The sequence below is a fragment of the Streptomyces sp. NPDC091287 genome (genome assembly GCF_044768525.1).
In the GTDB taxonomy this organism is placed as follows: domain Bacteria; phylum Actinomycetota; class Actinomycetes; order Streptomycetales; family Streptomycetaceae; genus Streptomyces.
The window spans coordinates 1-56,020 of record NZ_JBIVUV010000013.1; the positions used below are offsets into that span (position 1 = coordinate 1).

General features: G+C 72.0%; 51 protein-coding genes. 36 read left to right on the forward strand and 15 right to left on the reverse strand.

Features of this window, described 5'->3' with window-relative positions; all coding sequences use genetic code 11:
• Positions 1–37 precede the first annotated feature (37 nt).
• Both ACIQRW_RS22245 and ACIQRW_RS22250 read left to right on the forward strand, forming a co-directional pair.
• Positions 38–604, forward strand: a complete 567-nt coding sequence (locus ACIQRW_RS22245) for a hypothetical protein (RefSeq protein ID WP_403762994.1) — start codon at positions 38–40, stop codon at positions 602–604.
• Positions 601–1,365 (forward strand): tetratricopeptide repeat protein, encoded by a 765-nt coding sequence (locus ACIQRW_RS22250; RefSeq protein WP_403762997.1) that lies wholly within the window; start codon positions 601–603, stop codon positions 1,363–1,365. The genes ACIQRW_RS22245 and ACIQRW_RS22250 overlap by 4 nt, the downstream gene beginning before the upstream one ends.
• A 90-nt stretch (positions 1,366–1,455) precedes the next feature.
• Here the strand turns inward: ACIQRW_RS22250 and ACIQRW_RS22255 are convergent, their stop codons facing one another.
• Entirely contained in the window at positions 1,456–2,736 is a 1,281-nt protein-coding gene (locus ACIQRW_RS22255; RefSeq protein ID WP_403763000.1) for a DUF1015 family protein, read from the reverse strand.
• Positions 2,737–2,807: 71 nt separating this feature from the next.
• Here ACIQRW_RS22255 and ACIQRW_RS22260 point away from each other — a divergent pair, with 71 nt between their 5' ends.
• Both ACIQRW_RS22260 and ACIQRW_RS22265 read left to right on the forward strand, forming a co-directional pair.
• Positions 2,808–3,839 carry an HAD-IIA family hydrolase gene (locus ACIQRW_RS22260; protein WP_403763003.1) on the forward strand — a complete coding sequence of 344 codons (1,032 nt, stop codon included), beginning with the start codon at positions 2,808–2,810 and terminating at the stop codon, positions 3,837–3,839.
• Between the two features lie 225 nt (positions 3,840–4,064).
• Positions 4,065–4,868 (forward strand): ABC transporter ATP-binding protein, encoded by an 804-nt coding sequence (locus ACIQRW_RS22265; RefSeq protein WP_403763590.1) that lies wholly within the window; start codon positions 4,065–4,067, stop codon positions 4,866–4,868.
• 153 nt (positions 4,869–5,021) lie between these two features.
• On the opposite strand, the gene ACIQRW_RS22270 is transcribed toward ACIQRW_RS22265, so the two are convergent.
• A complete protein-coding gene (locus tag ACIQRW_RS22270) occupies positions 5,022–5,369 on the reverse strand; it encodes an SCP2 sterol-binding domain-containing protein (RefSeq protein WP_398067232.1) in 348 nt (115 codons plus the stop codon).
• Positions 5,370–5,411: 42 nt separating this feature from the next.
• Here ACIQRW_RS22270 and ACIQRW_RS22275 point away from each other — a divergent pair, with 42 nt between their 5' ends.
• The 5 genes from ACIQRW_RS22275 (at position 5,412) to ACIQRW_RS22295 (ending at position 10,610) form a co-directional block, all read left to right on the forward strand.
• Positions 5,412–5,705, forward strand: coding sequence for a hypothetical protein (locus ACIQRW_RS22275; protein WP_403763006.1), 294 nt, complete (start codon positions 5,412–5,414; stop codon positions 5,703–5,705).
• Positions 5,706–5,712: 7 nt separating this feature from the next.
• Positions 5,713–6,528 carry a TlyA family RNA methyltransferase gene (locus ACIQRW_RS22280; RefSeq protein WP_398604522.1) on the forward strand — a complete coding sequence of 272 codons (816 nt, stop codon included), beginning with the start codon at positions 5,713–5,715 and terminating at the stop codon, positions 6,526–6,528.
• On the forward strand, positions 6,525–7,430 hold the full coding sequence (locus ACIQRW_RS22285) for an NAD kinase (protein WP_265604042.1): 906 nt from the start codon (positions 6,525–6,527) through the stop codon (positions 7,428–7,430). Before ACIQRW_RS22280 ends, ACIQRW_RS22285 begins: the two co-directional genes overlap by 4 nt.
• 95 nt (positions 7,431–7,525) lie before the next feature.
• On the forward strand, positions 7,526–9,268 hold the full coding sequence (gene recN / locus ACIQRW_RS22290) for a DNA repair protein RecN (RefSeq protein ID WP_403763010.1): 1,743 nt from the start codon (positions 7,526–7,528) through the stop codon (positions 9,266–9,268).
• A 238-nt stretch (positions 9,269–9,506) separates the two neighbouring features.
• Positions 9,507–10,610, forward strand: coding sequence for a glycosyltransferase family 4 protein (locus ACIQRW_RS22295; RefSeq protein ID WP_403763013.1), 1,104 nt, complete (start codon positions 9,507–9,509; stop codon positions 10,608–10,610).
• Between the two features lie 24 nt (positions 10,611–10,634).
• Here the strand turns inward: ACIQRW_RS22295 and ACIQRW_RS22300 are convergent, their stop codons facing one another.
• On the reverse strand, positions 10,635–12,260 hold the full coding sequence (locus tag ACIQRW_RS22300) for a PucR family transcriptional regulator (RefSeq protein WP_403763015.1): 1,626 nt from the start codon (positions 12,258–12,260) through the stop codon (positions 10,635–10,637).
• A gap of 132 nt (positions 12,261–12,392) precedes the next feature.
• Positions 12,393–12,737: a MerR family transcriptional regulator gene (locus ACIQRW_RS22305; protein WP_403763018.1), complete on the reverse strand. Its 345-nt coding sequence runs from the start codon at positions 12,735–12,737 to the stop codon at positions 12,393–12,395.
• A 60-nt stretch (positions 12,738–12,797) separates the two neighbouring features.
• On the opposite strand from ACIQRW_RS22305, the gene ACIQRW_RS22310 reads away from it, so the two are divergent.
• Positions 12,798–13,604: an aminotransferase class IV family protein gene (locus ACIQRW_RS22310; protein WP_403763021.1), complete on the forward strand. Its 807-nt coding sequence runs from the start codon at positions 12,798–12,800 to the stop codon at positions 13,602–13,604.
• Between the two features lie 163 nt (positions 13,605–13,767).
• Here ACIQRW_RS22310 and ACIQRW_RS22315 read toward each other — a convergent pair whose 3' ends face one another.
• The 5 genes from ACIQRW_RS22315 to ACIQRW_RS22335 all read right to left on the reverse strand — a co-directional run bounded on the left by ACIQRW_RS22315 (position 13,768) and on the right by ACIQRW_RS22335 (position 21,573).
• Positions 13,768–15,555: a TniQ family protein gene (locus ACIQRW_RS22315; protein ID WP_403763024.1), complete on the reverse strand. Its 1,788-nt coding sequence runs from the start codon at positions 15,553–15,555 to the stop codon at positions 13,768–13,770.
• Positions 15,552–16,685 carry an AAA family ATPase gene (locus ACIQRW_RS22320; RefSeq protein ID WP_403763027.1) on the reverse strand — a complete coding sequence of 378 codons (1,134 nt, stop codon included), beginning with the start codon at positions 16,683–16,685 and terminating at the stop codon, positions 15,552–15,554. The genes ACIQRW_RS22315 and ACIQRW_RS22320 overlap by 4 nt, the downstream gene beginning before the upstream one ends.
• Positions 16,678–18,732, reverse strand: coding sequence for a helix-turn-helix domain-containing protein (locus tag ACIQRW_RS22325; protein WP_403763029.1), 2,055 nt, complete (start codon positions 18,730–18,732; stop codon positions 16,678–16,680). Before ACIQRW_RS22325 ends, ACIQRW_RS22320 begins: the two co-directional genes overlap by 8 nt.
• Before the next feature lie 92 nt (positions 18,733–18,824).
• Positions 18,825–19,553: a TnsA-like heteromeric transposase endonuclease subunit gene (locus ACIQRW_RS22330; protein ID WP_403763032.1), complete on the reverse strand. Its 729-nt coding sequence runs from the start codon at positions 19,551–19,553 to the stop codon at positions 18,825–18,827.
• 217 nt (positions 19,554–19,770) lie between these two features.
• Positions 19,771–21,573, reverse strand: coding sequence for a glycoside hydrolase family 15 protein (locus tag ACIQRW_RS22335; protein WP_403763593.1), 1,803 nt, complete (start codon positions 21,571–21,573; stop codon positions 19,771–19,773).
• A 442-nt stretch (positions 21,574–22,015) separates the two neighbouring features.
• On the opposite strand from ACIQRW_RS22335, the gene ACIQRW_RS22340 reads away from it, so the two are divergent.
• From ACIQRW_RS22340 to ACIQRW_RS22405, 14 genes are all read left to right on the forward strand, one after another.
• Positions 22,016–23,683, forward strand: coding sequence for a CTP synthase (locus ACIQRW_RS22340; RefSeq protein ID WP_361328236.1), 1,668 nt, complete (start codon positions 22,016–22,018; stop codon positions 23,681–23,683).
• 88 nt (positions 23,684–23,771) lie between these two features.
• On the forward strand, positions 23,772–24,398 hold the full coding sequence (locus ACIQRW_RS22345; protein ID WP_361328233.1) for an NUDIX hydrolase: 627 nt from the start codon (positions 23,772–23,774) through the stop codon (positions 24,396–24,398).
• 189 nt (positions 24,399–24,587) lie between these two features.
• On the forward strand, positions 24,588–26,720 hold the full coding sequence (locus tag ACIQRW_RS22350) for a tetratricopeptide repeat protein (RefSeq protein ID WP_403763037.1): 2,133 nt from the start codon (positions 24,588–24,590) through the stop codon (positions 26,718–26,720).
• 143 nt (positions 26,721–26,863) lie between these two features.
• The gene (ald, locus tag ACIQRW_RS22355; protein ID WP_403763596.1) at positions 26,864–27,979 is read left to right on the forward strand and encodes an alanine dehydrogenase; all 1,116 of its coding nucleotides are present in this window, start codon (positions 26,864–26,866) and stop codon (positions 27,977–27,979) included.
• Between the two features lie 368 nt (positions 27,980–28,347).
• Positions 28,348–29,466: a ParA family protein gene (locus ACIQRW_RS22360; RefSeq protein WP_403763040.1), complete on the forward strand. Its 1,119-nt coding sequence runs from the start codon at positions 28,348–28,350 to the stop codon at positions 29,464–29,466.
• On the forward strand, positions 29,463–30,029 hold the full coding sequence (locus tag ACIQRW_RS22365; RefSeq protein WP_403763599.1) for a hypothetical protein: 567 nt from the start codon (positions 29,463–29,465) through the stop codon (positions 30,027–30,029). Before ACIQRW_RS22360 ends, ACIQRW_RS22365 begins: the two co-directional genes overlap by 4 nt.
• A gap of 83 nt (positions 30,030–30,112) precedes the next feature.
• On the forward strand, positions 30,113–31,111 hold the full coding sequence (locus ACIQRW_RS22370) for a segregation and condensation protein A (protein ID WP_403763043.1): 999 nt from the start codon (positions 30,113–30,115) through the stop codon (positions 31,109–31,111).
• Positions 31,108–31,764: an SMC-Scp complex subunit ScpB gene (scpB, locus tag ACIQRW_RS22375; RefSeq protein WP_403763046.1), complete on the forward strand. Its 657-nt coding sequence runs from the start codon at positions 31,108–31,110 to the stop codon at positions 31,762–31,764. The genes ACIQRW_RS22370 and scpB overlap by 4 nt, the downstream gene beginning before the upstream one ends.
• Positions 31,764–33,158, forward strand: a complete 1,395-nt coding sequence (locus ACIQRW_RS22380; RefSeq protein WP_403763049.1) for a pseudouridine synthase — start codon at positions 31,764–31,766, stop codon at positions 33,156–33,158. Before scpB ends, ACIQRW_RS22380 begins: the two co-directional genes overlap by 1 nt.
• A 129-nt stretch (positions 33,159–33,287) precedes the next feature.
• Positions 33,288–33,944: a nicotinamide riboside transporter PnuC gene (pnuC, locus tag ACIQRW_RS22385; RefSeq protein WP_403763052.1), complete on the forward strand. Its 657-nt coding sequence runs from the start codon at positions 33,288–33,290 to the stop codon at positions 33,942–33,944.
• Positions 33,941–35,020 (forward strand): AAA family ATPase, encoded by a 1,080-nt coding sequence (locus tag ACIQRW_RS22390; protein ID WP_403763055.1) that lies wholly within the window; start codon positions 33,941–33,943, stop codon positions 35,018–35,020. The genes pnuC and ACIQRW_RS22390 overlap by 4 nt, the downstream gene beginning before the upstream one ends.
• The gene (locus tag ACIQRW_RS22395; protein ID WP_403763058.1) at positions 35,017–35,829 is read left to right on the forward strand and encodes an NUDIX hydrolase; all 813 of its coding nucleotides are present in this window, start codon (positions 35,017–35,019) and stop codon (positions 35,827–35,829) included. Before ACIQRW_RS22390 ends, ACIQRW_RS22395 begins: the two co-directional genes overlap by 4 nt.
• The gene (locus ACIQRW_RS22400; protein ID WP_403763061.1) at positions 35,826–36,851 is read left to right on the forward strand and encodes an ADP-ribosylglycohydrolase family protein; all 1,026 of its coding nucleotides are present in this window, start codon (positions 35,826–35,828) and stop codon (positions 36,849–36,851) included. The genes ACIQRW_RS22395 and ACIQRW_RS22400 overlap by 4 nt, the downstream gene beginning before the upstream one ends.
• A 118-nt stretch (positions 36,852–36,969) precedes the next feature.
• Complete coding sequence (locus ACIQRW_RS22405) at positions 36,970–37,413, forward strand: SRPBCC family protein (protein ID WP_026290833.1); 444 nt, start codon at positions 36,970–36,972, stop codon at positions 37,411–37,413.
• Here ACIQRW_RS22405 and ACIQRW_RS22410 read toward each other — a convergent pair.
• Entirely contained in the window at positions 37,379–38,137 is a 759-nt protein-coding gene (locus tag ACIQRW_RS22410; RefSeq protein WP_403763064.1) for a DNA polymerase beta superfamily protein, read from the reverse strand. The genes ACIQRW_RS22405 and ACIQRW_RS22410 overlap by 35 nt on opposite strands.
• A 55-nt stretch (positions 38,138–38,192) precedes the next feature.
• Entirely contained in the window at positions 38,193–38,618 is a 426-nt protein-coding gene (locus ACIQRW_RS22415; RefSeq protein ID WP_403763067.1) for a Rieske (2Fe-2S) protein, read from the reverse strand.
• 255 nt (positions 38,619–38,873) lie between these two features.
• Here ACIQRW_RS22415 and aroH point away from each other — a divergent pair, with 255 nt between their 5' ends.
• From aroH to der, 5 genes are all read left to right on the forward strand, one after another.
• On the forward strand, positions 38,874–39,236 hold the full coding sequence (gene aroH, locus ACIQRW_RS22420; protein ID WP_403763070.1) for a chorismate mutase: 363 nt from the start codon (positions 38,874–38,876) through the stop codon (positions 39,234–39,236).
• A complete protein-coding gene (locus ACIQRW_RS22425; protein ID WP_403763073.1) occupies positions 39,233–40,318 on the forward strand; it encodes a prephenate dehydrogenase in 1,086 nt (361 codons plus the stop codon). Before aroH ends, ACIQRW_RS22425 begins: the two co-directional genes overlap by 4 nt.
• A 147-nt stretch (positions 40,319–40,465) precedes the next feature.
• On the forward strand, positions 40,466–41,161 hold the full coding sequence (gene cmk, locus ACIQRW_RS22430; RefSeq protein WP_265602420.1) for a (d)CMP kinase: 696 nt from the start codon (positions 40,466–40,468) through the stop codon (positions 41,159–41,161).
• A complete protein-coding gene (locus ACIQRW_RS22435) occupies positions 41,158–41,814 on the forward strand; it encodes a lysophospholipid acyltransferase family protein (protein ID WP_403763076.1) in 657 nt (218 codons plus the stop codon). Before cmk ends, ACIQRW_RS22435 begins: the two co-directional genes overlap by 4 nt.
• Before the next feature lie 68 nt (positions 41,815–41,882).
• Positions 41,883–43,352 carry a ribosome biogenesis GTPase Der gene (gene der, locus ACIQRW_RS22440; protein ID WP_403763079.1) on the forward strand — a complete coding sequence of 490 codons (1,470 nt, stop codon included), beginning with the start codon at positions 41,883–41,885 and terminating at the stop codon, positions 43,350–43,352.
• 103 nt (positions 43,353–43,455) lie between these two features.
• Here der and ACIQRW_RS22445 read toward each other — a convergent pair whose 3' ends face one another.
• Together ACIQRW_RS22445 and ACIQRW_RS22450 are read right to left on the reverse strand one after the other, a co-directional pair.
• Positions 43,456–43,797: a hypothetical protein gene (locus ACIQRW_RS22445; RefSeq protein ID WP_403763082.1), complete on the reverse strand. Its 342-nt coding sequence runs from the start codon at positions 43,795–43,797 to the stop codon at positions 43,456–43,458.
• Positions 43,798–43,934: 137 nt separating this feature from the next.
• Positions 43,935–44,717, reverse strand: coding sequence for a hypothetical protein (locus ACIQRW_RS22450; RefSeq protein ID WP_403763085.1), 783 nt, complete (start codon positions 44,715–44,717; stop codon positions 43,935–43,937).
• A 485-nt stretch (positions 44,718–45,202) separates the two neighbouring features.
• Between ACIQRW_RS22450 and ACIQRW_RS22455 the strand changes: the two genes are divergently transcribed.
• The 4 genes from ACIQRW_RS22455 (at position 45,203) to ACIQRW_RS22470 (ending at position 48,992) form a co-directional block, all read left to right on the forward strand.
• On the forward strand, positions 45,203–46,486 hold the full coding sequence (locus tag ACIQRW_RS22455; RefSeq protein WP_403763088.1) for a glycosyltransferase family 4 protein: 1,284 nt from the start codon (positions 45,203–45,205) through the stop codon (positions 46,484–46,486).
• Positions 46,483–47,316, forward strand: a complete 834-nt coding sequence (locus tag ACIQRW_RS22460) for a transferase (protein WP_403763091.1) — start codon at positions 46,483–46,485, stop codon at positions 47,314–47,316. The genes ACIQRW_RS22455 and ACIQRW_RS22460 overlap by 4 nt, the downstream gene beginning before the upstream one ends.
• A 114-nt stretch (positions 47,317–47,430) precedes the next feature.
• Positions 47,431–48,396 carry a helix-turn-helix transcriptional regulator gene (locus ACIQRW_RS22465; RefSeq protein WP_403763095.1) on the forward strand — a complete coding sequence of 322 codons (966 nt, stop codon included), beginning with the start codon at positions 47,431–47,433 and terminating at the stop codon, positions 48,394–48,396.
• Positions 48,397–48,776: 380 nt separating this feature from the next.
• A complete protein-coding gene (locus tag ACIQRW_RS22470; protein ID WP_403763098.1) occupies positions 48,777–48,992 on the forward strand; it encodes an I78 family peptidase inhibitor in 216 nt (71 codons plus the stop codon).
• A 141-nt stretch (positions 48,993–49,133) separates the two neighbouring features.
• On the opposite strand, the gene ACIQRW_RS22475 is transcribed toward ACIQRW_RS22470, so the two are convergent.
• Positions 49,134–50,165, reverse strand: a complete 1,032-nt coding sequence (locus ACIQRW_RS22475; RefSeq protein ID WP_403763101.1) for a phosphatase PAP2 family protein — start codon at positions 50,163–50,165, stop codon at positions 49,134–49,136.
• Between the two features lie 671 nt (positions 50,166–50,836).
• Between ACIQRW_RS22475 and ACIQRW_RS22480 the strand changes: the two genes are divergently transcribed.
• Positions 50,837–52,597 (forward strand): MFS transporter, encoded by a 1,761-nt coding sequence (locus ACIQRW_RS22480; protein WP_403763104.1) that lies wholly within the window; start codon positions 50,837–50,839, stop codon positions 52,595–52,597.
• 102 nt (positions 52,598–52,699) lie between these two features.
• Positions 52,700–53,920, forward strand: coding sequence for an acyl-CoA dehydrogenase family protein (locus tag ACIQRW_RS22485; RefSeq protein ID WP_403763107.1), 1,221 nt, complete (start codon positions 52,700–52,702; stop codon positions 53,918–53,920).
• 67 nt (positions 53,921–53,987) lie between these two features.
• Here ACIQRW_RS22485 and ACIQRW_RS22490 read toward each other — a convergent pair whose 3' ends face one another.
• The gene (locus ACIQRW_RS22490) at positions 53,988–54,431 is read right to left on the reverse strand and encodes a cell division protein SepF (protein WP_073745575.1); all 444 of its coding nucleotides are present in this window, start codon (positions 54,429–54,431) and stop codon (positions 53,988–53,990) included.
• Between the two features lie 308 nt (positions 54,432–54,739).
• Between ACIQRW_RS22490 and ACIQRW_RS22495 the strand changes: the two genes are divergently transcribed.
• Positions 54,740–55,981: a DUF5685 family protein gene (locus ACIQRW_RS22495; RefSeq protein ID WP_403763110.1), complete on the forward strand. Its 1,242-nt coding sequence runs from the start codon at positions 54,740–54,742 to the stop codon at positions 55,979–55,981.
• Positions 55,982–56,020: the final 39 nt, after the last annotated feature.

Below are 56,020 nucleotides of genomic sequence, written 5' to 3' on the forward strand. Positions count from 1 at the left end.
GATGACGACCGTGGTGGGTACCGGGGCGGTCCGCAGCGTGATGACCGTGGTGGCCGTCCGAGCGGTGGCTTCGAGCGTCGTGACGACCGGCCGCGTGGTCCCCGTCGTGACGACGACCGGCCCTCCGGTGGCGGCTTCCGCCGCGATGACAATCGTGGTGGGGGGTCCGGCGGTGGTGGTTTCCGGCGTGACGACAGTCGGCCTTCCGGTGGTGGTTTCCGTCGCGATGACAATCGTGGTGGGGACCGTGATCGTGGGCCTCGTCGTGATGACGACCGTGGTGGGTACCGGGGCGGTCCGCAGCGTGATGACCGTGGTGGCCGTCCGAGCGGTGGCTTCGAGCGCCGTGACGACCGGCCGCGTGGTCCCCGTCGTGACGACGACCGGCCCTCCGGCGGTGGCTTCCGCCGCGACGACAACCGTGGCGGTGACAGGGACCGGGGCGGATACCGCGGCGGTCAGCGCGACGACCGGGACCGTGGTGGTTTCCGGGGACGCGATGACCGCGGCGGCGACCGCGATCGTGAGCCGATCAAGCGGCTGCCGATTCCGGACGACGTCACGGGCGACGAGATCGACAAGGACGTACGCCAGGAGCTCATGAGCCTGCCGAAGACCCTTGCCGAGGATGTCGCGCGCAACCTGGTCATGGTGGCCCGGCTGATCGACGAGGACCCCGAGGAGGCGTACGCGTACGCCCGTATCGCCCTTCGGCTCGCTTCCCGCGTCGCCGCCGTGCGTGAGGCGGCCGGGTTCGCGGCGTACGCGACGCAGAAGTACGCCGAGGCGCTCGCCGAGTTCCGGGCGTCCCGGCGGATGACCGGGTCTGTGGACCTGTGGCCCGTCATGGCGGACTGCGAGCGTGGACTCGGGCGTCCCGAGCGGGCGATGGCCATGGCCGGCGAGCCCGAGGTGCAGAAGCTGGACAAGGCCGGACAGGTCGAGATGCGACTGGTGGCCGCCGGGGCACGCCGTGACATGGGCCAGATCGACGCCGCCATCGTGACCCTCCAGAGCCCCGAGCTCGCGTCCAACTCGGTGCAGCCGTGGACGCCGCGACTTCGCTACGCGTACGCGGACGCCCTGCTGGAGGCGGGGCGCGAGGACGAGGCGCGGGAGTGGTTCGGGAAGGCGCTGGAGGCCGACAAGGACGGGTCCACGGATGCGTCGGACCGGCTCGCCGCGCTCGACGGCGTGGAGTTCGTCGACGTCCTCGGTGACGACGAGACGGCTGAGGCGGACGCGGCCGACGAGGTCGCGTCCGGAGACCTCGACCACGAGGACGACATGCGTGACGACGCCGACCTCGATGACGAGCAGGACGAGGACCAGGACGGTGCCGGCGACGGTTCGGTCAAGGCTTAGCAGCTGGTGAGGAGGGGCGGCACTCCGACCGGAGTGCCGCCCCTCCTCACGTTCCGTACCGGTCCGACGGTCTGCGGGCAGCTCTGCGGATCAGTCGAGGGCGAGGCTTCGCATGACCAGGCCCGTGGCCGGCTTCGGGCCGAACGACGTCGACTTGCGGGGCATGGTGACGCCCTGCCGGGCCAGGTCCCGGACGACCTCTTCGCGTACGGGATGCATCAGGACCGCCGTGGCGTCGAGGCGTTCCGCCTGCTCGACGGCTGCCGCGGTGTCGTGGATGTAGCCGATGTGCTCCGGTGCGTCCGGGATCTGCCACACGTCGTCGAGCAGCGCGGAGTGCAGGACCGTCGCGTCCAGGGTCCGCCAGGCGTCGGGGCGGTCCGTCCGAATGGTGCGGGCCAGCAGGGCCGGGTCGGGGCGGTCCACCAGGTGGAAGCCGCCGTCGCCGGCGAGGAGGAACGCGTTGCCCCCGGCGGCCGCTCCGGCCAGTGCGTCGAGGGCCCGGGGGAGCGGTCCCTCGACCGGGCGGACGCGGAAGAGGCCGGTCAGCGCCTTCAGGGCCCGGGAGACCGGCAGGCCCCGCAGCAGCCGGTGGATGGCGCGGACCTGGAGGGGGTGGCGGGCCGTGTCGACGAGGAGGACGAGGCCGTGGTCCCACGGCCCGGGCGCGGTCTGTTCCCGCTGGAGCCGGAGATAGGTGGCCCAACGGTGGTGGCCGTCCGCGATGAGCGCCTGGTGCCGGGCGAGGTCCGACGCGATCTCGCTCCGTTCGGCCGGGTCCGTCACGGCCCAGAGACGGTGCCGGAAGCCGTCCTCCGTCGTGGTGGCGAGCAGCGGTTCCCGCAGGACCGTGCGCTCGATCACCGCTGCCGCCCCGGTCGGTGCGCCCGACTCGCCGCGGTAGGTCAGCAGGAGCGGCTCCAGATGGGCCCCTGTCGTACGCATCAGCTCCGCGCGGTCCGCGACGACGTCGTCCATGACGTCCTCGTGGGGCAGCACGATGCCCGCGGAGGCGGGGGAGAGGGCCAGGGCGCCGATCAGGCCCCGCTGGAGGATCTCGTCGTTCCGCTGCTCGTAGACGTACAGCACGGGGTCCGGGTCCGGGGCGATGACACCCTCGGCCAGCCAGCGGTCCAGTGTGGCGGCCGCCTGCCGGTGCCGGTCCCGGGCGGTGTCGGCCTGGGGGAGGATGAGGCGCACGATGTTGTGCGGATCCGCGGACTCCAGGTGGTGCAGCCCGTCGGGCCTGACGACCACGTCGTACGGGGGCGAGGTCACGGCGGCAAGGCTGCCGACCCGCTCGGGGACGTAACGCAGTCCGCGGAACGGGAAAAGCCGCAGCCCCTGGTCGACGGGACCTGAAGTGTTCATCAGGGCATCGTATGTGTGCAGAGGGCGTACGCGATGATCGGGGCGGAACGCGTGAAAGAGGAGCGAGTCATATGAGCCACCAGCAGGACAGGTCCCGGCCGTCGGGGAGCAGTACGGCGCTGAGCGAGGCGTACGACACGGCTCTCCTCGACCTCGACGGGGTCGTGTACGCGGGCGGCGAGGCCATCGGCCACGCCGTGGAATCGCTGGCCCGGGCGCGGGCCGGGGGCATGCACCTCGCGTACGTCACCAACAACGCGCTGCGCACGCCGGACGCGGTGGCGGAGCACCTGACGGAGCTCGGGGTGCCCGCCGAACCCTCCGACGTGATCACTTCCGCCCAGGCCGTCGCCCGGCTGGTCGCCGATCAACTGCCGCCCGGGGTACGGGTGCTGGCGATCGGCGGCGAAGGGCTGCGGGTCGCGCTGCGCGAGCGCGGGCTGGTGCCGGTGGAGTCGGCGGACGACGACCCGGCGGCGGTGGTCCAGGGCTACGGCGGACCGGACATGGCGTGGGGGCGGTTCGCCGAGGCGAGCTACGCGATCCGGCGCGGGCTGCCGTGGTTCGCGTCCAACACCGACCTGACCATCCCGGGCGCCCGGGGCATCGCGCCCGGCAACGGGGCCGCGGTCGAGGTCGTACGGATCGCCACCGGGGCCGAGCCGCAGGTCGCCGGGAAGCCGTTGCCGCCGATGCACCGCGAGACCGTGCTGCGGACCGGGGCGAAGCGGCCGATCGTCGTCGGGGACCGGCTGGACACGGACATCGAGGGCGCGTTCAACGGGGGCGTGGACTCGCTGCTGGTGCTGACCGGGGTGACCGACGCGGCGCAGCTGCTGGCCGCGCCGCCGCAGCACCGCCCGACCTATGTGGACCGGGACCTGCGGGGGCTGCTGACCGGGCAGCCCGAGGTGACGCCCGCCGGTGACACGTACCGGTGCGGGGGCTGGACGGCTGCCGTGCGCGGGGGCCGGCTTGCGCTGGAGGGCGAGGGCGAGGCGCTCGACGGGCTGCGGGCGCTCTGCGCGGCGGCCTGGACCTTCGCCGGTCCGGGTGTGTGCGAGCTGGAGACGGGGAAGGCCCTCGCCGGGCTCGGGCTCTGAACCGACCCTCGGCGCAGCCCGGCGGACCGCCCCCGGGTGCCACCCGCGTACCGGGCCCCGGCGCCGCCCGACGCCCTTGGCACGCGACGGCGTCGAGCGTGTGGGGCGGCGGCCGGGACCAGCGGCGTGAAGAGGAAGATAGGTTAACCTAACCTGGTGCTGCTCGGTGGTCTGCCCGTGCCCCGCGCCGTGCCGCTCCACCTCACCGACTCCGGGAGTACGACCATGCAGCGCCTCACCGCGGAATCGGTGACCCTCGGCTACGACCAGCGGGTCATCACCGAGAACCTCTCGGTGGAGATTCCCGACAACTCCTTCACCGTGATCGTCGGTCCCAACGCCTGCGGCAAGTCGACCCTGCTGCGTGCCCTCGCCCGGATGCTGAAGCCGAGCCGGGGGCAGGTGCTGCTGGACGGGCAGACCATCCACCAGTTGCCGGCGAAGAAGGTCGCCCGGACGCTGGGCCTGCTGCCGCAGTCCTCCATAGCCCCCGACGGGATCACCGTCGCCGACCTCGTCGCCCGCGGCCGGTACCCCCACCAGGGGCTGCTGCGGCAGTGGTCGCCGGAGGACGAGCGGGTCGTCGACGAGTCCATGGAGTCCACCGGCGTCGCCGAGCTGGCCGATCGCTATGTCGACGAACTGTCCGGTGGTCAGCGCCAGCGGGTCTGGATCGCCATGGCGCTGGCCCAGCAGACGCCGCTGCTGCTGCTCGACGAGCCGACGACGTACCTCGACATCCAGCACCAGATCGATGTCCTCGACCTGTGCGCGGAGCTGCACGAGACGCAGGGCCGCACGTTGGTCGCGGTGCTCCACGACCTGAACCACGCGGCGCGGTACGCCACGCATCTCATCGCGATGCGGGACGGGGACATCGTCGCGGAGGGACCGCCCTCGGAGGTGGTCGACGCGGCGTTGGTGGAGCGGGTGTTCGGGATGCGGTGCCAGGTGATCGACGATCCGGAGACGGGTACGCCGCTGGTGGTGCCCGCCGCCCGTAAGGCTCGGAAGGTCCCCGCCGCGTAGGGGTGGGCCGGGGGTACGGCGATGGGTGCGGGGTGCGCCCCGGTGGGCGCTTCGTCCTCAATCGCCGGACGGGCTTGAACTGCGGCCGCTCGTCCTTGATGGCGCGGCTGGGACAGGCATGAATGTGCGGCCACTCGTCCTTGATGGCGCGGTCTACAGCAGCGATCTCAGTTTCAGCAGGTCGCGGAAGCCCGCCTCCAGGCGTACGCGGCCCGAGCCCCACGCCTTCGCGAAGTTCAGGTCGCCGTCCACCAGCGCCACCAGGTCGTCGCCCGTCATCGCGAGCCTGATCTCGGCCTTCTCCCGGGGCGGCCCCTCGACCGTGTCCCGCACCTGGATCCGGCCGTCGGCCAGCCTGCCGGTGAACGTGACGTCGAGGTCCTTGATGTGACAGCTCAGCGAGCGGTCGAGGGCGGCTGCGCCGCGCACGTCGCCCTCGGCGGCTGCGAGGTTGTCGGAGAGTCTTGTCAGTGCGCTGCGGCACTCAGCCATGGTCGCCATCGTGCTCGACGGTACACCGGCCCGTCGATGTAGCGTTTCGGCATGAGCGACTGGACGCCGGAGGCGGGGACACCGCCCGTGAGTACGCCCGCCGAGCCCGTACCCCTGGGGGTCGTGCGCACCCCCACCGGCCATGGTGCGGTGGACGCCCGGCTGGAGCGCCTGGCCGATGCGGACCACCTCCCGGCGGACGGGCACATCGAGGTGTACGAGGATGTACACCGTGGGCTGCGGTCCGAGCTGACCTCGCTGGACACCCGTCCGGCCGCCGTACCCGGTCCCGTACCCACGCCCTCGCACCGACCGCACGACACGCATCACGACAACAGGAGCTGAACCGAACGTGGCAGGAGTGGCACGTCGCCGCCTCGACGCCGAGCTGGTACGCCGCAAGCTCGCCCGCTCGCGCGAGCACGCGAGCCAGCTGATCGCCGCGGGGCGCGTCACCGTGGGCCGCACCACCGCGACCAAACCCGCCACCCAGGTCGAGACGGCCGCCGCGATCGTCGTCACCAAGGACGACGGCGACCCGGACTACGTCTCGCGCGGCGGCCACAAGCTGGCCGGGGCGCTCGCCGCCTTCGGGCCGCTCGGGCTGACCGTTCAGGGGCGGCGGGCGCTGGACGCCGGGGCGTCGACCGGCGGGTTCACCGACGTGCTGCTGCGGGCCGGGGCCCGGCAGGTCGTCGCCGTCGACGTCGGCTACGGGCAGCTCGCGTGGTCGCTGCAGTCCGATGAACGGGTCGTCGTCAAGGACCGTACCAACGTGCGGGAGTTGACCTTGGAGGCCATCGACGGGGAGCCGGTCGACCTGGTGGTGGGAGATCTGTCCTTCATCCCGCTGGGCCTCGTGCTGCCCGCCCTCGCCCGGTGTGCCGGGCCCGACGCGGACCTGGTCCTCATGGTCAAGCCGCAGTTCGAGGTGGGCAAGGAGCGGCTCGGCAGCGGCGGAGTGGTGCGGAGCCCGGAGCTGCGCGCCGAAGCCGTGCGCGAAGTGGCGCGCCGGGCCTGGGGGCTCGGTCTCGGTGTACGGGGGGTGACGGCCAGTCCGCTGCCCGGCCCGTCGGGGAACGTCGAGTACTTTCTGTGGCTGCGGGCCGGCGCACCTGAGCTGGATCCCGCGGATGTCGACCGTGCAGTGGCGGAGGGGCCTCGTTGACGACGAATGCGGCACGAACTGTCTTCCTTTTGGCGCACACCGGCCGGCCGGCCGCGATCCGCAGCGCGGAGCTCGTCGTGCAGGGGCTGCTGCGCAACGGGCTGGGCGTACGGGTCTCGGCGACCGAGGCGGCCGATCTGCCGCTGCCGGACACCGTGGAGACGGTCACCGACACCAGCCCCTCCGCCGTGGACGGCTGCGAGCTGCTGATCGTCCTCGGCGGTGACGGCACCCTGTTGCGCGGCGCGGAGTTCTCCCGTGCCTCCGGGGTGCCGATGCTCGGTGTCAACCTGGGACGCGTCGGCTTCCTCGCCGAGGCCGAGCGCGACGACCTCGACCAGGTGGTCTCCCGGGTCGTCACCCGCGACTACGAGGTCGAGGAGCGGATGACGATCGACGTCGTCGTGCACAGCAACGGCGACGTCGTGCACACCGACTGGGCGCTCAACGAGGCGGCCGTGCAGAAGGTGTCGCCCGAGCGGATGCTCGAAGTGGTCCTGGAGATCGACGGCCGTCCGGTCACCGGGTTCGGCTGCGACGGGATCGTCTGCGCGACCCCGACCGGTTCGACCGCGTACGCCTTCTCGGCGGGCGGGCCCGTCGTCTGGCCCGAGGTCGAGGCGCTGCTGATGGTCCCGATCAGCGCCCACGCGCTGTTCGCCAAGCCGCTGGTGACCTCGCCCACGTCCGTGCTCGCGGTCGAGGTCCAGCCGCACACCCCGCACGGGGTGCTGTGGTGCGACGGGCGGCGGACCGTGGAGCTGCCCGCCGGGGCGCGGGTCGAGGTGCGGCGCGGTGCGGTGCCCGTACGGCTGGCGCGGCTGCACCAGGCCTCGTTCACCGACCGGCTGGTGGCGAAGTTCGCGCTGCCCGTCTCGGGCTGGCGGGGCGCGCCCCACTGAGGGTTCCGAGGACGCCCCACGGCCCCCGCGACCCTCGGGAGAGTGAATCCGGGAGCGGGGGCCGTCGCGCGCCCGGCCCGGGACCTCGTAAGGTCATGTCCGTGTTGGAGGAGATGCGGATACGGTCGCTCGGAGTCATCGACGACGCGGTGGTGGAGCTGTCACCCGGTTTCACCGCGGTCACGGGTGAGACCGGCGCGGGCAAGACCATGGTCGTCACGAGCCTCGGGCTGCTGCTCGGCGGGCGCGCGGACCCCGCTCTCGTACGGGTCGGGGCCAAGGCCGCGGTCGTCGAGGGCAGGATCACGGTGTCCGAGGGCGACGCGGCGGCGCTGCGGGCCGAGGAGGCCGGGGCGGAACTCGACGACGGCGCGCTGCTCATCAGCCGTACGGTTTCGGCGGAAGGACGGTCACGGGCCCATCTCGGCGGCAGATCCGTGCCGGTGGGGGTCCTGACCGAGCTGGCGGACGAACTCGTCGCCGTGCACGGCCAGACCGACCAGCAGGGTCTGCTCAAGCCCGCCCGGCAGCGGGGGGCGCTCGACCGGTACGCCGGGGACGGTGTGGCGGTCCCGCACGCCGCGTACACGGAGGCCTACCGGCGGCTGCGGAGCGTCGCCGCGACCTTGGAGGAGCTGACCACCCGGGCCCGGGAGCGGGCCCAGGAGGCGGATCTGCTGCGCTTCGGTCTGAACGAGGTCGCCGCCGTCGAACCGTTGCCGGGTGAGGACGTCGAGCTGGCCGCCGAGGCGGAGCGGCTCGGGCACGCCGAGGCGCTCGCCTCCGCGGCCGCCCTCGCGCACACCGCGCTGGCGGGGAACCCGGAGGATCCGGAGGGCGTCGACGCGACGACGGTCGTCGCCGCCGCCGGGCAGGCCCTGGACGGGGTCCGGGCCCATGACCCGGCGCTGGCCGCGCTGGCCGACCGGATCGGGGAGATCTCCATCCTGCTCGCCGATGTCTCCGGCGAGCTGGCCGGGTACGCCGACCAGCTGGAGGCCGACCCGCTGCGGCTGTCCGCCGTGGAGGAGCGCCGGGCCGCGCTGACCACGCTGACCCGGAAGTACGGCACGGACATCACGGCCGTGCTCGCCTGGGCCCAGGAGGGCGCGGGCCGTCTCACCGAGCTGGAGGGCGACGACGAGCGCATCGGTGAACTGACCGCGGAGCGCGACGGGTTGCGGGCCGAACTCTCCGTGCTCGGACAGGCGTTGACCGATGCGCGTACGGAGGCGGCGGCCCGGTTCGCCGAGGCGGTGACGGGCGAGCTGGCCTCGCTCGCCATGCCGCACGCCCGGGTCTCCTTCGCCATCCGGCAGACCGAGGCGGCGGACGAGGCGTCCGGCATCGACGTCGGCGGGCGCAGCGTCGTCTACGGCCCCTCGGGCGCGGACGAGGTCGAGCTGCTGCTCGCCCCGCACCCGGGTGCCCAGCCCCGGCCGATCGCCAAGGGCGCTTCGGGTGGTGAGCTGTCCCGGGTGATGCTCGCGGTCGAGGTCGTCTTCGCGGGTTCCGACCCCGTACCGACGTATCTCTTCGACGAGGTCGACGCGGGCGTCGGCGGCAAGGCGGCCGTCGAGGTCGGCCGGCGGCTCGCCAAGCTCGCCCGGTCCGCCCAGGTGGTGGTCGTGACCCATCTGCCGCAGGTGGCGGCCTTCGCCGACCGGCAGCTGCTGGTCGAGAAGACCGTGGACGGCTCGGTGACCCGCAGCGGTGTCACGGTCCTGGAGGGCGAGGACCGGGTCCGGGAGCTGTCGCGGATGCTGGCCGGCCAGGAGGACTCCGAGACGGCCCGCGCCCACGCGGAGGAGTTGCTGGCCACGGCCCGCGCCGAATAGCCGCTCATGGCGGCCGTACGGGTACGGGCGGGGGGATTCCTCCCGCCCGTACGTGCTTCCGGCCGGCGGATGTCGACAACCTCGCGCCTCGGCATTCACCCGTGAGGGTGGTGCGGTGTGGTCGGTTGTCGCCATGAGTGCGGCAGCAACGTTACGCCGGTCCCGGAACGTGCGTACGGGCTGGCATCCTTGGCGCTGTACTTTCCGCCGACTCCGGAGCCCCGGGGAGCCAATCAACGTGTCACAACTGCGTACGGTCCAAGTCCTGGGCGGCGGCAGTGCGGGCAGCAGCGCGCACGTCGGTTCGCTGGCCGCCGGGCTGGTGGCGCGTGGGGTGCGGGTGACCGTCTGCGCCCCGTCCGCGGTGGACCGCGCCTACGACTTCACGGCGACCGGGGCCCGGTTCCTCCCGGTGCCCCGGCGCAGCGACCCGGCCGCCGTCGCCGCGCTGCGGGCCGCCTGCGCGGGTGCGGACGTCGTCCACGCGCATGGACTCCACGCGGCCGCCCGCACCGCCCTCGCGCTGAGCGGCCGCGCCGTGCCCCTGGTGATGACCTGGCACACGCGGCGGTACGCGGAAGGCGCCCGCCGTCAGATCCTGCACCTGCTGGAACGGCGCGCCGCACGGGCGGCGGCCGTGGTCCTCGCCCCTTCGTCCGACCTGGTGGACCGGGCCCGCGAGCGGGGCGCCCGCGATGCCCGGTTCACCCCCGTGGCCGTCCCGCACCCGCATCCGCGCCCCGCCGGCGTCGACGACGAGGGCAAGGCGCGGGCCGAACTGGGGGCGGTGGCCCGGCCGTTGCTGATGGCCGTCGGCAGTCTCGTACCGCATCACGGCTTCGACGTCCTGCTGGACGCGGCCCGCGTCTGGCGGTGTCTGGACCCCCTGCCGCTGCTCGTCATCGCGGGGGAGGGGCGCGACCGGGGCGCTCTGCAACGGCGGATCAGGGACGAGGAGTTGCCCGTCACTCTCATCGGAAGCCGTGACGGCGTGGGGGAGTTGCTCGCCGCCGCCGACCTGGCCCTGCTGCCGAGCCGGTGGGAGGGCCGCTCGCTTCTGGCGCAGGAGGCGCTGCGCGCGGGGGTGCCGCTCGTCGCCACCGCGGTCGGCGGCGTGCCCGAACTGGTCGGTGCGGCAGCCGAATTGGTGCCCTACGGCAACGCCGAGGCCCTCGCCCGTACGGTCGTGAGGCTGCTCGGGGACCCGGCGGAGCGCGTCCGGCTCGCCGAGGCCGGGCGGGTGCAGGCGGCCGGCTGGCCCACCGAGGACGACACGATCGCCCATGTGCTCAGCGTCTACGACGAGTTGGCGCAGCCGCCGGCGGCGGGGCGGGTGCGCTGACGAGGCGGGCCCCAGGGCCTGCTCTCAGGTCGTGTGGCGGCGGGCCCGCAGCGCCAGGCTCAGCGCCAGCACCGTCTGCGGGTCGTCCAGGTCCGTGCCCAGCAGCTCGCCGATCCGGGCCAGGCGGTTGTAGAGCGTCTGGCGGTTGAGGTGCAGCTCGCGGGCGGTCTCCGCCTTGCGGCCCGCGTGCGCCAGATACGCCTGGAGCGTCGGGAGCAGCGGCGGGCGCGAGGTGCGGTCGTGCTCGCGCAGCGGACCGATCGCCCGGTTCACGAACGCCGCCAGGTCCGGATGGTCCCGCAGCCGCCACAGCAGCAGGTCGATGTCGAGGCGCCGGGCGTCGTACCAGGGCCGGTCGTCCAGCCCCTGCGCGGCCGTCGCCGTTTCCGACGCGTGCCGCAGCCCCGCGCCCGCCGTGGCCCAGCCGCCCGCGACGCCGACCACGACCACCGGCGGCTGGGATCCGGCGCGGTCGAGGCCCGCCCGCTCCACCCCTGCCCGCAGCGCCGCCGCCACCCGGTCCGCGACCGCGGTGCGCTCGCCCTCCGAACGCAGCCCGACCAGCAGCGGAACCCGCCCCTCCACGGGCCGTACGCCGAGCAGCACCGGCACCCCGACCGAGGCCAGCTCCTCCAGGACCGCACGGGCCAGCACCGCCCAGTTGCCCGACGGGGACAGCTCCGGGGCCAGCCGCATCACCACCGGGAGCAGCGGGGTGTCGCCGGGCCGGAAGCCGAGCACCCGGGCCTGGGCGGGGGCGTCCTCCGGGGCGATCCGGCCCTCCGCGAGATCGGTCAGGAAGTCGCCCCGGCCCCGGGCCGCCAGCTCCTCCTCCTGCCGGGCCTGCATCAGCACGACGGCGAGGAGGCCCGCCGCGCGCTCCGCCGCCATCCGGTGCACGGTCGCCAGCGGCCCGGCCACCGCGAGCAGCACCAGCCGGGCCCGTACCGCACCGGTCTCGGGCCCGCCGCCGGGAACGTCCACCAGCACCGCACCGGCCGGCGGGCTCTCCCGGGCCGCCCGGTCGCCGCGCATGCCCTCCCAGACCTGGAGCGGGTCCGCGCCCACCGGGCCGGTCCCGGTGGACGCCGCGTACAGGAGCCGGCCGTCGGGCGTCTCCAGGAAGACCGGGTTGGCGGTGAAGTCGGCGAGGATCCCGAGGACCTGCGGCACCCCGCCGCCGTCGAGCAGTGCCCGGGTGGCGCGCCGGTGCACCTCCTCCGCCTGCTGGAGCAGCGCGTAGTGCCCGTTGACGATCTCGGTGTGCACCTCCTCGGTCACCGCGACGAACGGCACCTCGCGGTGCAGCTGGACCAGCGGGAGCCCGGCCGCGCGGGCGGCGTCCACGATGGAGGCGGGCAGCCGGCCGAAGCGCGGGCCGAGCTCCACCACCAGGGCCGCGATACCCCGGTCGGCGAGGCGGCGGACGAAGGCGCGCTGTTCGGCGGGGCGGGCGCCCAGGCCGAGGCCGGTGGTCAGGAGCAGTTCGCCGCCCTTGAGGAGGGAGGCGATGTTCGGGACCTCTCCCGCGTGCACCCAGCGCACCGTACGGTTCAGCCGGTCGGCGCCGGCCACCACCTCCGGGAGCCCGGCGCGCAGCCCCGGCAGCTCCAGCGCCCGCTGCACGGTGATTCCGCTGTGGCTCTCCACGTACCGGCCCGCTTCCCTTGCACCCCGCCCGTCGATCGGGCGGTCGTCCTGTTCAGGACGCTACCGCCCGGGGGTCGGGGCGCGCACCGCAGGGGAGGAGCGCGGACGCGCCGCCGCACCGGGCCGGGCCGGTCAGGGATTCGTCAGCAACTCCGCGAGCGCGCCCCGGTTCAGCCGCAGCGCCTCGATCCGGTCGTCCATCCCCGCCAGCTCCCCGCCGAGGATCTCCCGCAGCTCCGCGCACCAGTCGAACACGGGCCCCTCGCCCCGGGCACACGGCAGCACCTGGGCGATCACCTCGGTGGTCAGGCCCGCCCGGAGCAGCGCGCGGATCTGCGTGACGGTCACCACCGCCTCCTCGCCGTAGGCGCGATAGCCGTTCGCGCCCCGCCCGGCCGACAACAGCCCCTGCGCCTCGTAGTACCGCAGCGACCGCGCGCTGACGCCCGTCCGCCGGGACAACTCCCCGATCAGCATGTGCCCGTGCTCCGTTCCCTCTTGACCTTGTCACTGGTGTCAGGCTCTAACGTCCGGACCATGAACCAGGATTCCCCGTACATCGTGCAGCTGAACGGCCGGACGGCCACCGCCGGCGACCTCGCGCCGCTCGCCTTCGCGGGCCACGCCCACTTCACCGCCGTACAGGTCCGCGAAGGCCGGGTCCGCGGCCTCGACCTCCACCTGGAGCGGCTCAGGTCCGCTTCGGCGGAGCTGTTCGGCCGGGCTGTGCCGGACGACGTGGTGCGCTCACGTCTGCGTACGGCGCTCCGCGACGGACCGGCCGATCTCTCGTTGACGGCCACGGTGTACTCCCCGGCGGGCGAGTTCACCGCAGCCGACGCCGATCCCGCGCTGCTCGTGCGCACCGGGCCGGCGTCGTCCGGCCCCGGCGGGCCGCTCGCCCTGGCGGCGGTCCGGCACGACCGGTTCCAGCCGCACATCAAGCACGTCGGCGAGCCGGCCAAGACGCATCTGCTCCGCAGGGCCGTCGCCGACGGCTTCGACGACGCCGCGTTCCTGGACGGGGAGGGCCGGTTCAGCGAGGCGACGATCTGGAACCTGGCCTTCTGGGACGGCGCCTCGGTGCTGTGGCCCCGGGCCGGCCTGCTGACCGGGACGACCATGGGCATCGTCCGCCGGCAGCTGGACCGGCTCGGGGTCGGACAGCGGACCGTCGCGATCACCCCCGATGACCTGCCCGCCCTCGCCGGAGCGGTCGTCATGAACTCCTGGACGCCGGGCGTGGCCGTCCACCGGATCGGCGCGGTCGAGCTGCCGGCCGCCCCGCCGTTCCTGGAACTGCTCCACCGGGCGTACGAGGCCGAACCGCTCACCGCCCCCTGACAACGCGCGACGGCCGCCCCGGGGAGCCCGGGGCGGCCGTCCTCGCCGTCGGCGGCTGTAGGTTCCCGTGAGCCTTGTCCTTAAGGTGCGCAGTGACCTGCGGTTCCTTGGTCCGATTCCATGGTCGTGTCATCGGTCACGTCCCATGCGCGTGTCATTTTCCTCAAGAAGCTGAGGGGAGGGCCTGGAGCGGGACGAGGCGGGCAGTTGCGGTCAAGGTGTAGTAGATGCGGCCGCGGCCGCCGCGATGAGGTCGTTCAGCTGCGCTCTCGCGTCGGCTCAGCAGCCATCCGGAGGCTTCGAGGCGACGAAGCTGCTTGTAGATGGTGTTGAGCGGGAGTCCGATGCTGGTGTGCAGCTGTGTGGTGTAGACCTCCTGGTCCGGATGGGACAGGAGGTGGAGTGTGAGGGGCAGCAGTGACAAGGGGACGTTGATTCGGGGCGGGGGCTGGCCACATTCGCAGAGGTCGGTCAGTGTGCGGCTTTCGGCCCCGAATGCTGTTTGCGCGGCGGACACGGCCTCGCGGTCCGGTATGGAAGTCATCTTGCGGCCGAGCACTTGGTGCATTAGCTCGCGTGCCTGCTTCTTGCCGAGCTGCTGGAGGAGCGACAGTCCCCGGGAAGTGGGCCATTGCGGTGTGTGCCCTGTCGACCGGTGGAAGAGTTCACCGCCGATGGCTCGCTCCATCTGGCTGAACTGCATGCTGAGGGCGCTGTGTTCCACGTTGAGATAGTTGGCAGTGGCCGAGACGGTAGGGAAGGCCATATTGATTTGGAATCGGCGGAGACGGACCCAGCCGTGCAGAGTGCCCTCGACTGCTGCCCGGATGTCGTGGTGCACCGAATCGTCGAGCTCCACCAGCATTTCACGTCGGCTGCGGGAGCCGGCGGGGCGTCTGGCAATCCCGAGCTTGGTGAGTCGACGCGTGACGGTTTCCGTGCAGGCTCCGGTTTCGTGGCTGATGTCTCCGAGACTGCGCAGCTGGACGACGTACTGCTCGCGTAGCCAGTTGTCATCGAATGGATGGGGGCGGGTGCCTGCGGGCTGGACCTTGATGCCGAGGGCTTTGGCCCGTTGGACAACGAGGCGCTCGGGGAGGTCGAAGCTCTTGGCGATTTCTCTCAGCGATCTCTTCCTGACCTCGTGCTCGCGGTGCAGGAACTGCGGTGTGAGGAAGGTGCGTGTGCGTGACCTCAGACGCCACCTGCCGATCTCCGTGACAGGGTTGGTGACGTCGTCGAGCATCCGCTCCCATGCTCTGCGGACCTTGGCATCCGTACTGCTGAGGCCGTCTGACGAGTACGAGGACGTCAGCTCGGTCAGCAGCCGATCCACGTCCGCGAACACTAGGTCAACGGAGCGATGCCCATGGACGGGGATGGCGTCGAGCTGCTCCTGGGCGCCGAGGAGGGGATGCTGTGGGGAAAGTGGTAGGGGTGGAGCGAATCTCAGGTCGGTGCCGCAACTTCCTCTCCGTTGCGGAGGCTTGTGTGTGCACTCTCCCGGCCGCTGCCAGGGCACTTTCCCCGAGATTGACTCACGTGGCGGCCGGTGGCACCGGTGGCACTGGAAATGCAGGAGTGCATGATGGCGAGTGCAAGCGAAGGTCCAGGGCAGCCACCAGCGCAGTATCCAGCGCCCCTGTGTCTCGTTTAGGCACTGGGGGCAGAACCGGCAGCTCGGCGCGCGACGACCGAAGAGATTCGCGGCGGTGACGGTCTGGTCGAGGCGGCCTGAAGGCAATTGGAGGCATTCCTCCAGGGTTCGCAGATGCTGTTCGGGCATGCTGGTGACGAACTGGTGGATGCGTTCTGGCGGCGGCAGGTGGAGTGCTGACAGTAGCGACGGCACCGGCATCCAGCAGCGGCGGGCGAGAGCTTCCAGCCAGCTGTCCATGCTCTCGCCTGGCAGCGGTGTGACGCGGATCGACAAGGTTCGAAGCTCGCTCATGCCGCCTTCTTGGGCTGGCTGACCAGTCGGCCGGAGTCGAGGGCCTGCTTGAGTTCCTGGCGGGCCCGCTCGGATGCGGCGTCGTTTTTCACCTCATCCAGCAGATCTTTGTCCAGGCGTTCGACGCCGGTGCGTAGGGCTCTCTGGCAGCCACGGTTAATCAGCGTCATGAGCGAGCCGATGTGTCCGGTGCTGCGGGCGAAGAGATAGTCGGACAGATCGTCCGCGATCATGCCCGGGTATTTGTCCGCGAGGACGACGCGCTCCTCGATGGCGAGAAGGGCGTCGCGCCAGTCGGTGCGCCCCTTCTCGGAGGAGATGGCGAATGGCTCCATGTTGAGCTGGGTGGTGCGACGTCCCGTCTGAGCGAGAACGGCGTCCTCGTAGCTTGAGCCTTCGCTGAACAGGCCCCGCTTTTCCAGGCCGACTCCGATCATCAACAACGTGACTGGGAATTCGTTGGCAATATATTTGAAGTGGTTGCTGACCTCGATCCCGTTTTTGTCCCGCCACTTCAGGAAGTGCAAATCGTCCACGATCAAAAGCTTTGTTTCTGCCGATAGGACTGAGTCGAGAGCGCGGTAGCCGAACTCGGCGGCAGTCCCGCGGAAACGGCCGGGGTGTCCGTAGTACTCCAGAATGGAACGATTGAAGTCGCGCATCCCGGTGTTGCTGGTCAGTCCGACACGGCAGACCGGCCACCGCTCGTGTCCCTCGTCAGTGTATTTCCCTTCTTCTTGGATGATGCGACGGTGGACCTTTTTGGCGAAGGAGAGTACGGCTGTGGTCTTGCCCAGCCCAGGAAAAGCATCAAGAGCGATGCCGCCTTTGACCTTGTCACCGTCCTGGTCGTTACTGTCGAAGATGTCCCAGAGGTCTTCATGCAGGGCCTTCATCTGCGTGGTGCCCAATGGGCCGAGGTTCGCGTGCCACTTGCGGCGGCAGCGGTTGTATTCGGCAAGGGCTTCCTTGCCCATTTTCTTCAGCTGGCGGCAGGACAGATGCTCCGGACGCTTCCTGCGCGGGGCCTCGGCCAGGCGGCCGAAGCCTTCCTTGCGGGACAGCGTGAGGTGATCCAGCCGAGAGCGCAGATCGACTTCCTCGGCCTGGGCCCGGATTGGCTTACTCATCGTCATCGATGTCCTTCAAGGCCGTGGCGTAAAAGTTGAGTTCCTCTTCCAGCTCCTCCAGGCTGTCGGCGTCGTCATCGCCCGCCTCCGGGTCCTGGACGGCGCCGATCGCCGACGGTGCCGTTTGTTCGGGAAGGGAAAGCACGCGGGCGACCGATGGCAGCGAACTGACGTCGTCGGACCGCTGCTCGGGAAGTTCCAGGGCGACCTGTTCGCGGGAGAGCCGCAGCGCCATCCGACGTTCGACCAGGGAAGTGCCCAGCCCGAGGTTCCACCGCTTCAGCAGTAGGGCGATGGCGAGCCGGTCGTCGGGATAGACGTACTCCTTCGCCGCGAGGCGCCGGGCGAACTGCAAGGCTTCCTCGCTCAGAGGCATGGCCAGGCCGGGCGCGTGCTCCCATTGAAGCGGGTGCCAGATGCGTTCGTGGTCCCGGAAGTGGATGCGGGTGACGTCGTCGGGGTCGGCGAAGAACGGCAGCCGCCGCTTGCCCAGGCCGATGCCGGAGCCAGCCATGTCTCGGAGCCCGTTGAGACAATCGCCGTTGTAACGGCGGCCGTTGATCTCGACGCCGTAGTGCTGCACGGTGCGCATCGTGACGTCGAGGAACTCGTAAGCCAGGTTCGGGTCGTGCGGCACCTCGATGTAGCCCGCCCGCGCGAGCCCGTGCTCGAACATCGCCGCCGGAGACAGCTCCACCTTCGGCAGGTGCGGATCGACGAGGCCCTCGTGTGGCCTGCGGTGATACGTCACCGCGGTCCATTCCCGGATGATTGCCTCCAACTCGTGGTGGAAGAAGAAGGCGTCCTTCTCCGGGTTCAGCCCGCGCGAGTGGATGTCCGGTCCCTTGTAGCCGGGCAGCCGCTGCAGCAGGTCTTCCCGCAGGGTTCGGAAGTACCGTTCCACCGGCCCCTTGTCCCGGCCCGTGCGCAGCCTCGCCGGCTGCACGGAGATTCCCATCCGGTGGCAGACGCTGGTCAGATGCGCCGACAGGTAGATCTTGCCGTGGTCGACGATCAACGTCTCGGGCGCCACCTTCGGGCCCCAGACCCCGGTGGCGGGCCCGTGGACGGCCTCTGCCTCAACCAGCACCCCACGCGGAATGCCGTGCTCAGGCCAGGCCGCATCCCTCGGCCAGCCCTCCGGAACCTGCTGAGGACGGTATGTCTGATAGAGGACGGCCGCCGCGTCGATGGCCTTCGTCGACACCGGCGTCACCCGCAGACCGACGATGCAGCGGGTGTACCAGTCCATCGCGACGGTCAGCTCTGCCTGCATCCACCGCAGCGTCACCGGGTCGAGGGCGAACACGTCCAGCCGCGTGGTGTCCATCAACACGTACTCGCCCGGCCGCGTGGGCCGCAGCTTCCCGTAGACCCCCTTCGGCCGGTCGGCGATGTCCCGGTTGCGCTGGGTACTCAGCCGGAACGTTGGGTGGCGCCGCTCCAGTTCCTGCATCCACCGATAGGCCGTCGTCCGCGGCGGCACCGGCACCTTGACCAGCTTGAACTTGGTCCTGACGCGGGCCTCGACTTCTTCCAGGACTACCTTCACCGAGGGCCGTGACTCCTCCTCGTACTCCTTCAGCACCTCCTCCGCGGCCTCGACCCAGCGCGGATCGGCGTTGGCCAGCGCACTGTCCGCCCGCGCGGTCTTCGGCACCAGCCCGGCCTCGCCCAGCTCCCGGAAGGCCCGCGCCCACCGGCGCACCGTCCGCTCCGTCACCCCCAGTTCCGCCGCCTTGGCCTCATACCGAACCTGCATGGGCAGGCCAGGGGCGTACTGCGGGCGCGGCTCATCCGGCCGTGGGAGGTTCTCGCTGCCGGAGCGGTAGCCCGTCAACATCTCCCGGACATGCTCGGCTCGCTCCAGGACGTCCTTCTTCTCGTCCTTGGTCAGCCGGTTCAGCACCACGGCCGCAAGGTCCTCGTCATCGGTGGAAGATGGGCCCGCCCTGTCGTGGATCAGCTCGGCGCGGTCCGAGGTCAGCAGCTCACGTAGCGACATCCGGGTCAGCCGGTCGCGCCCGTCCTTGAGGACGACCTCCATGCCCGTGGCCAGGCTGGCGAACTCCACGACCTCGACCGTCTCGCCGTCCAGCCGGAAGTGCGTCCCGATCCTGAGCCTTGTTCCGGCCCCGTTCATGAGGCCCTCCGGAGCAGGTGCCGCGAGCTCAGCGACCGGTCCAGCGCGGTCGTCACATGCCCAGACCACAGCAGGTGCAGCACCGCCGACTTCACCAGCGGCCGGGGACACTGCGGGAGCAGCCGGAAAGCATCGCCCAGCGGCATCCCGTCCAGATCCGCGGCCCGCAGCGTGGCCACCAGGTCAGGGTCGAACAACCAGGCGCGGCGGTAGCCGGCCAGGAACCGGACGTTCTCCAGCACGTACGGATCCGGCTCGTTCCATACCTCGTACCGCCAGCCGCGTGACGCGACCGCCTCCCGTGTCCACGCGAACGTGAAGGCGACCTCCGGCTTCTCAAGCCGGTGGCGCGGCTTGACGTCCACGACCACCGGACCGTCGTCCGTCAGCAGCAGATAGTCCGGGATGTGCTTGCGGACCTTGCCATCGACGTCGGCCTTGAGCAGGAACGGCTGGGCGACGATGTGCCGCACCTCCGGAGCGAAGTCGGCGAACAGCAGCCGCCCCAGCTCCAACCGCGACTCGTAGATCACGTGGTCGCCCACGGTGGCAGACCAGTACGTGCCCGAATAGTGCTGCTGCCCCTTGTACCAGCGGAACGTCCGCCACGGCTGAGCCTCCCGCAGCAGCCCGAGCGGCACCGACGGCCACTCCAGGTCCTCCACCACGGACTCGTCACCACGCCGGACACTCAGCCGTACCGGCACGGCCACCGCTGTACCCATCGGACACCAACCCTGCGATTCCCGAGGCGGCCTCGCTGGCCGCCAAACGCCCGGGTCCTGCCCCGGCAGCGCACGTAGACGCTGACCGGGGCGGTCCTGTACACAAAGAGGGGAACTAATCGCTCACGAGGCATGAATCCCATCCCCATGTCCTATTGGCCACGCGGTGGACATCGCCGGTGGGAAAAGGACACGGGATCTGGGATCCCACAGCGGCTCAGCCGACGTACGCGCCGCTCGCCGTCAGCCGCAGAGCCGTGTCGATCAGCGGGACGTGGCTGAACGCCTGCGGGAAGTTCCCCACCTGGCGCTGGAGGTTGGAGTCCCACTCCTCGGCCAGCAGGCCCAGGTCGTTGCGGAGCGACAGCAGCTTCTCGAACAGCTGGCGCGCCTCGTCGACCCGGCCGATCATCGCGAGGTCGTCGGCCATCCAGAACGAGCAGGCCAGGAACGCGCCCTCGTCGCCCGCCAGACCGTCGACGCCCGCGTTCTCGCCCTCCGTCGGGTAGCGCAGGATGAAGCCGTCCTCCGTGGACAGCTCCCGCTGGATCGCCTCGATCGTGCCGATGACCCGCTTGTCGTCCGGCGGCAGGAAGCCCATCTGGGGAATGAGCAGCAGGGAGGCGTCCAGCTCCTTCGACCCGTAGGACTGGGTGAAGGTGTTGCGCTCCTTGTCGTAGCCGCGGTCGCAGACGTCCCGGTGGATGTCGTCGCGGAGCTGGTACCACCGCTCCAGCGGACCTTCGACGTCCCCGGACTCGACCAGCTTGATCGTCCGGTCGACCGCGACCCACGCCATCACCTTCGAGTGCACGAAGTGCCGGCGCGGCCCGCGCACCTCCCAGATGCCCTCGTCGGGCTCCTCCCAGTGCTTCTCCAGATACTCGATCAGCTTGAGCTGGAGGCCCATGGCGTAGTCGTTGCGGGTCAGCCCCGTCATGTGCGCCAGGTGCAGCGCCTCGGTGACCTCGCCGTACACATCGAGCTGGAGCTGGTTGGCCGCGCCGTTGCCGACCCGGACCGGGCCGGAGTTCTCGTAACCGGGCAGCCAGTCCAGCTCCGCCTCGCCGAGCTCGCGCTCGCCGGCGATGCCGTACATGATCTGGAGGTTCTCCGGGTCGCCCGCCACCGCCCGCAGCAGCCACTCGCGCCAGGCGCGGGCCTCCTCCCGGTATCCGGTGCGCAGCAGCGAGGAGAGGGTGATCGCGGCGTCCCGCAGCCAGGTGTAGCGGTAGTCCCAGTTCCGTACGCCCCCGATCTCCTCGGGCAGCGACGTGGTCGGGGCCGCGACGATGCCGCCGGTCGGCGCGTACGTGAGGGCCTTCAGGGTGATCAGGGAGCGGACGACCGCCTCCCGATAGGGCCCGTGGTACGTACACTGATCGACCCATTCGCGCCAGAACAGCTCGGTCGCCTCCAGGGACCCCTCGGGTTCGGGGAGGGCGGGCGGCCCGTGGTGCGAGGGCTGCCAGCTGATCGTGAACGCCACCCGTTCGCCGGGGCCGACGGTGAAGTCGGAGTAGGTGGTCAGGTTCTTGCCGTACGTCTCCGCCTCGGTGTCCAGCCAGACGGAGTCCGGACCGGCGACGGCGACCGTGCGGTTGTCGACCTTGTGCACCCAGGGCGTCACCCGGCCGTAGCTGAAACGCATCCGCAGTTCCGAGCGCATCGGCACCCGGCCGCTGACACCCTCCACGATCCGGATGAGCTGCGGCGCGCCGTCACGCGGCGGCATGAAATCGGTCACCCGCACGGTGCCGCGCGGTGTGTCCCACTCCGATTCCAGGACGAGGGAGTCACCGCGATAGCGCCGCCGGTCGGCGAAGGCCGGCTCCGTTCCTTCCGCTCTCGCGGGGCTCATGCGCCAGAAGCCGTGTTCCTCGGTGCCCAGAAGCCCCGCGAACACGGCGTGCGAGTCGAAGCGGGGCAGGCACAGCCAGTCCGCTGTGCCGTCCCGGCAGACCAGGGCTGCGGTCTGCATGTCTCCGATGAGTGCGTAATCCTCGATGCGCCCGGCCACGTGCGTCTCCAGTCGAACGGCCATGTCGCCCTGTAAGAGGGCGCTTACTGCGGGTCAAGGGGGTCGTAGGGTCTTTCACCCGGGAAGATCCGACGAGTCCTGTACCGGTGGGCGGCCTGGGTGGCGCCGCCGCCCGGCCGTCTCGGCAGCGAGTGTTTGAGCAGGATACGACGCGCCGCGAAGATCCGCGCGACGGTCTCCGCAACATCTCTGAGCTGATCGAGTGGGACGTGGAGTGGCTGGGGTGATGGTGTGACGCCCTTGTGCAGGGTGTGGCCGGAAGCAGCCTCCCGCCGTCGCTGTTACCCTGGTAGCCCGTGGACCGGTGGTCGTTCGCGACAGCGCACGAGGCCCCCGAACCGCAGCGACGGCGCCCCCGGAATCTCCGGTTCGGCCGCCGGTACGCACCTCAGAATCGCGACCACGGGAGCCCCCTTTGGCTATGCAGCCCACATCCACGACGACCAAGCACATCTTCGTCACCGGGGGTGTCGCCTCCTCCCTCGGCAAGGGTCTGACTGCCTCCAGCCTGGGTGCCCTGCTCAAGGCGCGGGGCCTGCGGGTCACCATGCAGAAGCTCGACCCCTACCTCAACGTCGACCCGGGCACGATGAACCCCTTCCAGCACGGTGAGGTGTTCGTCACCAACGACGGCGCCGAGACCGACCTGGACATCGGCCACTACGAGCGCTTCCTCGACGTCGACCTCGACGGGTCCGCCAACGTGACGACCGGCCAGGTCTACTCGCAGGTCATCGCCAAGGAGCGGCGCGGCGAGTACCTGGGCGACACCGTCCAGGTCATCCCGCACATCACCAACGAGATCAAGCACCGCATCCGCCGCATGGCCGCCGAGGACGTGGACGTCGTCATCACCGAGGTCGGCGGCACGGTCGGCGACATCGAGTCGCTGCCGTTCCTGGAGACCGTCCGCCAGGTCCGCCACGAGGTCGGCCGGGACAACGTCTTCGTCGTCCACATCTCGCTGCTGCCCTACATCGGCCCCTCCGGTGAGCTGAAGACCAAGCCCACCCAGCACTCGGTGGCCGCCCTGCGCAACATCGGCATCCAGCCGGACGCCATCGTGCTGCGCGCCGACCGTGAGGTCCCCACCGCCATCAAGCGCAAGATCTCGCTGATGTGCGACGTCGACGAGACCGCCGTGGTGGCCTGCCCGGACGCCCGGTCGATCTACGACATCCCCAAGGTGCTGCACACCGAGGGTCTGGACGCCTACGTCGTCCGCAAGCTCGACCTGCCGTTCCGGGACGTCGACTGGACCACCTGGGACGACCTGCTGGACCGGGTCCACAACCCCGACCACGAGGTCACCGTCGCGCTGGTCGGCAAGTACATCGACCTGCCCGACGCCTATCTCTCGGTCACCGAGGCGATCCGCGCCGGCGGCTTCGCCAACAAGGCCCGGGTCAAGGTCAAGTGGGTCACCTCCGACGACTGCCGGACCGCGGCGGGCGCCGCCGAGCACCTCGGGGACGTCGACGCGATCTGCATCCCGGGCGGCTTCGGCGAGCGCGGGGTCGACGGCAAGGTCGGCGCCATCCGCTACGCCCGCGAGAACAAGGTCCCGCTGCTCGGCCTCTGCCTCGGCCTCCAGTGCATCGTCATCGAGGCGGCCCGCTCGCTCGCGGAGATCCCCGACGCCAACTCCACCGAGTTCGACGCCGCCACCTCCCACCCCGTCATCTCGACGATGGAGGAGCAGCTCGCCTACGTCGAGGGCGCGGGCGACCTGGGCGGCACCATGCGGCTCGGCCTCTACCCGGCCAAGCTCGCCGAGGGCTCCCTGGTCCGCGAGGCCTACGACGGCCAGCCGTACGTGGAGGAGCGCCACCGCCACCGCTACGAGGTCAACAACAGCTACCGGGCCGAGCTGGAGAAGAAGGCCGGACTGGTCTTCTCCGGCACCTCCCCGGACAACAAGCTCGTCGAGTACGTCGAGTACCCGCGCGAGACGCACCCCTACCTGGTCGCCACCCAGGCCCACCCGGAGCTGCGCTCCCGTCCGACCCGCCCGCACCCGCTCTTCGCGGGTCTGGTGAAGGCCGCCGTCGCGCGCCAGGTCGCCGCCGCGAAGGGCGCGGACGCGTAACACCGAGGCATTACGGTTGACCGGGGTACGGATCCTGCGCGGATCGGTACCCCGGTTTCCGTTGGTTCGTGGGAGGACGTGGACGTACATGGGTATCCAGGACAAGCCCGAGGAGTGGCAGGTCACCGCGACCGCGACCCCCTTCACCGGCAACAAGACCAGCGTCCGCACGGACCAGGTGGTGATGCCCGACGGGTCCGTCCACGGCCGTGACTACCAGGTCCACCCCGGCTCCGTCGCCGTCCTCGCGCTGGACGACGACGACCGGGTCATCGTGCTGCGTCAGTACCGCCATCCGGTGCGCCACCGGCTCTGGGAGATCCCGGCCGGACTGCTCGACGTCCCCGGCGAGAACCCCCTGCACGCCGCTCAGCGCGAGCTGTACGAGGAGGCGCACGTCAAGGCCGAGGACTGGCGGGTGCTGACCGACGTCTACACCACGCCCGGCGGCTGCGACGAGGCCGTGCGCGTCTTCCTCGCCCGCGATCTCTCCGAGGCCGAGGGCGAGCGGTACGCGGTCTCCGAGGAGGAGGCCGACATGGAGCACGCCCGGGTGCCGCTGCCCGAGCTGGTCCGCTCGGTGATCGCGGGGGACGTGCACAACAACTGCCTGGTCGTCGGGGTGCTCGCGCTCTCCGCCGTACGCGCGGGCGACGGCGTCGACTCCCTGCGCCCCGCCGACGCCCCCTGGCCGGCCCGGCCCTTCGAGGCCTGACGGGCAGTCTGGACCCCTGCCCCACCCCCCGATCGGTCATTAAGAATGAAGAAATGCTGATCCGATCGGGGGATGTTCCCCGTGCTCCGCCCCACTCCGCAGTGATCGTCGTCACCGCTGAACTACGCTCGAAATGCACCCGACCGGAGTTCCGGCGGGCACCGCGTGCAGCGAAGTGGAGCGTGGCTCGTGACCGATCAGGCGGTGGACACCAGCGGCCCGGCAAAGGCCCCGGGGACCGAGGAGCCGTCCGGCGCCGCCCCGCCCCGATTCTTCGGCCGCGAACGTGAGTTGAAGGCCCTGAGGGCGGACATCGAGCGGGCCGGCCTCGACACCCTGGCCGGCCGCAAGACCCCCCGCGCCCGGGTCCTGCTCATCGCGGGCCGGCCCGGCTCCGGCCGCAGCGCGCTCGCCGAGGAGCTGGCCGGAGCGCTCACCGGAACCGACGCCGCCGGGGCCGCCGCCACCGCCACGGGCGCACTGCCCTGGGCCGTTCCCGGCACGGGTTCCGGCGACTACCCCGACGGGGTGCTCCGGGTCGGCCTCACCGACCCCGGCGGCGGGAGCGTCCCCACCGAACGCACCGCGGGCGAGATCCTCGGCCTCCTCGGGGTGGCGGTCCCGCCCGGCGCCGATCAGGACGAACTGTCCGAGATGGTCCGCGAGGCCCTCGCCGTACGCCGGCTCGTCCTGGTGCTCGACGACGCGGCCGACGCCGAACAGGTCGACCCGCTGCTCCCGGAGAACCCGGACTGCCTGGTCCTCGCCACCGCGACCGGACCGCTGACCGGCATCCCCGACGTACGGCCCTGCACCCTCGGCGGACTGGAGGCGGGCGCGGCGGTGCGGCTGCTCGCCCGCGTCATCGGACAGGTCCGCATCACCGTCGACCCCCGCACGGCGGAGACCCTGGCCGAGGAGTGCGGGGGTCAGCCCGCGGCGCTCGCCCTGATGGGCGGCCTGCTCGCCGCGCATCCCATGGCCTCGGTCGCCGACGTCGCCAAGCAGTTGCACGAGCTTCCCGACCCCGGCGAGCAACTGCCCACCGGCGCCCGCCCGCTGGCCCGCGCGTTCCGGCTCGTCCACGACTCCCTGCCACAGGCCGCCGCCCGGATACTGCGTCTGCTGGCCCTCGCCCCCGCCGGGCTCGCCGACGCCCACACGGCCTCCGCGCTGGCCGGCTGCTCGGTCTCCGCCGCCCGCTCCACCCTCGACGACTTCGTGAAGCTCGGGCTGCTGCGGACGGACGGCGCGGCCCACCCCCAGTACGCGGTGCCCGGCTGCCTCGCCCCGATGCTGCTGGCCCTCCTGGAGGACCGGGACCGGCCGGCCGAGATCGAGCTCGCCCGCGCCCGGATGCTGGAGCGGACCGTGCGCCGGCTCCAGTCCTGCCGGGCGGTCACCGAGCCGGAGAGCTCCGCCGCCCGCCGCAAACTCGCCGGCCTGCCCCGCTCGCTGCGCTTCCCGAACGCGGACGAGGCGGGCGCGTGGCTTCGGGTCCGACAGCCCGCCCTGCTCGCATCGGCCCGGCTCGCCGTGGCGGACGGCGAGCTCGACACCCTGGCGCGGCGGCTGGTGGCGGCCCTGGTGCGGGCGCTGGCCGCGCACCGGGGGACGGAGGAGGCCGCCCCCGAGCTGTACGGGCTGCACGGTCTCGTCCTGGACGTGGCGCTCCGCCGCGAACTGCCCCGCGAGCAGGCGGCCGCCCTGCTGAACCTCGCGGACCTGGACGCCCGCACCGGCCGCACCCGGGACGCGCTGACCCGCTACCGGGCCGCGCTGGACGCCGGAAAGGCGGCGAAGGACCTGTACGCCACCGGCCGCGCGATGGAATCCGTAGGCGGCGCGTACGAGGAGCTGGGGGACTACCACCGGGCCGCCGACTGGTACGGCCGGGCGCTCGCCCAGCGCCTGACCCAGGGGGAGGGCGCCGCCGAGGCCCGGCTGTACGGGCGGCTTGGGGCGGTCCACACCTACGCCGGGCGCTACGGCGAGGCGCTGCGGAACTGGCGGGCCGCCGCGGCGGGCCACCGCAGGCTCGGCGATCCGGCGGCCCAGGCGCGGGCGCTCAGCGAGGCCGCCCGGGTCCAGGAGTACGCGGGCCGGCCGCACGACTCGCTCCAGACCTGCCGGGAGGCCGTCGACCTGGCCCGGCGCGCCGGTGACGTGCGACTTCAGGCGGCGCTCCAGCTGCGGCTGGCCGACACGCTGGACCGGCTCGGAGACCCCGCGGCGGCCGGGTTGCACCGGAACGCGGCCGATAGATTGCTGGGAGAGGAGGCTCCTGCCTACGAAATCCGTAGTGCTTCGACAGAAAGTTAATGCTTTGTAAGGCTAGACAGCGCGAAGTCCTTCATTAGACTGGCTCTGCCGCGTTCCTCCGTGGCGTCTCCATTTATGCTGTATATGTCCGGGTGTGCACCGTTCTGCCCGGATGACCCTCCGAGCCAAGGACCGTGATCGACGTGAAGGTCGGCATCCCCCGCGAAGTCAAGAACAACGAGTTCCGGGTGGCGATCACCCCCGCCGGAGTGCATGAGCTCGTCCGCCACGGCCACCAGGTCGTCATCGAGCACGACGCCGGTGTCGGCTCGTCCATCCCGGACGAGGAGTACGTCGCCGCCGGCGCGCAGATCCTTGCCACCGCCGATGAGGTCTGGGCCGCCGCCGACCTGCTGCTGAAGGTCAAGGAGCCGGTCGCCGAGGAGTACCACCGCCTCCGCAAGGACCAGACCCTCTTCACGTACCTGCACCTCGCCGCCTCCCGCGAGTGCACCGACGCGCTGCTGGCCTCCGGCACCACCGCCATCGCCTACGAGACGGTCGAGACCGCGAACCGCGCGCTCCCGCTGCTCGCCCCGATGTCCGAGGTCGCGGGCCGCCTGGCCCCGCAGGTCGGCGCGTACCACCTGATGCGCTCCGTCGGCGGCCGCGGCGTGCTGCCCGGCGGAGTCCCCGGCACCGCGGCCGGCAAGGCCGTCGTCATCGGCGGCGGTGTCTCCGGCTGGAACGCCACGCAGATCGCCGTGGGCCTCGGCTTCCACGTCACGCTGCTCGACCGCGACATCAACAAGCTGCGCGAGGCCGACAAGATCTTCGGCACCAAGGTGCAGACCGTCGTCTCCAACGCCTTCGAGCTGGAGAAGGCGGTCGTCGAGGCCGACCTCGTCATCGGTGCCGTGCTGATCCCCGGAGCCAAGGCCCCGAAGCTGGTCACCAACGAGCTCGTCGCCAAGATGAAGCCCGGAAGTGTACTTGTCGACATTGCAATCGACCAGGGTGGCTGCTTCGAGGACTCGCGTCCGACGACCCACGCCGAGCCGACCTTCCAGGTCCACGACTCGGTCTTCTACTGCGTCGCCAACATGCCCGGCGCGGTGCCCCACACCTCCACCTACGCGCTCACCAACGCGACCCTGCCCTACATCGTGGAGCTCGCGAACCGCGGCTGGGCCGACGCCCTGCGCCGCGACGCCGCGCTCGCCAAGGGCCTCAACACCCATGAGGGCCAGGTGGTTTACCGCGAGGTGGCCGAGGCGCACGGTCTCCCGCACGTCGAGCTGAGCACGCTCCTCGGCTGACGGGTCAACCTCCTCCGTCAACACCGCGCGTCCGGCCGGACCTTGCCGAGCAAGGTCCGGCCGGACGCGTATAGGGCCCTGTGGGGCGCTTGCGCAACTCGCGTCGAACGTAACCCTTTACCCGTTTCGTGCTGCGGTGAAATGTGCGGCTTGGTCGCTGTGCACCCTTGACAGCGAGGCGTTCGATTGCCGACACATCGGGCCGGGTCCGGCGGATTGTGTTGCTGCGGACCGGTGACACGCCATAGAGTCGCCAATCGTCGGCATGGTGCCACGCTGACCTATCGATAAGTTTCCTGGTCACGTCCAAGGAGGTAAGACGACTTGTGAATGAGTCGACAATTACTCCCGGGGGTGGTCAACCAGGGATGCCTGCACGGGGTCTGAGCCCGATCGGGCTCGAAGCTGTCGGCTCCGTCGCTGTCCGCACCTTCGCCACCCAACAGCACATGACGACAGCCCCCCAGATGATGGACGGCCTACACGTGAACGCCACGGCCGGCAACGAGAGCAGCCGGGACACCGACCGCTTCGCCGACTTCGCCGAGGTGCCCGAGGGGCACTTCTACGACCCCGACGCCGAGTACGAGCCCGATCCGGAGTACGCGGCCACCCTCGCGCCCGACGCCGCGCGTCAGCGCCGCGAGCGCATCGGCCCGACCGGGCGGCCCCTGCCGTACTTCCCGATCCCGGGCCCCCTGACCGACCACGGCCCCGCGAAGATCATCGCGATGTGCAACCAGAAGGGCGGCGTCGGCAAGACCACGTCGACCATCAACCTGGGCGCCGCGCTCGCGGAGTACGGACGCCGGGTCCTGCTCGTCGACTTCGACCCGCAGGGCGCGCTCTCCGTCGGCCTCGGGGTCAACCCGATGGAGCTGGACCTCACCGTCTACAACCTGCTCATGGAGCGGGGCATGACGGCCGACGACGTCCTGCTCAAGACCGCGGTCCCCAACATGGACCTGCTGCCCAGCAACATCGACCTCTCCGCGGCCGAGGTGCAGCTCGTCAGCGAGGTGGCCCGCGAGTCCACGCTCCAGCGCGCCCTGAAGCCGCTGATGACCGACTACGACTACATCGTGATCGACTGTCAGCCCTCCCTCGGCCTGCTCACCGTGAACGCCCTGACGGCCGCTCACAAGGTCATAGTGCCGCTCGAGTGCGAGTTCTTCGCCCTGCGCGGGGTGGCGCTGCTCACCGAGACCATCGAGAAGGTCCAGGAGCGGCTCAACCCGGAGCTGGAGCTCGACGGCATCCTCGCCACCATGTACGACTCCCGTACGGTGCACAGCCGCGAGGTCCTGGCGCGCGTCGTCGAGGCCTTCGACGAGCACGTCTACCACACGGTCATCGGCCGCACGGTGCGCTTCCCGGAGACCACGGTGGCCGGTGAGCCCATCACCACCTACGCCTCCAACTCGGTCGGCGCAGCCGCCTATCGTCAGCTCGCCAGGGAGGTGCTCGCCCGGTGTCACGCCGAGTGAGTCTGCCGGGGGCCGACGAACTGTTCCGTACCACCGGAGGCGGGATGGGCCTCCAGCCGTCCTCGCCGGCGGAGCGGCGGCGCAAGGCGAACGGTGAGCCGCGGGTGCCCGCGCCCGCCGGGGAGAGCGATCCCTCCGGCCAGACCGCCCCCGCCGACCGTGAGGAGCACGCCGCGGCCGACGCCGACGGCGGCGACTCGCGCAGCCGCGGCGGCGAGGGCGAACGCACCCCGTCCGCCAAGGCCGCCTCCGGCGAGCGCCCCGCGCCCTCCGCCGCCCCGGCCGAGCAGCCCCCGGCGGTCCAGCAGCAGCGCAGGCGCGGCGGCGGACGCGGCGCGAACCGGCGCCCCAGCGGCCGGGAACGCCATGACGAGAAGATCACGGTCTACGTCTCCGCCGAGGAGCTGATGGACCTCGAACACGCCCGGCTCGTCCTGAGAGGCGAACACGGCCTCGCCGTCGACCGCGGCCGCATCGTCCGTGAGGCGGTGGCGGTGGTCCTGGCCGACCTGGAGTCCCGGGGCGACGCGAGCATCCTCGTACGGCGGCTGCGCGGCCGCTGAGCGGCACGGCGCGGGTAGCCTGCCCCGCAGGACCCGCCCGCCGGCGGGACCCGCCCGCGCCGCCGCCCCACCCCTGGACCACCATGCCCACGCCCGACGACCCCACCACCCCGCGCCGCCGTGCCCTGGGGCGGGGGCCGCGTGCGGTGGTGACGCCACCCGTGGAGGCGGAGGGGGCCGTACGCGAGCCTGAGCCCGTACGAGGGCCCGTACCCGTACCCGTACAAGAGGCTGTGCCGGAGCAGGCACCGGAGCCGGAAGCGGACGACAGGCGCTTCACCGTCCGGCTGGTGAACTTCGAGGGCCCCTTCGATCTCCTCCTCCAGCTGATCTCCAAGCACAAGCTGGACGTGACCGAGGTCGCCCTGTCGAAGGTCACCGACGAGTTCATGGCGTACATCCGCGCCATGGGCCCCGACTGGGACCTCGACCAGACCACCGAGTTCCTCGTCGTCGCCGCCACGCTGCTCGACCTCAAGGCCGCCCGGCTGCTGCCCGCCGCCGAGGTCGAGGACGAGGCGGACCTCGCGCTCCTGGAGGCGCGGGACCTGCTCTTCGCGCGGCTGCTCCAGTACCGCGCGTACAAGCGGATCGCCGAGATCTTCCAGGGCCGCCTGGAGTCGGAGGCCCGCCGCCACCCCCGTACGGTCGGCCTGGAGGACCAGCACGCCGCGCTGCTGCCCGAGGTGGTCATCAGCATCGGGCCCGAGGGCTTCGCCCGGCTCGCGGTGAAGGCGATGCAGCCGAAGCCCAAGCCCCAGGTGTACGTGGACCACATCCACGCCCCGCTGGTCAGCGTCCGGGAGCAGGCGGGCCTCGTGGTGGAGCGGCTGCGCGAGGCCGGAGCGGCGGTGAGCTTCGCGGTGCTGGCCGGGGACGCGCCGGACACCCTGACCGTGGTCGCCCGGTTCCTGGCCCTGCTGGAGCTGTACCGCGAGAAGGCCGTCACCCTCGACCAGGACGAGGCGCTGGGCGACCTGCTGGTGACCTGGTGCGGTGGGGCGGAGGCGGAGCCGGTGGTGACGGACGAGTTCGACCAGGAACTCAACGGGCGCGCTGACGAGGAGGACGTACGGGAATGAGCGAGCAGCCGACTCAGGAGACCGACGGGGGCGCGGTCGCCGCGCTCGATCTGAAGCCCGCCCTGGAGGCGGTCCTCATGGTCGTCGACGAGCCCGCCACCGTCGACCACCTGGCCAAGGTGCTCCAGCGGCCCCGCAGGGCCGTGGCGGACGCGTTGCGGGAGCTGGCCGACGAGTACACCGTGCAGCGCCGGGGCTTCGACCTGCGGCTCGTCGCGGGCGGCTGGCGGTTCTACACGCGCCCCGAGTACGCGGCGGCCGTGGAGGGCTTCGTCCTGGACGGCCAGCACGCCCGGCTCACCCAGGCCGCGCTGGAGACCCTGGCGGTGGTCGCCTACCGGCAGCCGGTGAGCCGGTCGCGGGTCTCGGCGGTGCGCGGAGTGAACTGTGACGGCGTCATGCGGACCCTCCTCCAGAGGGGCCTGGTGGCGGAGGCGGGCGCGGAACCCGAAACAGGTGCGATCCTGTACAGGACGACGAACTACTTTCTGGAGCGAATGGGCCTGCGAGGCCTGGACGAGCTCCCGGAACTCGCGCCCTTCCTCCCCGAGGCGGACGCGATCGAGGCTGAGACGCTAGAGGGTGTGCCGTCGTTCGATCCGGACGCACCGGACACCCCGGATACTCACGCAGACGACAAGACGGAATTTTGATGCGAAGCAGTGGCAGGAACAGCGGAAGCGGCAGCGGCGGCAGCGGCCGGAGCGGCGGAGGCGCGGGCAGCGGCGGCCGCAGTGGCGGCGGCTCCTCCCGCCAGGGCCAGGGCGGCGGCGGCCAGGGAGGCCGTCCCGGCGGACAGGGCGGCGGACGCGGCGGCAGCAGCCAGGGCGGGCGGCCCGGAGCCCCGGGCGGCCGTCCCTCCGCTCAGGGCGGGCGCGGCGGCAGCCAGGGCGGCCGTCCCGGCGGCCAGGGTGGGCGTCCCACCGGCCAGGGTGGGCGTCCCACCGGCCAGGGCGGACGCCCGGGCTCTCAGGACGGGCGTTCGAGCTACCAGGACGGACGCCCGAGCTCCCAGGGCGGCCGTGACGAGGAGCAGCGCCCCCGCCGGCCCCGCCCGGAGGAGCGCCGCTACGACGTCGGCAACGACGCCCCCGGCGTCCGGGCCGAGCAGGAAGGCCCCCGCAAGGGCCGTGGCTCGGCGGCCCGCGGCGGTGCCAAGGGCGGCCCGAAGCCCGCACAGGGCGGCAGCGGCCGCACCGGCGGTTTCCGCCGCGCCGCCCCCTCGCGCCCCCGTGAGCTGGACGCCAAGATCGAGCAGCGCAACCGCGACCGGTACGCGAACAAGCCCGTGATCAACCTCCCCAAGACCCACCCGGGCGCCGAGGAGGAGGGCGAGCGGCTGCAGAAGGTCCTCGCCCGGGCCGGCATGGGCTCGCGCCGCGCGTGCGAGGAGCTGATCGAGCAGTCCCGCGTCGAGGTCAACGGCGAGATCGTCGTCGAGCAGGGCAAGCGCGTCGATGTGCACAAGGACGAGATCAAGGTCGACGGTCTGACCGTCGCCGCCCAGTCCTACCTGTTCTTCGCGCTGAACAAGCCCGCTGGCGTCGTCTCCTCGATGGAGGACCCGGACGGCCGCCAGTGCCTCGGCGACTACGTGACCAACCGCGAGACGCGGCTGTTCCACGTCGGCCGGCTGGACACCGAGACGGAGGGCATCATCATGCTCACCAACCACGGTGAGCTGGCCCACCGCCTCACGCACCCCAAGTACGGCGTCAAGAAGACCTACCTGGCCGCCATCCAGGGCCCCCTGCCGCGCGACCTCGGCAAGCGGCTCAAGGACGGCATCCAGCTGGAGGACGGCTACGCCCGCGCCGACCACTTCCGCGTCGTCGAGAACACCGGCAAGAACTACCTGGTCGAGGTGACCCTCCACGAGGGCCGCAAGCACATCGTGCGCCGGATGCTGGCCGAGGCCGGCTTCCCGGTCGAGCGCCTCGTGCGGACGTCCTTCGGGCCGATCCCGCTGGGCGACCAGAAGTCCGGCTGGCTGCGCCGCCTCACCAACACCGAGGTCGGCATGCTGATGCGCGAGGTCGGCCTCTAGCCGTACCCGCTCCCACGCGAAGGCCCGCGGCCAGTTCTGTTCGAACTTTCCGAACAGAACCGGCCGCGGGCCTTCTGCCGTCCCCGTCCAGCCTTTATAGTCAGAGTGACTATTAAGAAGGAGGCGGGCGTGAGTCTCGCGGACGTACTCGATCCCCTGCAACAGCCCCTGGTGACGATCCTGGACACCCCGGTCAGCTGGACCGAGGTGCTGGGCTTCGGAAGCGGGGCGCTGTGCGTCTGGCTCGTGGCCCGCCAGCACCTCGCCAACTGGCCGATCGGCATCGCCAACAACCTCTTCTTCATCCTGCTGTTCGCCCAGTCCGGTCTGTACGCCGACGCCGGCCTCCAGATCGTCTTCATCACCCTCGCCGCGTACGGCTGGTGGACCTGGACCCACGGGGGTGGACCAGGAACCTCCGTCCTGCCGGTGCGCAGAACGACCCGCACCGAATGGACCTGGCTGCTCGCGGCGGGGGTGGTGGGGACCCTCGGGATCACCCTGCTGCTGTCCCGGGCCACCGACTCCACCGTCCCGTTCTGGGACGCAGCTACGACGTCCCTGTCGCTGATGGCGACGTACGGACAGTGCCGGAAGCGGCTGGAGTCCTGGTGGCTGTGGATCGCCGCCGACGTGGTCTACATCCCGCTGTACGCCCACAAGGGGCTGTATCTGACCTCGCTGCTGTACGCCGGGTTCCTCGTGCTCTGCCTCGTCGGCCTGCGCAACTGGCACCGCGACCTGACCGCACACAACACCCGGACCCCGGAGGTGGCCGCGGCATGAAGCGCTACGAACACGGCCTGGTCCTCGGCAAGTTCTACCCGCCGCACGCCGGCCACCACCACCTCGTCGAGACCGCCCGGGACCGCTGCGAACGGCTGACCGTGCTGGTCTGCGCCGCCTCCGTGGAGTCCGTCCCGCTCGCCGACCGCGTCGCCTGGATGCGCGAGGTCCACCCGGACGTCACGGTGGTGGGCGCGGTCGACGACACGCACATGGACGTGGCCGACCCGGCCGTCTGGGACGCGCACATGGCGGTCTTCACCGCGGCCGTGCCCGAGCGGGTGGACGCCGTCTTCACCTCGGAGGCGTACGGGGAGGAACTGGGCCACCGCTTCGGCGCGGCGTCCGTCCTCGTCGACCCCGACCGCACCCTCTTCCCGGTCTCCGGCACCGCCGTGCGCCGGTCCCCGGCCGACTGCTGGGACTTCCTCCGGCCGCCCGTGCGGGCGGCCCTCGCCCGCCGGGTCGTCGTCCTCGGCGCGGAGTCCACCGGCACCACCACCCTCGCGCGGGCGCTCGCCGCCCACTACCGCGCACGCGGCGGCGTGTGGGCGCGCACCGGCTACGTCGCCGAGTACGGGCGCGAGTACAGCGAACACAAGCTCGCCGCCCTGCGCGAGCGGTGGCCCGGGGCCGCCTGGGAGGACGTCAGCTTCACCACCGACGACTTCCCGCTCATCGCGAAGGCCCAGAACGACCGGGAGGAGGAGGCCGCCCGCGCCGGGTCCCCGGTGCTCCTCTGCGACACCGACTCCTTCGCCACCACCGTCTGGCACGAGCGGTACGTCGGCGGCCGCAACCCGCTCGTCGAGGAGATCGCCGACCACGCCGCCCACCATCTGTGGCTGCTCACCGACCACGAGGGCGTCCCCTTCGAGGACGACGGACTGCGCGACGGCGAGGAGCTGCGCCCCTGGATGACCGACCGCTTCCGCGCCGAACTCACCCGCACGGGAAGGCGGTTCATCGAGATCACCGGCCCGCCCGAGGCCCGGCTCACCGCCGCCGTCACCGCCGTCGACGAACTCCTCGCCACCGGCTGGGAATTCGCCGCACCCCTCCCGGAGAAGCGATGAGCACCCCCGTTCCCGAGGGCTACGACCCGCACGCCTTCGCCCCGTTCGCGGTCACCGTCGACCTCGCGGTCTTCACCGTCCGCGAGGCCCGGCTGCACGTGCTGCTCGTCGAACGCGGCCAGGAGCCCTTCCGGGGCCGGTGGGCGCTGCCCGGCGGCTTCCTGCTGCCCCGCGAGTCCGCCGAGGACGCCGCCCGCCGCGAACTCGCCGAGGAGACCGGCCTCGGCCAGGGCGCCGTCGACACCCTCCACCTCGAACAGCTGCGCACCTACACCGCCCCGGACCGCGACCCGAGGATGCGGGTCGTCTCCGTCGCGTACGCCGCACTCCTGCCGGACCTGCCCGAACCGCGCGGCGGCGGCGACGCGGCGAGCGCCCGGTGGTGGGACGCGGACTCCACCGGACCGCTGGCCTTCGACCACGACCGGATCCTCGCCGACGCCCACGACCGGATCGGCGCCAAGCTCGAGTACAGCTGCCTGGCCACCGCGTTCTGCCCCGCCGAATTCACCCTCGGCGAGCTCCAGCAGGTCTACGAGACCGTGTGGGGCGTCGAGCTCGACCGCCCCAACTTCCGGCGCAAGGTCCTGAACGCACCCGGCTTCGTCCAGGCCGTCGAGGGCCCGCCGCGCCGCACCGGCGGCCGGGGCAAACCGGCCGCCCTCTACCGGGCGGGCGACGCCACCGCCCTGCACCCGCCGCTCCTGCGCCCGCCACGACCGAACGCCGCCGCAACCCCGTTGAACTCCGCAACCCCGTCGCACTCCGCAACCCCGTCGCACTCCGCACCGGAAGGACGAGACAGATGACCATCGCCACCCCGCCCCTCACCAAGCAGGCCGCCACCGGCGTGCTGACCGGGCTCGCGCTCGGCGACGCCCTGGGCTTCCCCACCGAGTTCAACGACGTGCCCGCCATCCTCGCCAAGTTCGGCCCCTGGCGGCAGCTTCCCCTCCTGACGCCCGCCGTCGTCTCCGACGACACCCAGATGACGATCGCCCTGGGCCGGGGCATCCGCACCGCCATGGACAGCGGACTGCTCACCCCCGAGCGGATGGTGGACCCGGTCCGCGCGGAGTTCGTCGCCTGGTACCACTCGCCGGACAACAACCGGGCCCCGGGCAACACCTGCCTCACCGCCTGCCGCCTGCTCGAACACACCCGGGTCTGGCAGGAGGCCAGCCAGACCCACTCCAAGGGCTGCGGCGCCAACATGCGGGTCGCCCCCATCGGCCTGGTCCCCGGCCTCAGCGAGGAACAGCGCGCCGGGGCCGCCCAGCTCCAGGCCGCCCTCACCCACGGCCACCCCACCGCACTCACCGCTTCCGACCTGCTGGCCCGCGCGGTGTTCCTGCTCGCCCAGGGCGCCGAACCCCTCGGCCTGATCGGACAGCTGCGCAGCTACGCCTACGAGAACCGGGGCCGCTACCACACCCGCTGGCTCGGCGACCTCTGGCGCCACGCGGGCGACGCCACCCCGCAGGCGTACATCCAGCGCGGCTGGGACGAGTGCCTGACCGCGCTGGGACGCGTCCAGGACGCGCTGCGCGATCCGTCGCCGGAGACCGACCCGTGCGAGCGGACCGGGGACGGCTGGATCGCCGAGGAGGCCCTCGCCACCGCGCTGCACTGCTTCCTGCTGTTCCCCGAGGAGCCCGTCACCGCCCTGCGCCGGGCCGCCTGCACCCGGGGCGACTCCGACTCGATCGCCTGCCTGACCGGAGCGCTCGCCGGCGCGCACCTGGGCGCGGCGGCCTGGCCCAAGGAATGGTCCGAGCGCATCGAGTACCGCAGCGACCTGCTCTCCCTCGCCGCGCTCTGGGACGCTTGAGCCGTACCGGCCGGCGGGTGCGCTCCATCGTTTCGCCGACGGGACCTCCCTGAATGAGCGGAGGGCGATCGGGTACGAGAGGGCGGACCTGTTCCCGTACGAAGGTTTGGTGGTATCCGTGTCCTCCTCACTCGTCGAGACCGTCGACATCAAGGCGCCCGTGGCCGTCGCCTGGTCCCTGTGGAGCGATGTCACACAGTGGCCGAGGTTCCTGAGCCACGTCCAGCGCGTCGATCCGATCGATGAGCGGCGCTTCGCCTGGCAGCTCTCGCTGCCCGGTGCGGAGAAGCGCTTCGTCGCGGAGCTTACCGAGGTGGTCCCCGAGGACCGCATCGCCTGGAAGACGACCGAAGGAGTCCACCACGCGGGGGTGGTCACCTTCCACCGGCTCGACGACACATCGAGCCGTGTCGCCCTGCAGATCGAGTACGACCCCCAGGGATTCATCGAGCACCTGGGGGCGCTGACCAACCTCGACTCCGCCCTGACCAACTACGACCTGGGTGAATTCCAGAAGCTGGCCGAGCTCACGGCCGCGTCCGGCGGTCCCCGGACGGTGTGAGCGCGTTCGGTGCGGGCCCGGTCGGCGCCTGATCGCGCGCCGCCGAGGCCCGCCGGGCCCGGACGAGGAGGTCCTCCACGGCCGCCCGGTCGGGTTCCGGCGGCAGCGGGGAGCGGGTCGCCGCCTCGTCGTTCTCCTCGCCGAGGCGGTTCATCCGGCGCTCCACCTCCGGCCAGGACACCTCGCCCCGCTTCACCGCCAGCAGCTCCTGACGGGCCTCGCCGACGTCGATGCGCAGCTCACCCGTGCGCAGGAGGTCCCGGCAGCTCGCCAGCAGCCGCAGCAGATGCATGGCGTGCTTCCAGCGCGGCGCGCCATGGATCCGTACGTCGGCCTCCAGCTTCCTCCGCTGGCCCAGCGCGTACCGGACGAACGTGCCGTGCGCGAGCCGCGACAGGAACGCCCCGCGCAGTGCCAGCAGCTCGCGGCCGGTGTCGTCCACGGACTCCACCAGCGGGGAGTGCAGGCACTCCAGCACGTTCGGGTTGGCCCGCAGCGCCAGCTCGCAGAAGCGCTCAAGCTCCCAGGAGAACTGCTCCGGCGCGGGGCCCTCCACATGGGTCGGCGGCTTCTCGAAGCGCCAGAACAGCGGGGTGGGCGCGAGGAACACCCCGCGCCGGTCCGTATCGCTCTCCTCCGTGGCCAGTCCGAACGCGCGCGAACCCATCACGCAGGCGTAGACCGTGTGGTCGCGTACGAGTGTCTCGTCGGCGGCGGTGATCATGCCCGCGAGCGTACGTGCGCGGTGGCCGCCGCGCCTCGGAGATTCCGGCCCGCTCTCAGCCCAGCCGGATCGCGCCCCCCGATACGGTGATCCGCTCGGCGGGCAGCGGCCGGGTCGCCGGGCCGGCCTCGACCGCCGCGTCCGTGAGGCTGTACTTACTGCCGTGGCAGGGGCAGTTGATCGTGCCGTCGCTCACCGTCGAGACGAGGCAGCTCGCATGGGTGCAGACGGCGGAGAACGCCCTGAACTCACCCTCCTCCGGCTGGGTCACCACCACCTTCCGCTCCTTGAAGACGGTGCCGCCGCCGACCGGGATGTCCGCGGTCCGGGCCAGCTCCGCCCCGCCCGTGACGTCCCCCGTCGGGGTCGGCGTCGGGCTCGCGTCCCCGTCGCCGCCCCCGTCGGAGGATCCGCAGCCGGTGGCCAGGGCTGCGGCGCCCGCCGCACCCGCGGCCAGCACCGTCCTTCGCCGTGCGTTCATGGGCTCTCCTTCGGTGGCGGTGGGTGGGCGCCATCGTGGCGGAGGTGGGCCCCCGGGCGAAGCAACCGCGCGGACCGTGCGCCCGACCGAGTGGTGGATGGGGCTCCGACGGCTGCGGCCCGCCCGTCTCACGGACGGAACGCCGTGATCAGGCCCGCCGCTGCCGATCTAGGCTGAGGTGAGCAGCCGGCCGCGTCCCAGGTCGTGTCCGGAGGCGGAAGAAGAGTGAACAGCGAAGATCAAGAGGAGCACGACGTGGCGGTACGAGCGGTCCGGGGCGCCGTCCAGCTGGACCGGGACGAGGCCGGGCACATGGGCCTGCGGGTCGGTGAGCTGCTGACAGCCGTCCTGGACCGGAACGAACTCGTCGCCGACGACCTGATCAGCATCTGGTTCACCGCCACCCCCGACCTCCACAGCGACTTCCCCGCCGCCGCCGCGCGCGGCCTCGGGATCGTCGACGTACCCCTGATCTGTGCCCAGGAGCTGGACATCGAGGGGGCCATGCCCCGGGTCGTCCGTATCCTCGTGCACGTCGAGACCTATCTCTCGCGCGCCGAGATCAGCCACGTCTATCTCGGCGCCACCGCCGCTCTGCGCAAGGACATCGCCCAGTGAGAACCGCCCTCGTCATCGGAACCGGGCTCGTCGGCACCTCCGCCGCCCTCGCACTGGCCGGTCGCGGCGTCCATGTGCACCTCGTCGACCACGACCCCGCCTCCGCCCGCACCGCGGCCGCGCTCGGCGCCGGTACGGACGAGGCGCCGGAAGGCCGCGTCGACCTGGCGATCGTCGCCGTACCGCCCGCGCACACCGCCGCCGTCCTCGCCACCGCCATGCGCGACGGGGTGGCCCGCGGCTACCTGGACGTCGCCAGCGTCAAGGGTGGCCCGCGCCGCGAGCTGGAGGCGCTCGGCCTCGACCTCACCCCGTACATCGGTACGCACCCGATGGCCGGCAAGGAGCGCTCGGGGCCGCTCGCCGCGACCGCCGACCTCTTCGAGGGCCGCCCCTGGGTCCTCACCCCGACCCGGGACACCGACACCGAGGTGCTCAACCTCGCGCTGGAGCTCGTCGCCCTGTGCCGGGCCGTCCCCGTCGTCATGGACGCCGACGCCCACGACCGGGCCGTGGCCCTCGTCTCGCACACCCCGCAGCTGATCTCCTCGATGGTCGCCGCCCGGCTGGAGGAGGCCGACGAGACCGCCGTACGGCTGTGCGGGCAGGGCATCCGCGACGTCACCCGGATCGCCGCGTCCGACCCCCGGATGTGGGTGGAGATCCTCTCCGCCAACCCCGGCCCGGTCGCGGACGTCCTCGCCGGGGTCGCCGCCGACCTGGCGGAGACCGTGACCGCGCTGCGCGGCCTGCACTCCGCCGACGAGGAGAAGCGGCGCGCGGGCACCGACGCCATCGAGGACGTCCTGCGCCGCGGCAACGCGGGCCGCGTCCGGGTCCCCGGCAAGCACGGCGCGGCCCCCACCTCCTACGAGACCGTGGCCGTCCTCATCGGCGACAAGCCGGGTGAGCTGGCCGCGATCTTCGCCGACGCCGGCCGGGCCGGGGTCAACATCGAGGACGTCCGCATCGAGCACGCCACCGGCCAGCAGGCGGGCCTCGTCCAGATCATGGTCGAGCCCAGCGCCGCCCCGGTACTCGGCGCGGCCCTCCAGGAACGCGGCTGGTCGATCCGCGGCTGAGCCCGGTCCCGTACGACGGGGCGGGCGCCACCCCCGCCCGGGTGGCCCGCCTCCCCCGTACGGGGTACAAGGGCCCGCCCGGTACTCGGTAACCTGGTACGAGGCCGTCCTCAAGGCCCGTCCGTCCCCGCACCGTGTACCAGGAAGGTGTCCACCACCGTGGAAACCGCACGCTCCTCCGTGATCGTCGCCATCGACGGGCCCTCGGGCACCGGCAAGTCGAGCACGTCCAAGGCCGTCGCCGCCAAGCTCGGCCTGAGCTACCTGGACACCGGCGCGCAGTACCGGGCCATCACCTGGTGGATGCTGAGCAACGGCATCGACGTGGGCAACCCGGCCGAGATCGCGACCGCCGCCGCCAAGCCGGTGATCGTCTCCGGTACCGACCCCGCCGCCCCGACGATCACCGTCGACGGCGAGGACGCCTCGGGCCCGATCCGCACCCAGGAGGTCACCTCCAAGGTCAGCGCCGTCAGCGCCGTCCCCGAGGTGCGCACGCTCATCACGGAGCTCCAGCGCTCCATCGCCGCGGCCGCGACCGGCGGCATCGTCGTCGAGGGCCGGGATATCGGCACCACCGTGCTGCCCGACGCCGACCTCAAGATCTTCCTCACCGCCTCCCCGGAGGCGCGCGCCGCCCGCCGCAGCGGCGAGGTCAAGGGCTCCGACCTGACCGCCACCCGCGAGGCCCTGATCAAGCGGGACGCCGCCGACTCCGGCCGCAAGACCTCGCCGCTCGCCAAGGCGGACGACGCCGTCGAGGTGGACACCACCGAGCTGACCCTCCAGCAGGTCATCGAGTGCGTCGTCACCCTCGTCGAGGGGAAGCGGGTCGCCGCGTGAGCGATGCCACAGGCGCGCCCACGCTGCGCGGAGCGGCCGTCGGGCGATCCATCGGCATCGGCCTGATGTACGGGCTGTGGAAGCCCAGAGTCCTGGGCGCGTGGCGCGTGCCCGCCGCCGGACCCGTCATACTCGCGGTGAACCACTCCCACAACATCGACGGACCGATGCTGATGGGCACCGCGCCCCGGCCGGTGCACTTCCTGATCAAGAAGGAGGCGTTCGTCGGCCCCCTCGACCCGTTCCTGCACGGAATCGGGCAGATCGAGGTGGACCGTCGAGTCGTCGACCGCACCGCCATCACCCACGCGCTCGGCGTGCTGGAGGACGGCGGCGTCCTCGGGATCTTCCCCGAGGGCACCCGCGGCGTAGGAGACTTCGCCTCGCTGCGGGCCGGACTCGCGTACTTCGCGGTACGCGGCGGGGCTCCGATCGTCCCCGTGGCCGTTCTGGGAAGCACCGAGCGCCGCGGACGGTTGATACGGGGGCTGCCCCCGCTGCGCAGCCGGGTCGACGTCGTCTTCGGCGACGCGTTCGACGCGAGCGCCGGCGACGGGCGGCGGACGCGCAGGGCGCTGGACGAGGCGACCCTGCGGATCCAGGCGAAGCTGACCGCCCACCTGGAAAGTGCCAAGCGCCTCACCGGGCGATAGGCGAGACTTGAGTAGTGGACCGCGGTGATCGCGGTCCATCGATGATGATGCAAAGAGGAACGGACTTCATGAACGACCAGATTCACTCCGACGGCTCGGGCCACGAGCACGGAGCACTTGGCGATGCCGAGTTCGCGGAGTTCATGGAGCTCGCCGCGCAGGAAGGCTTCGATCCCGAGGAGGTCGAGGGCGCCCTCGACGAGGCCGGTCACGGCCCGCTTCCCGTGCTCGCCGTCGTCGGCCGCCCCAATGTCGGCAAATCGACCCTGGTGAACCGGATCATCGGCCGCCGCGAGGCCGTCGTGCAGGACAAGCCCGGCGTCACCCGCGACCGCGTCAGCTACGAGGCCGAATGGGCCGGACGCCGCTTCAAGGTCGTCGACACCGGCGGCTGGGAGCAGGACGTGCTGGGCCTCGACGCCTCCGTCGCCGCCCAGGCCGAGTACGCCATCGAGACGGCCGACGCGGTCGTCTTCGTCGTCGACTCGACCGTCGGCGCCACCGACACCGACGAGGCCGTCGTCAAGCTGCTGCGCCGGGCCGGCAAGCCCGTCGTCCTCTGCGCCAACAAGGTCGACGGACAGAGCGGCGAGGCCGACGCCACCGCCCTGTGGTCGCTGGGCCTCGGCGAGCCCTACCCGGTCTCCTCGCTGCACGGTCGCGGCACCGGCGACATGCTGGACGCGGTCCTGGCGGCCCTGCCCGACGCCCCGGCCCAGAAGTTCGGCACCGCCCTCGGCGGCCCCCGCCGCATCGCCCTGATCGGCCGCCCGAACGTCGGCAAGTCCTCCCTGCTGAACAAGGTCGCGGGCGAGGACCGGGTCGTCGTCAACGAGCAGGCCGGCACCACCCGCGACCCGGTCGACGAGCTGATCAAGCTCGGCGGCATCACCTGGAAGTTCATCGACACGGCCGGTATCCGCCGCCGCGTCCACCTCCAGGAGGGCGCGGACTACTACGCCTCGCTGCGTACGGCCGCCGCCGTCGAGAAGGCCGAGGTCGCCGTCGTCCTGATCGACTCCAGCGAGTCCATCAGCGTCCAGGACCAGCGGATCATCACCATGGCCGTGGAGGCCGGACGCGCCCTGGTCGTCGCCTTCAACAAGTGGGACACCCTCGACGAGGAGCGCCGCTACTACCTGGAGCGCGAGATCGAGACGGAGCTCGCGCAGATCTCCTGGGCCCCGCGCGTCAACGTCTCGGCCCTCACCGGCCGGCACATGGAGAAGCTGGTCCCGGCGATCGAGACCGCGATCGAGGGCTGGGAGACCCGCATCCCCACCGGCCGGCTCAACGCCTTCCTCGGTGAGATCGTCGCCTCCCACCCGCACCCGATCCGCGGCGGCAAGCAGCCGCGGATCCTCTTCGGCACCCAGGCGGGCACCAAGCCCCCGCGCTTCGTGCTCTTCGCCTCCGGCTTCCTGGAGCACGGCTACCGCCGCTTCGTCGAGCGCCGTCTGCGCGAGGAGTTCGGCTTCGAGGGCACCCCGATCCACATCTCCGTCCGGGTCCGCGAGAAGCGCGGCCGCAACAAGTAGCACCGGCGCACGACGAAGCCCCGGGCCGCTCTCGCGAGAGCGGCCCGGGGCTTCGTCGTGCGGCCTTCGTCGTGGGGCCTCAGGAGTCCCGCGTCGTGGGGCCTCAGGAGTCCCGTGACCCCGGCGGCAGCGCCGCGGGCCGGGGGCGCCCCGCATGCCGCCCCACCCGCTGCCAGGAGCCGAGGCCCCCGGTGTGCGGGCTCTGCCCGCCACCCCCGCCCTGGCCGTTGGGCCCACCGTTGCCGCCGTGCCCGGAGGGCGCGGGGTGGCCGCTCAGCGCGGTCCTGGAGGCGAAGAGACCGGCGCCGAAGGCCGGGAAACCGAGATTCTCCTCGCCGCTCCGGTCGCCCGGCAACGCCCGGAACGAGCGCCGGTACTCGGAGTACAGCGCGTCGTAGATCGGGGTGGGGGACACGCCCCCCGACGGATCCTGCGAAGGACGCATGGCAGGGATCTGACTCTGATGCTGGCGGGAGGAGTCGTATGAGTGCACGTAGGTGCCAACGACCTCACCGCCCGTCGGATGCGGCTCCGCCGGAGAAAACGCTGTTCGGCGGGGGCGTCCGAGCCGGCCGGACACGATCAGGTCCCGGCCAGCGGCATCGACGCGGCGACCAGCAGCCCGTTGACCGCGGCCTTCTCCAGGGCGTCCCGGAGCAGGTCCTCGCGCGGCTGCTGACCGATGGTGCCGGCCGGGGCGGCGAAGACGAGGACCGTCTGCGACTTGTTGACCGCGGCCCGCCAGCCGTCGGTCACCTGGAGCGGCTGGTGGGCCTGCCACCAGGCGACCGGGTTGCCGCCGCCGGCGCTCGGCTGCAGCACGGCGTGCAGCTGGCCCACCGCCAGCAGCACGGACCAGCCCGCGAGGACCTCCGGCAGCCGGTTCATGTCGGGGGCGGGGCGGAAGCCCTGCTCCAGCAGCAGCTGGAGGAACTCGTCGCCCCCGCTGCCGTCGGTGCCGGGCCGGGCGACCGGGCCGGTCGGTTCGACGACCAGGGCCGGACGGAGATCGTCCTCGATGAGGACGAGTCCGCTGGTGATGCCGAGGACGGCCTGTTCGGGCATGCGCCCCTCCGTATCCTGCTGCTCGCTTCCGGTGATGCTGCGCACCGCGCCCTGGAGCTGGTCCTCGGCGACCTTGACGACCTGCGAGGGGATGCACGTCGCGTGGGCGAACGCGAGGACCGCGGTCTCGTCGCCGATGAAGAGCACCGTGCTGGTGCGTTCCTGGTCGGAGTCGCCGGGGGTGCGGCAGGAGGTGCAGTCGTAACTGCCCGGGGCGTTGTCGCCGACGAGCAGCCGGTCGGCTTCGTCGTCGCCGATCTCGGCGCGTACGTCCTGGCTGACGTCGAGCATGCGCGGCACGGGGACTCCTCGAACTCGGTGCGTGGGCCGGGTGGTTCCCGGGCTCCATGAAGAGACAACGCGGGATCCGTGGCCGGGGTCACGCACCGGGGCGCACGGAAGTGCGGCACAGGTCGACACATCGGTACGTCGAGCAGTCGACGTACGGCTCCCGCGTTCCGGCGGGGAAGTTTTTACCGGGGAGCAGGCAACCTCTCGGCATTCTCCTACGTCAAGCTCGGAGGAAAGTCTTGGTGAACGGGTGGCGGTAGCCGTCCCGGTTACCGCACCGGTGGCCCGCACCCGCGGTCCCGTTACTTCCGGGGCCTGCGGCTATCCGGATTGAATGCCTCCGGAACCCGCAGGTCAGCGGCGGTTCGACGGTGGGGCGGGCATACCGTGAGGGATGTCGCGGATGCTCCGGGATTTCCCGGTGTATTTCGGGCGGAAAATCGCCGGGAAGCGCAGACTTGACAAGGCCGGCCGACAGGGGAAACAGCGAAACCATGCATATTTCTTTTCTTCTGCACAATGCCTACGGAATCGGAGGAACCATTCGGACGACGTTCACGCTCGCCCGTACGCTCGCCGAGCAGCACGACGTCGAGATCGTGTCCGTCTTCCGGCACCGTGACGCCCCCGTCCTCGGCGCACCCGAGGGCGTGACGCTGCGCCACCTCGTGGACCTGCGGAAGAAGAGCGCCACGTACGACGGCGGCGACCCCGAACACGCCCGGCCCGCAGCGGTGTTCCCGCGCGGGGACAGCAGGCACAAGCAGTACAGCAGGCTCACCGACACCCGCATCGCCGCCCATCTCCGGGCGACCGAGGCGGACGTCGTCGTCGGCACCCGCCCCGGGCTCAACGTGCACCTCAGCCGGGGGACCCGCCGCGGACCGGTGCGCGTCGGACAGGAGCACCTGACGCTCGACAGCCACAACTACCGGCTGCGCCGCGAGATCGCCCACCGGTACACCCTGCTCGACGCGCTCACCACCGTCACCCGTGCCGACGCGGACGACTACCGAAGCCGGCTGAAGCTGCCGGGCGTGCGGATCGAGGCCATCCCCAACGCCGTTCCCGAGCCCGCCTGTCCGCCCGCGAGCGGCGACCTGAAGTGGGTCGTCGCGGCGGGCCGGCTGCACCGGGTCAAGCGCTACGACCTCCTGGTGCGGGCCTTCGCCCAGGTCTCCGCGGCCCGCCCGGACTGGCGGCTGCGCATCTACGGCGGCGGGGACGCGACCGGCGACGAACAGGCGTCGCTGCGCACCCTCGTCGACGAACTCGGCCTGCACAACCACGTGTTCCTGATGGGCTCGGCCAACCCGATGGAGGCCGAGTGGCCCAAGGGGTCGATCGCCGCCGTCACTTCGGACCGCGAGTCCTTCGGCATGACGATCGTCGAGGCGATGCGCGGCGGTCTGCCGGTCGTCGCCACCGACTGCCCGCACGGACCGGCCGAGATCGTCGAGGACGGCGTCGACGGGCGTCTGGTCCCGGTCGGCGACCCGGACGCGATCGCCGCCGCGCTGCTCCAGCTGATCGAGGACGACGAACTGCGCCACCGGATGGGCGGGGCCGCGCTCAGCGCCTCGGCCCGCTTCGACCCGGCGCGGATCGCCGAGCGACACGAGAGCCTGTTCACCGAACTGGTCGCCCGCGGCGCCCAGGGGCACGGGCACGGCGCCCTGCGCACCGCGCTGCACCGCACCCGGGGCAGCGTCCTCGACGGGGCCTACGCCCTGCGCTACAAAGCCGCCGACGCGCTCCGCAAGGGAAGGGCCGCATGACCCCCGCCATAGCCGCCGTACGGGCCGACTGCGCCGCCGATCCGGCCGGGACGCTCACCTTCGAGCTGACCGCCCCGGCCCCCGCCCCCGCGTCCGTGCTGCTCCTGCGGCGCCGGGGCGCGGCCGGCGGCAGGCCCGGCGGCACGGTGCGGATCCCGCTCAGCGGGTCCGGCCCCGGGCGGCTGCGGGCGGTGCTCCCGGCCTCCACCGAACTGTCCGAGGGGCGCTGGGACGCCTATGTCGAGGAGCCGGGATCCGAGACCGCCCGGACCGTGGAGCCGGGGCTGCGGGACCTGCGGGCCCTCGTCGACCGCAGCCCGGACACCGGAGCCACGAGCGTCAGCGCCCGGGTTCCCTACCCGACCGCCGACGGCCGGCTCGCCCTGCGCTGTTGGGTCCGCGCCCCGCACGCCGAGGCGGGAGCCGTCGTCGTCGGCCCGGCCGGCATGACGGTCGAGGGCGTGCTGTACGGCGTCGCCGTGGGGGAGGGGGCCGCCGTGGAGGCCCGGCTGCCAGGGGATCGGGACCGGGCGCACCGCTTCCCGCTCACCCCCGCCGACGGGCCGCCCGGCGCCTTCGCCTTCACCCTGCCCTACGGCCCGCCGGCCGAGGGGCCGGTGGACGGGGCGCAGCTCTGGCAGCTGTGGCTGGTCCCGGCGGCGGGCGCGCCCGGGGTCAGGATCTCCCGCATCCTCGACGACGTCTGGTCCCGCAACAAGTCCTTCGTCTACCCGACCCGGGCGCCGGCCCCCGGAGTGCTCGCCACCCCCTGCTACACCGCCGACAACGACCTCTGTCTCCGGCTGGAGCCCGGACCGGCGGACCGCTGAGGGAGGGGCTCGCGGGCGGAGGGCTCGCGGGCGGAGCGGATCGCGAGCCGAGGGGATTGCGGCCGAGGGGATTGCGGACCGGAGCTGTCCGCAATCCCTGGCAGACTCACCCGCATGTTGGAGACCTCGGCACGACTGCTGCGCCTGCTCTCACTGCTCCAGGCCCACCGGGACTGGTCCGGCGCCGATCTGGCCGACCGGCTCGGCGTCACCCCGCGCACCGTGCGCCGGGACGTCGACAAGCTGCGCGACCTGGGCTATCCGGTGAACGCCAGCAGGGGCACCGGCGGCGGCTACCAGCTCGGGGCCGGCGCCGAGCTGCCGCCGCTGCTGCTGGACGACGAGGAGGCCGTCGCGGTCGCCGTCGGCCTGCGCACGGCCGCCGGGCACGGCATCGAGGGCATCGGGGAGACCTCCGTACGCGCGCTGGCCAAGCTGGAACAGGTGCTGCCGAACCGGCTGCGCCGCCGGGTGAGCGCGCTCGGCGCGTTCACCGTGCCGATGCTGCGCGGGGCGGACGACTCCGCCGTGGACCCCGCTGTGCTCACCGAGCTGGCGGCCGCCTGCCGGGACGCGGAGCGGCTCCGGTTCGCCTACCGGAGCCACGGCGGGGAGGTCTCGCGCCGGACCGTGGAGCCGCACCGGCTCGTCTGCACCGAGCACCGCTGGTATCTGGTGGCCTGGGATCCGGACCGGGCGGACTGGCGTACCTTCCGGGTGGACCGGATCACCCCGACCCCGCCGCACGGCCCCCGTTTCGTCCCCCGCCCCCCGCCGGCCAACGATCTGGCGGAGTACGTCTCCCGGGGCGTCGCGGTCTCGGCGTACGCGGCGCGGGCCGTGGTCCTGCTGAAGGCCCCGCTGGCGGAGGCCGCCCGGCGGGTGTCGCCGTCCGCCGGGGTGCTGGAGGCCGTGGACGCGGACACCTGCCGGCTGACCGCGGGCGCGCCGGACCTCACCGTGCTGGTGATCCACGTGCTGATGATGGGGATCGATTTCGAGGTGATCGAGCCGCCCGAGCTGATCGAGGTCATGGGAGAGGCGAGGGACCGGCTCACGCGCGCGCTCGACGGATCGTGAGACTCCGGGTGTGTTGCCGGGCCCGCCGTTCCGCGCCCGGCGGGCGGGTGGGAGAAGCGTGCGGTTAAGGAAAGGCCGGTTTACGGGGGCGGGAATTTCCGGTGTCCCGGCCATTCGGGCGGCCCTCCCCGCCGATGGGAAAAGAAGCAGGTCATCCCATGATTCCGGAAGGCTTCAGGCACCCCCCTCACGCCGGTGGACGGGGTTTCCCGTTAATGGGCGCCGATGCTTCCGATCGGGCCGTTCGAGTGAATAGGACCGCGTATACACGTGTGGGGATCCTGTGACACAAGCGTGACCGCCACGGCATGTGGGGATGCAGGGGAACGCCCTCCAGGCCCGGCCTTCCGTCACGGTCCGGGGCCGCCTACGGTGAAGGCATGGCATCTCTACCGACCCCTCCAGCCCAGCCGGACGACGCCGCCGAGTCGTACGTCGGTCTCGCCGCCGACGCCGCCGAGCGACAGGCCAGGAGCCGCGGCTGGGACACGGTCCGGGCCGTTCCCCCGGGCGCGTTCCTCACCATGGAGTTCCGTCACGGCCGCATCAACTTCCAGGTCGAGGACGACACGGTGACGCGCTGCTGGGAGGGGTGACCCGCCAAGCCGCACCGGGCCCCAAGCCGCACCGGGCCCCCCGACGACCGAAGGCCCCGACCGCGGTCGGGGCCTTCGGTGTGGTGCGTGTGGGTGAGGCTGTGCGCGCACCCCGTCCCCGCGTTCGCGGGGGAGCGGGGGTCAGCCGCCGGTCATCGGACGCGCCGGGCTGCCGGTGCCGCGCGCGCCCCGCTCCGTGTGCGGCGGCGGACGGCGGACGCCCGCAGGGGCGACCGGCATGGAGCCCGGACGCGCGGGGTGCCCGCCGTGGGCCCGCGCCCTGGCGCCCGGGGCCGGATGTCCCGCGGGGAGCACCGGCTCGGCCGCGGCGGTCACGGTCTCGGCGGCGAGACCGTCGCCGGCCATCGACTGCGGGAGCAGGACCGGCTGCGGCTCCGACCCTGACCCGGTCCCGGCCATGGGTGCCGGGCGGGCGCCGTCGCGCCGCTCGCGCCACCGCTCGCGCATCGCGAAGATCCAGGCCTCGGTCCGGGCGATCAGCGGCTCGAACCAGGGCAGCGCCAGAAGGATGAGCAGCCCGGCCGCCCAGCCCAGCACGACGTCGCTGAGCCAGTGCGTACCGATGTACACGGTGGTGAGGCCGACGCCCAGCGAGACCGTCGCGGACACCGCCGACAGATAGCGCCTGGCGCGTGGCGTGGTGGCCAGATAGGCGAGGATTCCCCAGGTCACGACGGCGTTCGCGGTGTGCCCGGAGGGAAATATATCGCCGCCGGCGAACATCTCGGCCGAGCCGATCTGTGTCGCGTAGTGCGGGCCGAGCCGCCCGAGCCCCAGCTTGACCGCGCCCACCGTCACATTGAGCAGCAGCAGGGACGTGCCGAGGACCAGCAGCGGCCGGAGCGTGTGCTGACGCCAGGAGCGCCAGCCCAGCCAGCAGGCGACCATCACCGCTGTGGGGCCGCGCTGGCCGAGCACGACGTAGTAGTCCAGGAAGGCGTGCAGTTCGGGCCACTGCTGGTAGGGCCGGAACAGCATGACCTTCCAGTCCAGGGCCACCAGCCAGGACGTGATCAGCACCGCCCAGACGAGGGCGAGATAGAACGCCAACGTCCCGCCGAAGAGGGCGATGCGGTGACGGCTCATCCGCGGTGCCACTATCTTCGGCGGTTCCGGCTCCCGGTCCAGCCGGGCAAAGATGTCGGTACGCACCCAATCGACGTTACAGCGAGTGAGTGTGTGAGCAGGCCAATCCGGGCTCTTTGTGATGACGATGTGATGTGGACTTCGTCTCGGAACGGCGTCTTTTCCGGGCGCGGAGAAGAATCTCCGTGATCTTGTGGCCAATTGCCCGTCGGTTCCGTTCGTAAGCGTGTTTGATCTCTCGGAAAAAGAGGCGCACCGGAATCCGCGGCAATTGATCCCGCCATTCGGGGGAGGCGCGCGCCGTCGCGTCGCGCCCCTCGACGCCCGCCGGGACCCCCGTCACGGCGGGCGTCACGGCTCCTCGGGCGGGAGCCCCCGGCCGGTTCCGGAAGGGCGTACGCCACACTGTGCGGCGGAGCGCGGTATGACGTGGACCACAGGTGACCTCGCCGGACTCGCGTACGCTGACGGCTCACTCGCCCGTCGATGCCGGGCCCCAGGGCCTGTCGTCGGACTGCCGTCTGCCGGGCGGTGTCTGGCACGCACGCTCGCGGCGTTGCCGAAATGCCCTAGTAGCTCCGCTACGAGACCATTCCGGCGCCTGGCGATCGCACGCACCGGACGTCGCCCGGCCGCCCTTCGGTCGACGACGGCAGTCCGACGACAGGCCCTGGGGACGCGCACCCCACGTCACCGTCGGGCCGCCCAGCGCGAGGGACTCATCGGGAGGTATGCAGATGTCCGGGACGACCACGGCCGGGGTCCGGCTGCGCAAGGCCGCCGACGACGCCAACCGCTGGGTCGTCCTCGTGGTCCTCTGCCTCAGTCTCCTGGTCGTCGCACTCGACGCGACCGTGCTCCACGTCGCCGTTCCGGCCGTCACCGAGGACCTGCGTCCCAGCGGAACGGCCCTCCTGTGGATCGTCGACGCCTACCCCCTCGTCTGCGCCTCGCTGCTCATCCTCTTCGGCACGCTGGGTGACCGGATCGGCAGACGCCGCGTGCTGCTCTTCGGCTACGCGCTGTTCGGCGTCGCCTCCGCGCTCGCCGCGACGGCCGACACCCCGGCCGTACTAATAGCGGCCCGCGCTCTCCTCGGCGTCGGCGGCGCGATGATCATGCCCGCCACGCTGTCGATCCTGCGCCAGGTCTTCCCCGACCGCCGGGAGCGGGCGCTCGCCATCGGCGTGTGGACCGCGGTCGCCGCGGTCGGCGCCGCCACCGGACCGGTCGTCGGCGGCTTCCTGGTCGAGCACTTCTGGTGGGGCTCGGTCTTTCTGATCAACATCCCGCTGATGGCCGTGATCCTGCCGCTGGGCCGCCGGCTGCTGCCCGAGTCGCGTGGCGGCGACGACGGCCCGTGGGACGTGCTGGGCGCGCTGACCGCCGCGGCGGGAGTGCTCGGCGTCGTGCTCGGCGTGAAGCGTCTGGGCAGCGGCGCGGGGCTCCTGGATCCGGTCTCGCTGGGCCCGCTGGCCCTCGGGCTCGCGCTCCTGATCCTCTTCGTACGCCGTCAGAAACGCCGCAGGCATCCGCTGATCGACGTCTCGATGTTCGCCCGCCCGGCCTTCTCCACCGCCGTCGGCTGCATCGTGCTCGCCATGCTGGCGCTGGTCGGCCTCCAGCTGATCGCCGTCCAGTACCTCCAGCTGGTGCTGGGGCTCAGCCCGCTGGAGACCGGGCTGCGGCTGCTGCCGCTGACCTTCGCGGCGATGGCCGCGGGCGCCACCGGCTCGCACACCCTGCGCCGGGTCGGGCCGCGCCGGATGGTCGGCTGGGGCTTCGTCCTCACCGCGACCTCGGTGCTGCTGCTCACCTCGATGGGCCAGCACGACCGTCCCGCCCTGCTGACCTGCGCTTTCGTCCTGCTCGGCTTCGGCCTCCAGACCACGCTCTTCGGGGCGTACGAGTCGATGCTCAGCGACGCCCCGCCGGAGCGGGCGGGTGGCGCGGCGGCCATAGGGGAGACCTCCTACCAACTGGGCGCGGGCCTCGGCATCGCCCTGCTCGGCAGTGTCATGAACGCCGCCTACGCCCCCGGCCTCGCCGGTCTGCGCGAGAAGGGCGTCCCCGCCCGCGCCGGGGCGGAGGCCTCCCATTCGCTGGGCGAGGCCTATCAGGTGGCCGCGCAACTGGGCGGCCCGATGGGCGACCTGCTGCGCTCCACGGCCCGGCACGCCTTCATCGGCGGACTCCACGTCACGCTGTTCGTCAGCGCGGGGCTGCTGCTGCTCGGGGCGCTGGCCGCCCTGCGGCTGCCGAAGGTCATGGACTGCCCGCCGAAGGAGGCATGTCGCCGGGCCGAGGCCGACGACGCCGCGTCCACGGCCTCCGCGTCCACGGCCTCCTCGTACGGGGCCTCCTCGTACGGGGCGGTCGAACACCGGGTCCCCGGCGCCGCCCGGCCGGCCGGGCCGGACCGCCCGGCCCCGCGCCCGATGGTGCCCGCGCGGCGCGAGCCGGCCGAGGCGACCGGCTCTGGACGAGCGGCACACTGAGCCGTAACGTCAGCACGACGCCCTGACTACCACTGCTAGTTTTCGGAGGGCGGGCGTCTCCCGGTCCCTCCGAGCACCGTGCGAGCCGCCGGAGGCACCCTCATGTCCAGCACCGAGTCACCGAAGCCGTCGAAGCTCCCGCCGTTCGACGCGTCGGATCCCCTCGGCATCGACGACCTGCTCGGCCCCGACGACCTCGCGATCCGCGACACCGTCCGCACCTGGGCCACCGACTGCGTCCTGCCGCACATCGCCGATTGGTACGAGAAGGGCGAGCTGCCCGGAATCAGGGAGCTGGCCCGGGAGCTCGGCGCGCTGGGCGCGCTCGGTATGTCGCTGGACGGGTACGGCTGCGCCGGGGCGAGCGCCGTCCAGTACGGGCTCGCCTGCCTGGAGCTGGAAGCCGCCGACTCCGGGATCCGCTCACTCGTCTCCGTACAGGGGTCGCTCGCCATGTACGCGATCCACCGCTTCGGCTCCGAGGAGCAGAAGCAGCGGTGGCTGCCCGGCATGGCGTCCGGCGAGATCATCGGCTGCTTCGGCCTGACGGAGCCCGACCACGGCTCCGACCCGGCCGGGATGCGGACGTACGCCAAACGCGACGGCGAGGACTGGATCCTCACCGGCCGCAAGATGTGGATCACCAACGGTTCGGTCGCCGGGGTCGCCGTCGTCTGGGCGCAGACCGACGAGGGCGCGGACGGGCGGGGCATCCGGGGATTCGTCGTGCCGACCGACGCCCCCGGCTTCTCGGCCCCGGAGATCCACCACAAGTGGTCGCTGCGCGCCTCGGTCACCAGCGAGCTGGTCATGGACGAGGTGCGGCTGCCCGCCGACGCGGTGCTTCCGGACGCGAGCGGGCTGCGCGGTCCGCTCAGCTGTCTGAGCCACGCGCGCTACGGCATCGTCTGGGGCGCCATGGGCGCGGCGCGGGCCAGCTTCGAGTCGGCCCTCGACTACGCGAGGAACCGGGAACAGTTCGGCCGGCCGATCGGCGGCTTCCAGCTCACCCAGGCCAAGCTGGCGGACATGGCCCTGGAGCTGCACAAGGGCATCCTGCTCGCCCACCACCTGGGCCGCCGCATGGACGCGGGCAGGCTCCGGCCGGAGCAGGTCAGTTTCGGCAAGCTCAACAACGTGCGGGAGGCGATCGAGATCTGCCGCACCTCGCGCACGATCCTCGGGGCCAACGGGATCTCGCTGGAGTATCCGGTGATGCGGCACGCCACGAACCTGGAGTCGGTGCTCACCTACGAGGGAACCGTGGAGATGCACCAGCTGGTACTGGGCAAGGCGCTCACCGGTCTCGACGCCTTCCGGTGAACGGGACGCGCCGGTACGCGCGCGCCGGCCGGATGCGTTGACCGGATCTTTCCGGCGAGCGCCCTGCTCAGCTCTGGTTGAAGAAGCCGTCGGCCTTGCGGCCGGCGGCTTCGCCCGCCACCACCTGGGTGTCGGCGGGGGACAGCAGGAAGACGCGGGTGGCCACCCGGTCGATTGAACCGCGCAGGCCGAAGATCAGCCCTGCGGCGAAGTCCACCACGCGCTTGGCGTCGGCGGGGTCCATGGCCGTGAGATTGACGATCACCGGGACGCCGTCCCGGAAGAGCTCGCCGATGGCGCGTGCGTCCCGGAAGCTGTCCGGGGTCACCGTCGCGATCCGGCGGTCCCGCTCCTCGGCCGTCTCCGCGGCCACCTGCACCCGTGGGTCGGTGACCCAGGCCTGGTTGCCCGTACCGGTCTCCGCACCCTCGGCGTACTCGTCGTCGTAGTACCGCTCGTCGTTGTCCTCTACGAGGCCCAGCCAGGCACTTGCCTTGCGCACCGATCCCATGGACGCCTCCTCTCACCGCGGTTCCTTGGTGTTCCGCATCTCTTTCGTATCCCTATGGTCGTCCATGATGCGGATACCGCGCCAAGTAGATAGTCGGCTCGCAGGCGATTCGTGACGCTACTGGTGCAGAAGATGTGGCGATTCGTCAGGGTTCCTCCCGCATAAGGGGGCTTGTAGAAGGAAAATATGATGCTCCGGCCGTACGGGTGATCCGGGGGACGTACGGGTGAACGGGTCACTCGATACGATGCACGACGCTTTGGTGCGCGAGCGTCGCGCACCGGCTGAACGGCTCCCGGGGGATCGTCGTGTTCGGAATCGTCAGGCCCTGTACCCATCGGCTCTCCGAAGGTCTCAGGGTCGAGTGGATGGCCCATCTCTGCGGTCTGTGCCTGGCCCTGAGGGCGGATCACGGACAGTTCGCTCGTATCGTCACGAACTATGACGGCCTGATCGTCTCCGTCCTGACGGAGGCTCAGACGGGCCGGGTGCCCGAGGGTCGCCGCACCGCCGGTCCCTGCCCGCTGCGCGCCATGCGCACCGCGCCCGTCGCCAAGGGGGAAGGGGCGCGGCTCGCCGCAGCCGTCTCGCTCGTCCTCGCCTCGGCCAAGGTCCGCGACCACGTCGCCGACCGGGACGGGCTGTTGGCCCGCCGCCCGGTCGCCGCCGCCGCGCGCCGGGTGGCCGCCGGGTGGGACCGGGCGGGCGCGCGGACCGGGGCGGCCCTCGGCTTCGACACCGCCCTCCTGGTCGACGCGGTCGACCGGCAGACCGGGATCGAGACGCTCGCCGGGCCCGGCACCCCGCTGCTGACGGTCACCGAACCGACCGAGACCGCCACCGCGGCCGCTTTCGCGCACACCGCCGTTCTTGCCGGGAAGCCGCAGAACGCCGCGCCGCTCGCGGAGGCCGGCCGGCTCTTCGGACGGCTCGCCCATCTCCTGGACGCCGTGGAGGACCAGGAGGCCGACGCCGCGTCGGGCGCCTGGAACCCGCTCACCGCCACCGGCACCCCGCTGTCCGAGGCGCGCCGGCTCTGCGACGACGCGCTGCACGGCGTGCGGCTCGCCCTGCGGGAGGCGGAGTTCACCGACGGCAAGCTCGTCCACGTCCTCCTCGCCCATGAGCTGCGGCGCTCGGTCGACCGGGCGTTCGGCACCGCCTCCTGCTCCCACCAGGGTCAGCAGGGGCTTCAGCTGCCCGAGGGTGCCTTCGGGCCGCCGCCGGGAAATCCCTACGGCGCGCCGCCCGGTCAGCCGTACGGTCCGACGCCCGGACATCCGTACGGTCCGCCGCCCGGCGGCCCGGGCTCGCCGCCTCCGCCGCGCCCGCCCCGCGACCGGCGCGGGCTGATCGCCGGATGCCTGGTCTGGGCCGGGCTCGCCTGCACCTGCCAGATGTGCTGCGGGAGCTTCGAGGACCCCTGGAGCAGGGAGCAGCGGCAGTCGCCGTGCCAGAGCTGCGGCGACTGCTGCGAGGCCTGCAGCTGCTGCGGCGACTGCGGCGAGGGCTGCTGCTGTTGCGGGGAGTCCTGCGGCTGCGACTGCTGAACGGGCTCCGCCCGCCGATGCGGCGGGCGGAGCCGACGT

What these genes read in the sequence shown, in the direction of transcription:
- ACIQRW_RS22275 (WP_403763006.1), top strand. Translation starts at nt 5,412, where the DNA reads ATGAGCGACTGGACGCCGGAGGCGGGGACACCGCCCGTGAGTACGCCC.
- ACIQRW_RS22490 (WP_073745575.1), bottom strand. Translation starts at nt 54,431, where the DNA reads ATGGGATCGGTGCGCAAGGCAAGTGCCTGGCTGGGCCTCGTAGAGGAC.
- ACIQRW_RS22380 (WP_403763049.1), top strand. Translation starts at nt 31,764, where the DNA reads ATGCGAAGCAGTGGCAGGAACAGCGGAAGCGGCAGCGGCGGCAGCGGC.
- ACIQRW_RS22360 (WP_403763040.1), top strand. Translation starts at nt 28,348, where the DNA reads ATGCCTGCACGGGGTCTGAGCCCGATCGGGCTCGAAGCTGTCGGCTCC.
- ACIQRW_RS22445 (WP_403763082.1), bottom strand. Translation starts at nt 43,797, where the DNA reads ATGCGTCCTTCGCAGGATCCGTCGGGGGGCGTGTCCCCCACCCCGATC.
- ACIQRW_RS22400 (WP_403763061.1), top strand. Translation starts at nt 35,826, where the DNA reads ATGACCATCGCCACCCCGCCCCTCACCAAGCAGGCCGCCACCGGCGTG.
- ACIQRW_RS22415 (WP_403763067.1), bottom strand. Translation starts at nt 38,618, where the DNA reads ATGAACGCACGGCGAAGGACGGTGCTGGCCGCGGGTGCGGCGGGCGCC.
- ACIQRW_RS22470 (WP_403763098.1), top strand. Translation starts at nt 48,777, where the DNA reads ATGGCATCTCTACCGACCCCTCCAGCCCAGCCGGACGACGCCGCCGAG.
- ACIQRW_RS22395 (WP_403763058.1), top strand. Translation starts at nt 35,017, where the DNA reads ATGAGCACCCCCGTTCCCGAGGGCTACGACCCGCACGCCTTCGCCCCG.
- ACIQRW_RS22250 (WP_403762997.1), top strand. Translation starts at nt 601, where the DNA reads ATGAGCCTGCCGAAGACCCTTGCCGAGGATGTCGCGCGCAACCTGGTC.
- ACIQRW_RS22305 (WP_403763018.1), bottom strand. Translation starts at nt 12,737, where the DNA reads ATGCTGATCGGGGAGTTGTCCCGGCGGACGGGCGTCAGCGCGCGGTCG.
- ACIQRW_RS22255 (WP_403763000.1), bottom strand. Translation starts at nt 2,736, where the DNA reads ATGAACACTTCAGGTCCCGTCGACCAGGGGCTGCGGCTTTTCCCGTTC.
- ACIQRW_RS22340 (WP_361328236.1), top strand. Translation starts at nt 22,016, where the DNA reads ATGCAGCCCACATCCACGACGACCAAGCACATCTTCGTCACCGGGGGT.
- recN (WP_403763010.1), top strand. Translation starts at nt 7,526, where the DNA reads ATGTCCGTGTTGGAGGAGATGCGGATACGGTCGCTCGGAGTCATCGAC.
- ACIQRW_RS22315 (WP_403763024.1), bottom strand. Translation starts at nt 15,555, where the DNA reads ATGAGCGAGCTTCGAACCTTGTCGATCCGCGTCACACCGCTGCCAGGC.
- ACIQRW_RS22485 (WP_403763107.1), top strand. Translation starts at nt 52,700, where the DNA reads ATGTCCAGCACCGAGTCACCGAAGCCGTCGAAGCTCCCGCCGTTCGAC.
- ACIQRW_RS22330 (WP_403763032.1), bottom strand. Translation starts at nt 19,553, where the DNA reads ATGGGTACAGCGGTGGCCGTGCCGGTACGGCTGAGTGTCCGGCGTGGT.
- ACIQRW_RS22270 (WP_398067232.1), bottom strand. Translation starts at nt 5,369, where the DNA reads ATGGCGACCATGGCTGAGTGCCGCAGCGCACTGACAAGACTCTCCGAC.
- ACIQRW_RS22410 (WP_403763064.1), bottom strand. Translation starts at nt 38,137, where the DNA reads ATGATCACCGCCGCCGACGAGACACTCGTACGCGACCACACGGTCTAC.
- ACIQRW_RS22320 (WP_403763027.1), bottom strand. Translation starts at nt 16,685, where the DNA reads ATGAGTAAGCCAATCCGGGCCCAGGCCGAGGAAGTCGATCTGCGCTCT.
- ACIQRW_RS22370 (WP_403763043.1), top strand. Translation starts at nt 30,113, where the DNA reads ATGCCCACGCCCGACGACCCCACCACCCCGCGCCGCCGTGCCCTGGGG.
- ACIQRW_RS22325 (WP_403763029.1), bottom strand. Translation starts at nt 18,732, where the DNA reads ATGGAGGTCGTCCTCAAGGACGGGCGCGACCGGCTGACCCGGATGTCG.
- ACIQRW_RS22455 (WP_403763088.1), top strand. Translation starts at nt 45,203, where the DNA reads ATGCATATTTCTTTTCTTCTGCACAATGCCTACGGAATCGGAGGAACC.
- ACIQRW_RS22390 (WP_403763055.1), top strand. Translation starts at nt 33,941, where the DNA reads ATGAAGCGCTACGAACACGGCCTGGTCCTCGGCAAGTTCTACCCGCCG.
- ACIQRW_RS22260 (WP_403763003.1), top strand. Translation starts at nt 2,808, where the DNA reads ATGAGCCACCAGCAGGACAGGTCCCGGCCGTCGGGGAGCAGTACGGCG.
- ACIQRW_RS22480 (WP_403763104.1), top strand. Translation starts at nt 50,837, where the DNA reads ATGTCCGGGACGACCACGGCCGGGGTCCGGCTGCGCAAGGCCGCCGAC.
- der (WP_403763079.1), top strand. Translation starts at nt 41,883, where the DNA reads ATGAACGACCAGATTCACTCCGACGGCTCGGGCCACGAGCACGGAGCA.
- ACIQRW_RS22345 (WP_361328233.1), top strand. Translation starts at nt 23,772, where the DNA reads ATGGGTATCCAGGACAAGCCCGAGGAGTGGCAGGTCACCGCGACCGCG.
- ACIQRW_RS22465 (WP_403763095.1), top strand. Translation starts at nt 47,431, where the DNA reads ATGTTGGAGACCTCGGCACGACTGCTGCGCCTGCTCTCACTGCTCCAG.
- scpB (WP_403763046.1), top strand. Translation starts at nt 31,108, where the DNA reads ATGAGCGAGCAGCCGACTCAGGAGACCGACGGGGGCGCGGTCGCCGCG.
- ACIQRW_RS22460 (WP_403763091.1), top strand. Translation starts at nt 46,483, where the DNA reads ATGACCCCCGCCATAGCCGCCGTACGGGCCGACTGCGCCGCCGATCCG.
- ACIQRW_RS22310 (WP_403763021.1), top strand. Translation starts at nt 12,798, where the DNA reads ATGAACCAGGATTCCCCGTACATCGTGCAGCTGAACGGCCGGACGGCC.
- ACIQRW_RS22265 (WP_403763590.1), top strand. Translation starts at nt 4,065, where the DNA reads ATGCAGCGCCTCACCGCGGAATCGGTGACCCTCGGCTACGACCAGCGG.